The 57,178-nt window shown below is 61.7% G+C and carries 51 protein-coding genes, 5 tRNA genes and 1 pseudogene (1 of these 57 cut by a window edge); 38 read left to right on the forward strand and 19 right to left on the reverse strand.

The genetic code is table 11. The features are described 5' to 3' along the window. A partial coding sequence (locus tag HU736_RS00005) for a type I secretion C-terminal target domain-containing protein (protein ID WP_217862376.1) occupies window positions 1-2,092 on the forward strand: 2,092 nt, incomplete at its 5' end. A 49-nt stretch (window positions 2,093-2,141) separates the two neighbouring features. On the opposite strand, the gene HU736_RS00010 is transcribed toward HU736_RS00005, so the two are convergent. Both HU736_RS00010 and HU736_RS00015 read right to left on the reverse strand, forming a co-directional pair. After that, window positions 2,142-2,504 (reverse strand): YbaN family protein, encoded by a 363-nt coding sequence (locus HU736_RS00010; protein WP_103436582.1) that lies wholly within the window; start codon window positions 2,502-2,504, stop codon window positions 2,142-2,144. Between the two features lie 8 nt (window positions 2,505-2,512). After that, the gene (locus HU736_RS00015; protein ID WP_103436583.1) at window positions 2,513-3,100 is read right to left on the reverse strand and encodes a UPF0149 family protein; all 588 of its coding nucleotides are present in this window, start codon (window positions 3,098-3,100) and stop codon (window positions 2,513-2,515) included. Between the two features lie 246 nt (window positions 3,101-3,346). On the opposite strand from HU736_RS00015, the gene recQ reads away from it, so the two are divergent. Beyond that, window positions 3,347-5,485 (forward strand): DNA helicase RecQ, encoded by a 2,139-nt coding sequence (recQ, locus tag HU736_RS00020; RefSeq protein WP_186698549.1) that lies wholly within the window; start codon window positions 3,347-3,349, stop codon window positions 5,483-5,485. A 148-nt stretch (window positions 5,486-5,633) separates the two neighbouring features. Then, entirely contained in the window at window positions 5,634-6,071 is a 438-nt protein-coding gene (locus HU736_RS00025) for a MarR family transcriptional regulator (RefSeq protein ID WP_101317654.1), read from the forward strand. A 46-nt stretch (window positions 6,072-6,117) separates the two neighbouring features. On the opposite strand, the gene HU736_RS00030 is transcribed toward HU736_RS00025, so the two are convergent. Continuing rightward, on the reverse strand, window positions 6,118-8,304 hold the full coding sequence (locus tag HU736_RS00030) for a patatin-like phospholipase family protein (protein ID WP_186698551.1): 2,187 nt from the start codon (window positions 8,302-8,304) through the stop codon (window positions 6,118-6,120). Window positions 8,305-8,370: 66 nt separating this feature from the next. On the opposite strand from HU736_RS00030, the gene HU736_RS00035 reads away from it, so the two are divergent. Next, complete coding sequence (locus HU736_RS00035) at window positions 8,371-8,652, forward strand: Rdx family protein (RefSeq protein WP_103436586.1); 282 nt, start codon at window positions 8,371-8,373, stop codon at window positions 8,650-8,652. Here the strand turns inward: HU736_RS00035 and HU736_RS00040 are convergent, their stop codons facing one another. Continuing rightward, window positions 8,653-9,543, reverse strand: a complete 891-nt coding sequence (locus HU736_RS00040; protein WP_186698553.1) for a DMT family transporter — start codon at window positions 9,541-9,543, stop codon at window positions 8,653-8,655. Between the two features lie 158 nt (window positions 9,544-9,701). Then, window positions 9,702-10,013 (reverse strand): Mpo1-like protein, encoded by a 312-nt coding sequence (locus HU736_RS00045; RefSeq protein WP_186698555.1) that lies wholly within the window; start codon window positions 10,011-10,013, stop codon window positions 9,702-9,704. 154 nt (window positions 10,014-10,167) lie between these two features. Here HU736_RS00045 and HU736_RS00050 point away from each other — a divergent pair, with 154 nt between their 5' ends. Beyond that, the gene (locus HU736_RS00050) at window positions 10,168-11,223 is read left to right on the forward strand and encodes an AraC family transcriptional regulator (RefSeq protein ID WP_103436588.1); all 1,056 of its coding nucleotides are present in this window, start codon (window positions 10,168-10,170) and stop codon (window positions 11,221-11,223) included. Here HU736_RS00050 and HU736_RS00055 read toward each other — a convergent pair. Beyond that, the gene (locus HU736_RS00055; protein WP_186698558.1) at window positions 11,180-12,634 is read right to left on the reverse strand and encodes a TrkH family potassium uptake protein; all 1,455 of its coding nucleotides are present in this window, start codon (window positions 12,632-12,634) and stop codon (window positions 11,180-11,182) included. The genes HU736_RS00050 and HU736_RS00055 overlap by 44 nt on opposite strands. 148 nt (window positions 12,635-12,782) lie before the next feature. Here HU736_RS00055 and HU736_RS00060 point away from each other — a divergent pair, with 148 nt between their 5' ends. Then, window positions 12,783-13,337, forward strand: coding sequence for an NAD(P)H nitroreductase (locus HU736_RS00060; protein WP_103436590.1), 555 nt, complete (start codon window positions 12,783-12,785; stop codon window positions 13,335-13,337). Between the two features lie 54 nt (window positions 13,338-13,391). Here the strand turns inward: HU736_RS00060 and HU736_RS00065 are convergent, their stop codons facing one another. The 6 genes and pseudogenes from HU736_RS00065 to HU736_RS00085 all read right to left on the reverse strand — a co-directional run bounded on the left by HU736_RS00065 (window position 13,392) and on the right by HU736_RS00085 (window position 17,167). Next, window positions 13,392-14,726: a sensor histidine kinase gene (locus HU736_RS00065; protein WP_103436591.1), complete on the reverse strand. Its 1,335-nt coding sequence runs from the start codon at window positions 14,724-14,726 to the stop codon at window positions 13,392-13,394. Between the two features lie 66 nt (window positions 14,727-14,792). Then, window positions 14,793-15,209: a Spy/CpxP family protein refolding chaperone gene (locus HU736_RS00070; RefSeq protein WP_101317672.1), complete on the reverse strand. Its 417-nt coding sequence runs from the start codon at window positions 15,207-15,209 to the stop codon at window positions 14,793-14,795. A 173-nt stretch (window positions 15,210-15,382) separates the two neighbouring features. After that, a complete protein-coding gene (locus HU736_RS00075) occupies window positions 15,383-16,060 on the reverse strand; it encodes a response regulator transcription factor (protein ID WP_101317674.1) in 678 nt (225 codons plus the stop codon). Window positions 16,061-16,067: 7 nt separating this feature from the next. Next, window positions 16,068-16,151, reverse strand: a pseudogene (locus HU736_RS22080) (translation initiation factor 2); the annotation flags it as partial. 118 nt (window positions 16,152-16,269) lie between these two features. Then, window positions 16,270-16,569: a YciI family protein gene (locus HU736_RS00080; protein WP_186698560.1), complete on the reverse strand. Its 300-nt coding sequence runs from the start codon at window positions 16,567-16,569 to the stop codon at window positions 16,270-16,272. Window position 16,570: 1 nt separating this feature from the next. Continuing rightward, window positions 16,571-17,167, reverse strand: coding sequence for a septation protein A (locus HU736_RS00085; RefSeq protein WP_186698563.1), 597 nt, complete (start codon window positions 17,165-17,167; stop codon window positions 16,571-16,573). 67 nt (window positions 17,168-17,234) lie between these two features. Here HU736_RS00085 and HU736_RS00090 point away from each other — a divergent pair, with 67 nt between their 5' ends. From HU736_RS00090 to HU736_RS00115, 6 genes are all read left to right on the forward strand, one after another. Beyond that, window positions 17,235-18,095: a PHP domain-containing protein gene (locus tag HU736_RS00090; RefSeq protein ID WP_101317681.1), complete on the forward strand. Its 861-nt coding sequence runs from the start codon at window positions 17,235-17,237 to the stop codon at window positions 18,093-18,095. 13 nt (window positions 18,096-18,108) lie between these two features. After that, entirely contained in the window at window positions 18,109-18,738 is a 630-nt protein-coding gene (locus tag HU736_RS00095; RefSeq protein WP_101317683.1) for an L-threonylcarbamoyladenylate synthase, read from the forward strand. After that, a complete protein-coding gene (locus tag HU736_RS00100; RefSeq protein ID WP_496197754.1) occupies window positions 18,735-19,562 on the forward strand; it encodes a segregation and condensation protein A in 828 nt (275 codons plus the stop codon). The genes HU736_RS00095 and HU736_RS00100 overlap by 4 nt, the downstream gene beginning before the upstream one ends. A 20-nt stretch (window positions 19,563-19,582) precedes the next feature. Then, window positions 19,583-20,347, forward strand: a complete 765-nt coding sequence (gene scpB, locus HU736_RS00105) for an SMC-Scp complex subunit ScpB (RefSeq protein ID WP_186698565.1) — start codon at window positions 19,583-19,585, stop codon at window positions 20,345-20,347. 142 nt (window positions 20,348-20,489) lie between these two features. Further along, window positions 20,490-21,596 (forward strand): 23S rRNA pseudouridine(2605) synthase RluB, encoded by a 1,107-nt coding sequence (gene rluB, locus HU736_RS00110; RefSeq protein ID WP_103436594.1) that lies wholly within the window; start codon window positions 20,490-20,492, stop codon window positions 21,594-21,596. Between the two features lie 598 nt (window positions 21,597-22,194). Further along, window positions 22,195-23,616, forward strand: a complete 1,422-nt coding sequence (locus HU736_RS00115) for an amino acid permease (RefSeq protein WP_186698567.1) — start codon at window positions 22,195-22,197, stop codon at window positions 23,614-23,616. Window positions 23,617-23,683: 67 nt separating this feature from the next. On the opposite strand, the gene HU736_RS00120 is transcribed toward HU736_RS00115, so the two are convergent. Then, window positions 23,684-24,568 carry a LysR substrate-binding domain-containing protein gene (locus tag HU736_RS00120; protein WP_103436596.1) on the reverse strand — a complete coding sequence of 295 codons (885 nt, stop codon included), beginning with the start codon at window positions 24,566-24,568 and terminating at the stop codon, window positions 23,684-23,686. A gap of 151 nt (window positions 24,569-24,719) precedes the next feature. On the opposite strand from HU736_RS00120, the gene ydiJ reads away from it, so the two are divergent. Next, window positions 24,720-27,740 carry a D-2-hydroxyglutarate dehydrogenase YdiJ gene (gene ydiJ / locus HU736_RS00125; protein WP_186698569.1) on the forward strand — a complete coding sequence of 1,007 codons (3,021 nt, stop codon included), beginning with the start codon at window positions 24,720-24,722 and terminating at the stop codon, window positions 27,738-27,740. A gap of 158 nt (window positions 27,741-27,898) precedes the next feature. On the opposite strand, the gene HU736_RS21940 is transcribed toward ydiJ, so the two are convergent. From HU736_RS21940 to phhA, 3 genes are all read right to left on the reverse strand, one after another. Then, on the reverse strand, window positions 27,899-28,027 hold the full coding sequence (locus tag HU736_RS21940; RefSeq protein ID WP_258035074.1) for a hypothetical protein: 129 nt from the start codon (window positions 28,025-28,027) through the stop codon (window positions 27,899-27,901). Window positions 28,028-28,248: 221 nt separating this feature from the next. Continuing rightward, window positions 28,249-28,605 carry a 4a-hydroxytetrahydrobiopterin dehydratase gene (locus HU736_RS00130; protein ID WP_101317695.1) on the reverse strand — a complete coding sequence of 119 codons (357 nt, stop codon included), beginning with the start codon at window positions 28,603-28,605 and terminating at the stop codon, window positions 28,249-28,251. Window positions 28,606-28,644: 39 nt separating this feature from the next. Continuing rightward, window positions 28,645-29,433, reverse strand: coding sequence for a phenylalanine 4-monooxygenase (gene phhA, locus HU736_RS00135; RefSeq protein WP_186698571.1), 789 nt, complete (start codon window positions 29,431-29,433; stop codon window positions 28,645-28,647). Between the two features lie 255 nt (window positions 29,434-29,688). Between phhA and HU736_RS00140 the strand changes: the two genes are divergently transcribed. Next, window positions 29,689-31,251, forward strand: coding sequence for a sigma-54-dependent transcriptional regulator (locus tag HU736_RS00140; RefSeq protein WP_103436599.1), 1,563 nt, complete (start codon window positions 29,689-29,691; stop codon window positions 31,249-31,251). A 46-nt stretch (window positions 31,252-31,297) separates the two neighbouring features. Here the strand turns inward: HU736_RS00140 and HU736_RS00145 are convergent, their stop codons facing one another. After that, window positions 31,298-31,558, reverse strand: a complete 261-nt coding sequence (locus tag HU736_RS00145) for a DUF2790 domain-containing protein (RefSeq protein WP_101317702.1) — start codon at window positions 31,556-31,558, stop codon at window positions 31,298-31,300. A 408-nt stretch (window positions 31,559-31,966) separates the two neighbouring features. Here HU736_RS00145 and acs point away from each other — a divergent pair, with 408 nt between their 5' ends. The 21 genes from acs (at window position 31,967) to mgtE (ending at window position 53,510) form a co-directional block, all read left to right on the forward strand. Beyond that, window positions 31,967-33,928, forward strand: coding sequence for an acetate--CoA ligase (acs, locus tag HU736_RS00150; RefSeq protein ID WP_186698573.1), 1,962 nt, complete (start codon window positions 31,967-31,969; stop codon window positions 33,926-33,928). A 503-nt stretch (window positions 33,929-34,431) separates the two neighbouring features. Then, window positions 34,432-35,217 (forward strand): ABC transporter substrate-binding protein, encoded by a 786-nt coding sequence (locus HU736_RS00155; protein WP_101317704.1) that lies wholly within the window; start codon window positions 34,432-34,434, stop codon window positions 35,215-35,217. 91 nt (window positions 35,218-35,308) lie between these two features. Next, window positions 35,309-35,998, forward strand: a complete 690-nt coding sequence (locus HU736_RS00160; RefSeq protein ID WP_101317706.1) for an ABC transporter permease — start codon at window positions 35,309-35,311, stop codon at window positions 35,996-35,998. Next, window positions 35,995-36,693 carry an ABC transporter permease gene (locus HU736_RS00165; protein WP_101317708.1) on the forward strand — a complete coding sequence of 233 codons (699 nt, stop codon included), beginning with the start codon at window positions 35,995-35,997 and terminating at the stop codon, window positions 36,691-36,693. The genes HU736_RS00160 and HU736_RS00165 overlap by 4 nt, the downstream gene beginning before the upstream one ends. A 22-nt stretch (window positions 36,694-36,715) precedes the next feature. Beyond that, window positions 36,716-37,480 (forward strand): ABC transporter ATP-binding protein, encoded by a 765-nt coding sequence (locus HU736_RS00170; protein WP_101317710.1) that lies wholly within the window; start codon window positions 36,716-36,718, stop codon window positions 37,478-37,480. 99 nt (window positions 37,481-37,579) lie between these two features. Then, entirely contained in the window at window positions 37,580-38,560 is a 981-nt protein-coding gene (gene argR / locus HU736_RS00175; RefSeq protein WP_103436602.1) for a transcriptional regulator ArgR, read from the forward strand. Between the two features lie 261 nt (window positions 38,561-38,821). Continuing rightward, complete coding sequence (locus tag HU736_RS00180) at window positions 38,822-40,030, forward strand: aspartate aminotransferase family protein (protein WP_103436603.1); 1,209 nt, start codon at window positions 38,822-38,824, stop codon at window positions 40,028-40,030. Window positions 40,031-40,169: 139 nt separating this feature from the next. Then, complete coding sequence (gene aruF, locus HU736_RS00185) at window positions 40,170-41,189, forward strand: arginine/ornithine succinyltransferase subunit alpha (protein WP_103436604.1); 1,020 nt, start codon at window positions 40,170-40,172, stop codon at window positions 41,187-41,189. 78 nt (window positions 41,190-41,267) lie between these two features. Then, window positions 41,268-42,296, forward strand: coding sequence for an arginine N-succinyltransferase (astA, locus tag HU736_RS00190; protein WP_103436605.1), 1,029 nt, complete (start codon window positions 41,268-41,270; stop codon window positions 42,294-42,296). Further along, complete coding sequence (gene astD, locus HU736_RS00195; RefSeq protein WP_186698575.1) at window positions 42,293-43,759, forward strand: succinylglutamate-semialdehyde dehydrogenase; 1,467 nt, start codon at window positions 42,293-42,295, stop codon at window positions 43,757-43,759. The genes astA and astD overlap by 4 nt, the downstream gene beginning before the upstream one ends. A 23-nt stretch (window positions 43,760-43,782) precedes the next feature. Beyond that, a complete protein-coding gene (gene astB / locus HU736_RS00200; RefSeq protein ID WP_186698577.1) occupies window positions 43,783-45,132 on the forward strand; it encodes an N-succinylarginine dihydrolase in 1,350 nt (449 codons plus the stop codon). Between the two features lie 15 nt (window positions 45,133-45,147). After that, window positions 45,148-45,444 carry a topoisomerase II gene (locus tag HU736_RS00205; RefSeq protein WP_101317724.1) on the forward strand — a complete coding sequence of 99 codons (297 nt, stop codon included), beginning with the start codon at window positions 45,148-45,150 and terminating at the stop codon, window positions 45,442-45,444. Window positions 45,445-45,454: 10 nt separating this feature from the next. Continuing rightward, window positions 45,455-46,462: a succinylglutamate desuccinylase gene (gene astE, locus HU736_RS00210; RefSeq protein WP_186698579.1), complete on the forward strand. Its 1,008-nt coding sequence runs from the start codon at window positions 45,455-45,457 to the stop codon at window positions 46,460-46,462. Between the two features lie 280 nt (window positions 46,463-46,742). Then, window positions 46,743-49,367 carry an alanine--tRNA ligase gene (alaS, locus tag HU736_RS00215; RefSeq protein WP_186698581.1) on the forward strand — a complete coding sequence of 875 codons (2,625 nt, stop codon included), beginning with the start codon at window positions 46,743-46,745 and terminating at the stop codon, window positions 49,365-49,367. Window positions 49,368-49,451: 84 nt separating this feature from the next. Next, window positions 49,452-50,687: an aspartate kinase gene (locus HU736_RS00220; RefSeq protein WP_101317730.1), complete on the forward strand. Its 1,236-nt coding sequence runs from the start codon at window positions 49,452-49,454 to the stop codon at window positions 50,685-50,687. Between the two features lie 166 nt (window positions 50,688-50,853). Further along, window positions 50,854-51,042, forward strand: a complete 189-nt coding sequence (csrA, locus tag HU736_RS00225) for a carbon storage regulator CsrA (protein WP_043209419.1) — start codon at window positions 50,854-50,856, stop codon at window positions 51,040-51,042. Window positions 51,043-51,114: 72 nt separating this feature from the next. Further along, window positions 51,115-51,205 (forward strand) — tRNA-Ser (locus HU736_RS00230). 107 nt (window positions 51,206-51,312) lie between these two features. Next, window positions 51,313-51,389: transfer RNA gene (locus HU736_RS00235), tRNA-Arg, on the forward strand. Window positions 51,390-51,461: 72 nt separating this feature from the next. Then, a tRNA-Arg gene (locus HU736_RS00240) sits at window positions 51,462-51,538 on the forward strand. A 73-nt stretch (window positions 51,539-51,611) separates the two neighbouring features. Next, window positions 51,612-51,688 (forward strand) — tRNA-Arg (locus HU736_RS00245). 379 nt (window positions 51,689-52,067) lie between these two features. Then, window positions 52,068-53,510, forward strand: coding sequence for a magnesium transporter (mgtE, locus tag HU736_RS00250; protein ID WP_186698583.1), 1,443 nt, complete (start codon window positions 52,068-52,070; stop codon window positions 53,508-53,510). Between the two features lie 86 nt (window positions 53,511-53,596). On the opposite strand, the gene HU736_RS00255 is transcribed toward mgtE, so the two are convergent. Continuing rightward, window positions 53,597-53,923 (reverse strand): Arc family DNA-binding protein, encoded by a 327-nt coding sequence (locus tag HU736_RS00255; RefSeq protein WP_033699552.1) that lies wholly within the window; start codon window positions 53,921-53,923, stop codon window positions 53,597-53,599. A 341-nt stretch (window positions 53,924-54,264) separates the two neighbouring features. Here HU736_RS00255 and phnN point away from each other — a divergent pair, with 341 nt between their 5' ends. The 3 genes from phnN (at window position 54,265) to HU736_RS00270 (ending at window position 56,782) form a co-directional block, all read left to right on the forward strand. Next, on the forward strand, window positions 54,265-54,855 hold the full coding sequence (gene phnN / locus HU736_RS00260; protein ID WP_186698585.1) for a phosphonate metabolism protein/1,5-bisphosphokinase (PRPP-forming) PhnN: 591 nt from the start codon (window positions 54,265-54,267) through the stop codon (window positions 54,853-54,855). Between the two features lie 109 nt (window positions 54,856-54,964). Further along, window positions 54,965-55,041 (forward strand) — tRNA-Arg (locus HU736_RS00265). A gap of 190 nt (window positions 55,042-55,231) precedes the next feature. After that, window positions 55,232-56,782, forward strand: a complete 1,551-nt coding sequence (locus HU736_RS00270) for a sensor histidine kinase (RefSeq protein WP_186698587.1) — start codon at window positions 55,232-55,234, stop codon at window positions 56,780-56,782. Between the two features lie 48 nt (window positions 56,783-56,830). Here HU736_RS00270 and lpdA read toward each other — a convergent pair whose 3' ends face one another. Continuing rightward, a protein-coding gene (gene lpdA, locus HU736_RS00275) for a dihydrolipoyl dehydrogenase (RefSeq protein ID WP_103436613.1) crosses the window boundary here: on the reverse strand, window positions 56,831-57,178 show its end. 1,032 nt of this gene lie beyond the right edge of the window; only the last 348 of its 1,380 coding nucleotides appear in the window; its start codon lies off the right edge, out of view; it ends in the stop codon at window positions 56,831-56,833.

Genomic DNA, 57,178 nt, shown 5'->3' on the forward strand with positions numbered 1-57,178 from the left:
GGGGAACGGGGTTTACCACTCGTACCCGAACAGCAATGCCCCAGAGGGCGCCACGGATACCTTCGTCTACACCATCCGTGATGCCGACGGTGACCAGAGCACCGCGACGGTCAGTATCAACGTGCTCAACTGCCAGATGGTGGCGACACCGGATCACGACGTCACCGTCTACGAAAACGCTCTGGACCTGAACAAGGACTGCCACGACCTGGCTCCGGGCACTGTGCTCGGCAGCCAGCCGGGATCGGCCGCTGAAACAGCCAGCGGCACCTTGGTTGGCGCCGTGAGCGGCGGCGTAGGCATCCTCACCTACAGCCTGGTCGGCAATGCCGAGGGCCATTTCGGCCAGATCCAGGTCAACGGCGATGGCTCTTACACCTACACCCTGACTTCGCCTGCCAGCATTTCGCTGCAGCAGGACGATGGCCCCACTATCGTCACCGAAACCTTCACCTATCAGGTCAAGGACTCGCTCGGCAACACCACCACCAGCAACATCGTCGTCAGCATTGTCGATGACGTGCCCCAAGCCCACTGTGACTTCGCCAATGTGGTCGAAGGCAGCAGCGTGACGGGCAACCTGCTGTGGAATGACGTGATCGGCGCCGACGTCTCTGCCGCTGGCCAGTATGTGATCGGGATCCGCGCCGGCAGCGACACCTCGACTTCTGCTGTGGGCCAAATCGGCACAGAAGTGCAAGGCGCCTATGGCTACGCAACGCTGGATGCCAACGGTAATGGCGTTTATCACGCCAACCCCAACAGCGTGTCACCGGCTGGAGCTACCGACACCTTCGTCTACACCATCCGTGACGCCGACGGTGATGAAAGCACTACGACGGTGACCTTCAACGTCCAGGACGCCAGCCAGGCGGGCTGCGCTGATGGAGCTGTTGGCGCTCGCTCGGCGGCCACTGACAAAGCGGTGCCGATCCGGTTCGACGTTGACGAACACAAAGCCACCGGCTCGCTCAAGGAGCTTGCTCGCAGCGCGTTCGCTGTCAACAGCGGCGCCATGACTTCCGCACTGGTGGTAGCCGGCTATATGGCGCAGATGGGCAACAGCCACGCCGGCGAGCAGGACGTGTACACGGTGGCCCTGCGCAAGGGTGAGACGCTCACCCTCGACCACGATCGCGCGCCGGGCAACTTGCTCATGGAATGGAAGGGCGCAGCTGGCAGCTATCACCCTGTGGCGGACGGCGGCAGCTTCACCGCCAGCCACGATGGCCTGTACAGCATCCAGCTGACCAGCCCTACCGACAGCACTGCCCCGGCGCAGGACAGCTTCAAGCTCAGCCTGCTGATCGATTCGAGCAATGTCCAAGGCCAGAGACACCCTGTCGGCCAGGCAGTTGGCAGTGACCCGGCAACTGGCACTGCAGACATCGTCTACCACGCAGACAGCACTGGCAGCGCGCTGACCGCCGATACGTTGTTGGCGGTGGAGGAGGGCAAAGGCGAGGCGGTGCTGGCAAGCAACCCAGGCAATGACCTGCTCGAAGGCGGCCACGGTATGGATACCGTCAGCTATGCCACAGCCAAGGCAGGCGTAGTGGTCGACCTCAATCTGGTGGGCCAGCAGGATACCGGCGGCGGTGGGCTGGACACCCTGGTCAGGATCGACAACCTGATCGGCTCGGACTACCACGACACTTTGATTGGCAGCGCCAATGACAACGTGCTGATTGGCGGTCGGGGTGATGACCTGCTGACCGGGGGCGGCGGCAACGACACCTTCGTCTGGCAGAAGGGTGACACCGGCCACGACACTGTGACTGACTTCACGCCAGGCGCTGATCATCTTGACCTGTCGCAATTGCTTCAGGGCGATGGTGGCGCGGCGGCTTCACTGGATGACTTCCTGCACTTCAAGGTCAGCGCAGCGGGAGGTACGGTGGTGTCGACCATCGAAGTCAGCAGCGTGGCCGGTGCGGCGCCGAGTCAGACCATCGACCTGGCCGGCGTCGACCTTGCCCAGCACTATGGCGTAACGGCGGGGGCGGGTGGTCTGATTGCATCCGGGCATGACACCGCAACCATCATCAACGGCATGCTCAACGATCACTCGTTGAAGGTGGATACCGTCTAAGGCTAGGTAGGGTAGGGCAGTGCCCGCCTGGCGCTGCCCAAGGGCTGGGTCAACTGCGGCGCAGGGTCTTCTGCTTGAGGATGTACAGGCTCACCAGCACCGCGCTGGTGAGCATGAATAGCCGCGCCCAGAACAACGGCACCAGATAGCAGGACAAACCGATACTGGCCCACATCAGGCCAATGGCGTAGACCTTGCCCTTGAGCGGGATCCCCTCACCACCGAGGTAGTCGCGAATCCACGGCCCCAGCTGCGGGTGATTCACCAGCCAGGCGTGGAAGCGCGGCGAGCTGCGGGCGAAGCAGGCGGCCGCCAGCAGCAGAAAGGGGGTGGTCGGCAATACCGGCAGGAAAATCCCCAATACCCCCAGCGCAACGCTGAGCCAGCCAACGGCCAGCAACAGGTAGCGCATGACTGCTGTCAGTGATGGCGCGGCTTGAGCAGGGCTGGCTTTTCTTCCGGAGCGTGTAGCAGCAGGTACAGCGCGGTCAGGGCTTCCGGAATCTGCACGATCATGTCGTCCTGCAGGTTGGCGTCCTTGGCGATGTCTTCAAACTCTGGCTGCTCATCGAACAGACCCGAACCGACCATGATCGGCAGCAGCATTTCGCTGACTTCTTCTTCGGCGTTCTCGAACCAGGCTTCTTCACGCAGGAACACGCCTTCCATGAAGCCGATGCACCAGCCGCGCAGATCGGAGTCGTCCGGGTCTTCACCCAGGTCGAGGTCGCACGGCAGCTCGAACTCTTCGTCACTGGCCAGCTGACGGCTGATGTGGGCTTTGAGGGCGACCAACGTGGCTTCGATTTCGACGCGCTGGGCGTCGCTGCTGTACTTGGGCTCTTCGGCAAACAGCGCGTCGATCCATTCGCGGTCAGGAACGACCTCGGAAGTGATCGAAAGCGCGGTCAGGTAGCCGTGGGCGGCGACGTAATCCAGCGCTTCTTCGTGCAGCTCGTCGGCATCGAGGAAGACTTGCAGGCGGGTCAGTTGCTCGGCGAAGGACATTACGGGGCTACCTTGAAGAATAAACGATAACGAATTCTAGCACCTTGCTGCGATCACGGGGCAAAGGGAACGTCTGTCACCGTAGCGTCCTTTAGCACTCGTCGCTGGGGTATAATCCGCGGTTTTCAGCCGGGCACAGTGTTTGTGCGGCCCTTGGCAAAAGCTGCTTACGCATTCGCGCGTGTGCCGGACGAGTTTATCGTCCAGCCTGTGTTCGGGAATGATACGGCGATTTCGGAGTTTGCAATGCTCGAACAGGCTCAGCGCGTCCTCAAGGACATCTTCGGCTACGACAGTTTCCGGGGGCGCCAGGCAGCGATCATCGAATGTGTGGCCAATGGCGGCGATGCCTTGGTACTGATGCCTACCGGCGGCGGCAAGTCGCTGTGCTTCCAGGTCCCTGGCTTGTTGCGGCCCGGCTTGACTGTGGTGGTATCGCCACTGATCGCCTTGATGGACGATCAGGTTGCCACCCTCGACGAACTCGGCGTGGCCGCGGCAGCCCTCAATTCGACCCTGAGTGCAGAGCAGCAACGCGAGCTGGCCGGGCGCTTGCGCCGCGGCGAGGTGAAGATGCTCTACCTCGCGCCTGAGCGCTTGGTGCAACCACGCATGCTCGAGTTCCTGCAGGGCCTCGACGTATCGCTGTTCGCCATCGACGAAGCGCACTGCGTGTCGCAGTGGGGCCATGACTTCCGGCCTGAGTACCTGCAATTGGGCCAGCTGGCCGAACAGTTTCCGCATGTGCCACGCATCGCCCTGACCGCCACCGCCGACATGCGCACCCGCGAAGAGATCGTCCAGCGTCTGCACCTGCAGGGCGCCGAGCGCTTTCTGTCGAGCTTCGACCGACCGAATATCTTTTACCGCATCGTGCCCAAGGAAGCGCCGCGCAAACAGCTGATGGCGTTTCTTGGCGAGCGCCGCGGCAACGCCGGGATTGTCTACTGCCTGTCACGCAAAAAGGTTGACGAGACTGCAGCGTTTCTCTGCGAACAGGGCTTTCCGGCACTGTCCTACCATGCCGGCCTGGCCGCCGACACCCGTGCCAGCAACCAGCGCCGCTTCCTCAACGAGGAAGGCCTGATCATGGTTGCGACCATTGCATTTGGCATGGGCATCGACAAACCCAACGTGCGCTTCGTTGCCCACCTCGACTTGCCCAAGTCGCTCGAGGCGTATTACCAGGAGACCGGTCGTGCCGGTCGTGACGGCTTGCCCGCCGACGCCTGGATGGCCTACGGCCTGCAAGACATGGTCATGCTCAAGCAGATGTTGCAGAACTCCGAAGGTGACGAGCGTCACAAGCGGGTCGAGCAGCACAAACTCGACGCCATGCTGGCCCTGTGTGAAGAAACCCGCTGCCGCCGACAGTCGCTGCTGGCCTACTTCGACGAAGTCCTCGAACAGCCCTGCGGTCACTGTGACAACTGCGTAGACCAGGTGCAGACCTGGGACGCAACCGAGCCTGCGCGTCAGGCCCTGTCGGCGGTGTTTCGAACCGGTCAGCGCTACGGCGTTGGTCATCTGGTCGATGTGCTGCTGGGCAAGGACAACGAGAAGATCCGCAGCTTTGGTCACGAGAAGCTCTCGGTCTACGGCGTCGGCAAGTCCCTGAGTGAACATGAGTGGCGCTCGCTGTTCCGCCAGCTGGTCGCACGTGGCCTGGTCGATATCGACCTCGAAGGCTACGGCGGCCTGCGCCTGTCCGACAGCTGCCGGCCATTGCTGCGTGGCGAGGTCAACCTGCAGCTGCGTCGCGACCTCAAACCACAGACCAGCACCAAGAGCTCCAGCGGTGGCAGCCCGGCCAGCCAGTTGGTGCGTGGCGAAGAGCGCGAGATGTGGGAAGCCTTGCGCACCCTGCGGCGCAAGCTGGCTGAAGAGCACAGCGTACCGCCTTACGTCATCTTCCCCGATTCGACCTTGCTGGAAATGCTTCGCAGTCAGCCTGCAAGCCTTGCCGACATGGGCCAGGTCAGTGGTGTCGGCGCGCGCAAACTGGAGCGCTATGGCCAGGCGTTTCTCGAGGTGCTCAACGGCGGCGAGAGCACGCAGGCGCCCAAGGTGGTGCTTGACCTGCGCCACGAACTGGTAAGCCTGGCGCGGGCGGGCATGACGCCGATGCAGATTGCCGGCCAGCTCAACTGCAGCGAAAAGAATGTCTACAGCCTGTTGGCCGAGGCGCTCGGCCGTCAGGAACTGAGCCTGGACCAGGCGCTGGACTTGCCCGAAGACCTGATGATGGAAGTGCAGGATGCCTTCCTTGATGGCGAGGGCGAGCTACCGCCGGTGGCGGCGATCGCAGCGCAATTCGCCCAGCGCGTGCCGGAGGGTGTGCTGTATTGCATCCGCGCTGCGCTGGCGGCAGAGTTTGAGCTGTAACCAGGCGCGATGCCGCTGGGCGCGGCATCTGGCTGATCCTTGTCATATTTTTTGATGATTATCGGACATTTCCGTGGCGTCCAGCCTTGCCTGGAGCGCAAGGCCATGATTAGCTGGCTAATAATTAGTTCTATCCATCGAGTTGTTTATGCCGCTTACCGACAATCAACACCGCTTTGGCATGCAACTGGCCCAGATGTCCCGGGGCTGGCGCGCTGAACTGGATCGCCGACTGGCCGGGCTGAATCTGTCTCAGGCTCGCTGGTTGGTGCTGTTGCACCTCGCTCGCTTCGCCGAAGCTCCGACCCAGCGTGAACTGGCGCAGAGCGTGGGCGTTGAAGGCCCAACGCTGGCGCGCCTGCTCGATAGCCTGGAAACCCAGGGTCTGGTGCGCCGCCAGGCGGTGCTGGAAGATCGTCGTGCCAAAAAGATTCTGCTTTGCCCACCCGCCAAGCCGCTAATTGAGCAAATCGAAACCATCGCCAACCAGCTGCGTACCGAACTGTTCAGCGGGGTAGACGAGGCTGACCTGGATATCTGCATGCGGGTCCACGCGAAGATTCTCGGTAACCTGGAAAAATCCTGAGGCGACGCCAGGGCTGCCATGCAGAGGCTGCCCTGGCCGCGTTCAATCAGAACGTGTGGCCCAGATTGAGATATACCGCTTTCTGCTGCTCGCTGTTGGCCCCATAACTGAGGTTCAACGGCCCTAGCGGCGTCTCCAACCCTAAAAATATGCTCGCGGCGTTGATGTAGCCACTGTCGAAGTCATTGTCGTTGTTCCAGGCCCGGCCGCGTTCGAGCGAGCCGCCGATGTACAGCGGGAAGTCCAGCGGCAGGTAGGCGCGTGGCGTCAGGCGCCGGTAATAGACCATCCGCATCAGGCTGACGTTCTGCCCCGACACCGAGTCCTGACGGAAGCCCGACAGCTGCCGGGCGCCACCGAGCACGAAGCTCGAAGTGACCACGTCGGCGTCGTTCAGCGTGCGTCCGTAGCGCCCGCCAAGCACCAGCGTATCGGCGCCGCTGCTGAGTGCCTTGTCCACGTTCAGCTCCCACTGGCGATAGTTGCTGTCCGAATCCAGCGACTTGTCGTAGTTGCGCAGGGTCAGGCTGATGTCTTCGCCACTGTGCGGGAAGTACACGTTGTCCAGCGTATCGAACGAGTACTTGAGCTCGTAGAAACCTTCGTTGAAGCTGACCGAGGGCAGGTCCTGATCACCAATGCGAACGTCGGCTTTGCCCCAGGCCTTGCCCACGCCTGCACGCACCTCGCCATAGGTACCGATCTGGCGGCCGAGGTTGATGCCGAAACCATACCTTTGCAGGCGGTATTCGGCGACCGGGTCATTTTCCAGTGTCGCTTCGATGTTCTGCGAACCCAGATCCAGATACGGCGCGACGAAATACCGCGAACCGATGTCCAGCGGCTGATAGAACTCGCTGTACAGCTCTTGCTGATCGCCGATCTGCGCACGCGTCAGCCATTCACCGCCCAGCCGATTGATGCCATTGATGCGGTAGCTGGCGCCGAGGTTGAAGGCGCTGTCGCCGCGCATGTCGTCCGACAGGTTGAGGCCCAGGCGTAGGTAGTCGGTACCGCCGCGTTTGCCGCTGGCCTTGATCACCAGGGTGTTGTTGTCGCCCCTGTGCACCACGCGGTACTGCACACCGTCAAAGTAATCCAGGCCATACAGGGTACCCATGTCGGTCTGCAGACGCTCCAGCTCCAGTGGCTCGCCAATCGGCTGGCGAACGTAGTAGCGGATCACGTCGTCGCTGACCTTCGAATCATTCTCGACTTTGATTGCGGTAATCACCGGGGTGCGCTGGCGCGGCGAGCGGGCGATGGCAAGCTGAGCATCGCCCTCAGCCTGGCGCAGTGTAGCCAGCCGGGCATCAAGAGCACGGGTGGCGCGGTAGCCGGACTCGATCATCTCGGCGGTGCGGCCGAAGTCAGTGACGCCGAATGCCGCCAAGGGCGGCTGAATCAGGATGTCATCGCGGTGCAGGTTGGCCAGTTGCTCTTCGGAGTTTCGCCGGGTCATCAGGGTGATCGACTGGTTGAGCACATCCACTACCGTGTTCAGTTGCTTGCGGTCGCGCAACGGAGTACCGATGTCGACCACAATGGCCAGATCGACGCCCATCTCGCGGGCGACATCCAGCGGGATGTTGTCGACCATGCCGCCGTCGACCAGCAAGCGCCCATCCATCTCGACTGGGGCGAACACCGCCGGGATCGACATGCTGGCGCGGATCACCTGCGGCAGGTGGCCACGGCGGAACACCACTTTTTCGCCACTGGCGATATCGGTTGCAACGGCGCGGAAGGGGATCGGCAGTTTGTCGAAGTCGCGGGTATCAGCGGTGTGGGCCAATTTGCTTTCCAGCAGCAGGGCGAGGTTCTGACCCTGGATCACCCCCAGCGGCAGGCCCAGGCTGCCATCGTCGCGAAAGCTCAGCTTCTGCTTGACCAGAAAATCGCGATCATCCTGCTTGCGCCGGAACGGCACGTCCTTGCGCGGTGGCGCATCGGACAGCGCCTGCTGCCAGTCGAGTGTGGTGGCGAGTTTTTCCAGCTCTTCGACGCTGTAGCCCGAGGCATACAGGCCGCCAATGACCGCCCCCATGCTGGTGCCGGCAATGGCATCGACGCGCACGCCTTGCTCTTCCAGCGCCTTGAGCACGCCGATGTGCGCCAGGCCCCTGGCTGCGCCGCCAGACAGCACCAGGCCGACCTTGGGTCGGGTGTTTTCGGCTGCTGTGATCGGCAAACAGGTAAGCAGCAGCATCAGGCACAACAGCAAGCGGTGCATCGTCCAGTCTCAAGCAGAGGGAAAGGCCGCTAGTATAAGCGGCCCCCACTCTGGAGATAGTTGATCATGTCTGCGAGCAAGCCCGAAATAGTCATCAATTATTGCACTCAGTGCCAATGGCTGCTGCGCGCCGCCTGGCTGGCGCAGGAGTTGCTCAGTACCTTTGCCGACGATCTGGCCCGAGTCGCGCTGGAGCCAGGCACCGGTGGCGTGTTCCGGGTCACCTGCAACGGTGTGCAGATCTGGGAGCGCAAGGCGGATGGCGGCTTCCCTGAGGCCAAGCAGCTCAAGCAGCGCGTACGCGATCAAATCGACCCGCAGCGCGACCTCGGCCACAACGATCGCTGATCAGCTGTTCTGGGTTGCAGGCTTGGCGGCGCTGGCCGGCTCGCTGGCCAGGCGGCTGGAGAGGATGATCGCCAGCACGATCAAGGCGCCGCCGGCGAGCATGGTCAGCGAAGGCCGCTCGGCGAATAGCGCCCAGGCCACGGCGATGCCATAGACCGGCTCCATGCCGAACACCACGGCGGCGGTGCGCGCCTTGATCACCGCCAGCGCAGCGACGAACAGGCTGTGCGCAATGCCGGTACAGAACACCCCAAGCAGGCCGATCCAGAGCCAGTCGACAGCGCGAACGTCGGCCAGGCCCGGCGCTGCGAACGGCAGCAGGCACAGCGCTACCACCAGATTCTGCCAGAGCGCTGCCTGCGCCGCCGGCAAGCGCGCCCCGCCTGCGCGGTTGGTGAGCGACAGCAGCGAGAACAGCAACCCCGACAGCAATGCCCAGAGCAGGCCACTGGTGGCCTCGCTGGCCAGGTCAAAGGCGGGCGTGACGAGGATCAGGCCGATGCTCACCAGCACGACCAGCATCAGCTCATTGCGACGGATACGCTCGCGAAACAACAGCCCTTCAAGGATCACCGTGAACGCCGGGAAGCTGGCAAAGCCCAGGGTGGCGATGGCCACGCCGGCAACCTTGACCGCGATGAAAAAACTCACCCAATGGCCGGCCAGCAACACGCCGCCAAGCAGCAGACGGCGCATATCAGCGCCTTTGAGTGGTTGCCAGGTCTGACGCATGAACTGGGCAAACAGACCCAGCGCCAGTACTGCGAAGGCGGCACGGCCAAAAACAATGATGGCCGGGCTGGCCGAGACAGCGAGCTTGCCGAAGACACCGGTCAGACCAAACAGCAGCGCGCCGATGTGCAGAGCGCCGAGGGCGGTGCGGGGTGTCATGGGAGTCCTCTGTGCGGACCGCTGGCGATAGGTACGAGGCGTGGCGCAGCGGTGGCTGATGCCAGGTGCGAGCCAGTTTAAGCGCAGGCGGGGGCGCTGTCTGTGGCAAATTTGCCCATCTCCGTGCCGCGCATCACCGGGTACCCAGCCCTGGCGCCTTACAAGCTGACCTTGCCCAGCAGGATGTCACGGAACATCGCGAAGTCGCCGATCAGGCTATACCACGGATGATCGAACGTCGCCGGGCGATTCTTCTCGAAGACAAAATGCCCGATCCAGGCAAAGCCATAGCCGGCAACCGGGATCAACAACAGCAACAACCATTTGCCACTGGCAATGGTGTAGGCGAGCAGTGCTATCACCAGGCTGGTGCCGACGAAGTGCAGCCGCCGGCAGGTGGGGTTGCTGTGCTCGCCGAGGTAGAAGGGGTAGAACTCGGCAAAACTGCGAAACTGCGCTGTGCGGTCCATTATTTCGCTCCCTGAGCAACTGCTTATGGCGTGGGTACACGGCGTGGAGCCTGATTAGAGTCTAGAGTCATAGGCAAAGCGAGCCAGTGACAATAAGCGCCAATTGAGTATCCTTGGCATTCACCGCAGGAGCGGTCAGCACAAGAAGCCGGTTATGAGTGAAAGAACCACATCCGCCAGCTGGGCATCCGGCATCGTCAAGGCCCTCGAGCTGGAAGGCCTCGACTGCCGGGCCATGTTCAAGGAACTCGGCCTGGACTTCGCTGCGCTGGATGACCCGGACGCGCGCTTCCCGCAGGATTCGATGACCCGCCTGTGGCAACTGGCGGTCGAGCTGTCGGGTAACCAGGCGATCGGCTTGAACATGGCGCGGGTGGTGCGCCCGGCATCGTTTCATGTGGTCGGTTATGCGCTGATGTCCAGCCGTACCCTGGCCGAGGGCTTCGAGCGGCTGGTGCGCTACCAGCGGATCATCGCCGAAAGCTCGGACCTGAGCTTTCGCCTCGGGCCTGAGGGGTACTCGCTGGTGCTGACCGTGCACGGCGACCACCTGCCGCCAACCCGCCATAGTGCCGAAGCCTCGCTGGCGTGCGCGCTGGCGTTGAGCAAATGGTTGAGCGGGCGACCGATCCAGCCGCGGCGCGTGCTTATCCAAGGGCCACAGCCTGACGACATCGAGCCTTACAAGGTGGCCTTTCACTCGCCGCTGGTATTTGGCGCTGCACAAGACGCGCTGCTGTTCGAGCGGGCTGATATGGAAGCGCCGCTGCCCACTGCCAATGAAGCCATGGCGGTGTTGCATGACCGCTTTGCCGGCGAATATCTGGCACGCTTCTCGGAAAGCCGCGTCACCCATCGGGTGCGTCAGGTGTTGTGCCGGATCCTGCCCCAGGGCGAGCCCAAGCGCGAAACCGTGGCGCAGGCGCTGCATATGTCTCAGCGCACCCTGCAGCGGCGTTTGCAGGAGGAGGGCACCAGTTTCCAGACGCTGCTTGACGACACCCGTCGCGAGTTGGCCGAGCAGTACCTGGCCCAATCAGGCATGACCCTGCTCGAAACCGCCTACTTGCTGGGCTTTTCCGACCCGAGCAATTTCTACCGGGCATTTCGCCGTTGGTTCGACGCCACCCCCAGCGAATACCGCTCGCGGCTGGGCGCCGAGGCGGTCAGTGACGCCAGAACGCCGGCATACATAGAACCAGCACGGTGATGATTTCCAGTCGGCCGAGCAGCATGCCGCCGGCCAGGATCCACTTGGCGGCATCCGGTAAAGTGGCGTAGTTGCCCGCTGGGCCAATCACTTCGCCCAGGCCCGGGCCTACGCCGGACACTGTGCCCGCGGCGCCGGTCAGCGCTGTCATCCAGTCCACCCCCAGCAGCGACAGCAGCAGGGCGATTACGCAGATGGTGATGGCGAAGAAGAACGAGAAAGTCAGAATCGAGCGGACGATCTCCTCATCCAGGCGATGGCCGTTGTACTTCTGCTTGATCACCGCGCGCGGGTGGATCAACTGATTGAGGCTGGCCTTGAGCAGGATGTAGGCGACCTGAAAGCGGAAAATCTTGATCCCGCCGGCCGTCGAGCCGGAGCAGCCACCGATAAAGCCCAGATAGAAAAACAGCATCAGCGAGAAGTTGCCCCACAGGCTGTAGTCGCCCAAGGCGAAACCGGTGGTGGTAACGATCGAGGTGACGTTCAGCGCGACGTGGCGCAGGGCATCCAGCCAGTGCAGTTCGGTGGTTGCCCAGTACCAGGTGCCAAGTACCAGCCAGGTGATCACCAGCAGGCCCAGCAAGCCCTGCACCTGTTGATCCTTGAACAGCGCTCTGCGATTGCCGCGCAGCGTCGCCACATACAGCGTGAACGGCAGGCTGCCGAAGATCATCACCACCACCGCGACCCAGTGCACGGCCGGGATGTCCCACTTGGCCAGCGACAGATCCGACGTGGAAAAACCGCCGGTGGAGATCGCCGACATGGCGTGGTTGATCGCATCGAACAGGCTCATGCCCGCCCACCAGAACGCCAGGCTGCCGAGGAAGGTAATGCCGACGTACACCAGCACGATCGACTTGGCGACCATATGCGAGCGCGGCATGACCTTCTCCGAGCGGTCCGAAGACTCGGTCTGGAACAGGCGCATGCCACCAATGCGCAGCAACGGCAAGATCGCCACCGCCATGGCGATAAAGCCGATACCACCCAGCCAGTGCAGCATCGAGCGCCACATGAGAATGCCAGGAGACATGGTGTCCAGCCCGCTCAACACCGTCGCACCGGTGGCGGTAATCCCCGACATGCTCTCGAAAAAGGCGTTGGTATAGCTGATGTGCTGAGTCAACAGGAACGGCAAGGCCGCGAACACGCAGACGATCAGCCAACTGCTCACGGTGAGCAGGTACATGTCCCGTGGGCGCAGGTGCACGTGCTCGGGGCGGCCGGGGATGATCAGCGCCAGGCCGGCGATGAAGGTGATCAGGCTCGACCAGAGAAACGACGGCATGTCGCCGGTGCGCTCGAACACCAGCAGGGTGGCCATCGGCACGACCATGCTGACCGCCAGGGTGATCAGGAAGATGCCGATGATGAAACCAATGATTCTTAAGGTCGGCAACGCCATGTGATCTGCTCTGACTCGAATCGGAAAGGGCGCCATTCTACCTGTGGGGCTGGTTAAGTAAACGCCCTTGGCAGATGCAGCGGTGCTGCCATGGCAGGCGTCGATAGTGCAGAATGGCAGCACTTTCTATCTGCCAGGAGGGTAGCCGATGGAGGCTCTCGACGCATTGCTCAACCGTGTATCCGTGCCACGCCTGACCGAGCCGGCGCCCAATGCGGCGCAACGCGAGGGGTTGTTCCAGGCGGCGTTGCGCGCGCCGGACCACGGCCAGCTGCGCCCATGGCGCTTTCTGACTATCGAGGGCGAGGGGCTGGCAAAGCTCGGTGAGCTGTTTGCCGAAGCGCTGGCCAACAAAGGCGACGCCAGCCAGGCTGCACTGGACAAGGCGCGCGCCATGCCGCTGCGCGCGCCGCTGCTGATCGTGGTCATCGCGCGTCTGCAGGATCACTTCAAGGTGCCCAAGTCCGAGCAGCGGCTGGCCGCCGGTTGCGCTGCACACGGCATCCTCATCGCCGCCCATGCACAAGGTATCGGCGCTGTCTGGCGTACCGGCGAGATGGCTTTCGACGCCCATGTTCACCAAGGCCTGGGGCTTGAGCCGACCGAGGAGTTGATTGGCTACTTGTACCTCGGAACGCCGCTCAACGAGCCACGCACCGCGCCTGTGCTGGACACGGCCGACTTCGTCCGCGCCTGGGGCTGAGTTGTGCAAGGGGCGCCCTGCGCCCCGTCGCTTTCTGTGTAAAGGAGCGCTCGATCAACTGCCAACAACGGCCGTGATCGGCAACTCCAGACGAGCAACGAAGCCTCCTTGGGCATGGTTGCTCAGGATCAGGCTGCCACCATGCCGTTCGGCTGCACGCCGGGCTATCGCCAGACCAAGCCCATGACCGGCGGAGTCCTGTCCCGGTGCACGGAAGAACGGCTCGCCGAGTTGAGCAAGATACTCCGGCGCAACCCCTGGACCATGATCACGCACAGTTATCAGCACCCTCTGCTGCTCAAGCCTGGCGCTGATCTCGATCGGTTTGCCGCTGGGATTGAAGCGCAATGCGTTGCGCACCAGGTTATCCACGGCGCGCTCGACCAGCGTCGGCCAGCCCTGCAAGGTCAGCCCGGGCGCGGCTTCCAAGCGAATCTCCTGCTCCGGCGCACTCAGCTGCGCGTCCTTGCGCACACTGCCCAGCAGAGCGTTGACGTCGATCGGCTCAACCAACGCCTGCTCGGCATCGACTCGGGCCAGGGCCAGAATCTCGCTGATCAGGTCTTCCAGCCGGTCGCATTCGCGGGTCAGGCGCGGCCACAGAGCTTGGCGCTGCTCGGGTTCCGCGCGTTCGGCCAGCGCCAGGGCGATACGCAGGCGCGCCAGCGGTGAGCGCAGCTCGTGCGAGACGTCGCGCAGCAACTGGCGCTGGCTGCCGATCAAACTCTGCAGGCGCGCGCCCATCTTGTTGAAGTCGGTCGCCAGTACGCCGAACTCGTCACGCCGGGCCGCCAGTTGGGCCAGGCTGTTCTGCTGGTAGCTGGTCTGGCCAAGGTCATGCACGGCGCCGCGCAGGCGGCTCAGCGGGCGGGTAATCGACAGCGTCACCAACAGGCTGAACAAGGTCAGCACCACCAGGGCGATGCCGAGCGCGCTGAGTGGCCAGAGCAGGCTTTCGCGGTGCCAGGCATCCAGCTCCGGGTGCGGGATGCGGTAGATCAGCAGGTAGGTCTCGCCGCTGCTGGGGCTGGTGTATTCCTCGGTCAATCGGCGCCACGGCAAGCGCCGCTGGTCATTGTGCTGGCGCGCTTCAAAATCAGCCGCACGGCGCGGGAAGGTGCCCGGCACCACCGCATCGCCGGCGTCGTTGAGTACTTGCACATCGACCTTGTAGCGCTGCTTGCGCCGTTCCAGAAAGCGCTGGGCCGAGGCCACGCCGTCTTGTTCATAGTGCTGTGCCCAGCCGCTGGCCAGGGTATTCAGGCCTGGGTGACGGCTGAGGATCCAGTTGTCCTGGTTGAGCATATGGCCAAGCAGGATCGACAACCCTGCGACCAGGGCGATGGCTAGCCAGAAACTGGCCAGGATGCGCCAGAACAATGAACGCAAGACGAGACCTCCACAAACGAGAAAAGCCCGGCCCGCTTCTGAGCGGGCCGGGCAGTGGGTTACAGCTTACTGAGCCTTGCCGGCTTTTTCAGCTTTCCAGGCCTGGAATTCCTTCCATTCAGCCTTGCGTGCAGCGCGTTCTTTCTGCTGCGCGTCGAACATCTTCTGTTGCTCGGGCTTGAGCAGGCCGCGGATCTCGCTGTCGGTCTTGTCGTGACGGGCCTTGAGCTCGTCCTGCATGGCTTTTTTATCGGCCGCCGGCAGTTTGTCCAGGTAGCGCTTGGTAATCTCGCGCTGGGCTTTCATGCCGTCGCCCTTGAGCTTGCCGATCTGCTGGCGTTGCTCCGGAGTCAGGTCGAGCTGGGCGTAAGGCGCATTGCCGCGGTGATGCGGGCCGTCGTGACGTGGACCGCCGTCTGGCATGGCCATGGCTACGGTTGGCAGGGCAGCGGCGAACATCAGAGCGATCAGGGTCTTGCGCATGGTGTTTCTCCTCTCATGGGCCGGTTGTTACCGGATGAGCCCAGTTTAGGGAGATCAAGGTCAGGCGCAGTCAGGTCAAGGTAAAGGCAAGGTAAAGAGGTTGCAGGGCGTTGCGGCTCTCTAGAGCGAAAGGCAAACCGCGTGGCGCGGCTTGCCTGTGTCTGCTGCTGGGCTCAGAGGCTGTAGTAATAGCCACGGCTGCGCAGGGCGACGATGCGCGGGCGGCCGTCGGGGTGGGGCCCAACTTTACGGCGCAGGTTGCTGACGTGCATGTCCAGGCTGCGGTCATACAGCGTCAGTTTACGGCCAAGGCTGATCTGGGCCAGCTCCTGTTTGTCCAGCGGCTCGCCAGGCTGGCGCAGCAGCGCCTCGAGGATGCGGCTCTCGGACAAGGTCAAGGTCATCTCGCGACCTTCGACGCTGACCACGCCACGGGCCGGGCTGAACGCCAGGTCGCCGATTTCGACCTGGCTGCTCGGCGCTGCCGGGTGGCTGCGGCGCAATACGGCGCGCAGGCGGGCGGTCAGCTCGCGGGGGTCGCAGGGTTTGGCCAGGTAATCGTCGGCGCCCAGTTCCAGGCCGAGGATCCGGTCCAATGGCTCGCCACGTGCCGAGAGCATCAGCACCGGCAGTTCGGCGTGCTCGCTGCGCAGCTGCTTGAGCAGCTCAAGGCCGCTGCCATCAGGCAGCATCACGTCCAGCACCACGGCCGCCGGCGCGCATTCGGCCAGCGCCTGACGCGCACTGCGGCCATCATGGCAAGCCCGCACTACAAAACCTTCCTGGGTCAGCCAGCTGCAAAGCAGCTCGCAGAGCTCTTGGTCATCATCAATCAGTAACAGCTCGCTCATGACTCACTCAATTCAACCATTGACGGCGTCTTCTGTGTCCGCCAGTGGCAAAGATACCGCAGACTACCGAGAACAGTGCAACGTCTGCGCCAATTACGCAGCGCATTTGTCGGTTCGGGGTGTTGACTGAGGGGGTATCGGCCGCTCGTCGGATTAGATGAGAGCGATTGGATGCCGGCCCTGCAGGCAGGGCCGACAGGTGCAGCGGATTATGGCATGACCTGTTTGAACGGCTTGATCACCACCTTCTCATATACGCCTGCAGCCACGTACGGGTCGGCATCGGCCCAGTCTTGCGCTGCAGCCAGGCTGTCGAACTCGGCGACGATCAGGCTACCGGTAAAGCCGGCAACGCCCGGGTCATTGCTGTCGATGGCCGGGTGCGGCCCAGCCAGGACCACGCGGCCTTCGCCTTGCAGCTGCTGCAGGCGCTCGATATGCGCAGGGCGCGCGGCCAGGCGTTTGTCCAGAGAGTTGGCGACGTCGCTGGAGATGATGGCGTAGAGCATGTCAATCCTCGGTCTTGGGGGTAGTTGAGTCGCTGTCGTGCAGGTGGCGCGACAGGTAAACGCCTTGGGCGACCAGGAAGATCACGGTCATGCCGAGGCTGCCGAACACTTTGAAGTCGACCCAGAAGTCCTGGAAGGTAAAGGCCACGAACAGGTTGGCCGCACCGCAGATCAGGAAGAAGCAGATCCACGCCAGGTTCAGCCGTGCCCAGATCGCATCCGGCAGGGTCAGGGCGTGGCCCATGATGCGTTTGATCAGCACCCGATCACCGATGAAGTAGCTGCCGGCAAAAGCCAAGGCAAACAACCAGTTGACCACCGGGGCTTTCCATTTAAGGAATGTTTCGCTGTGGAAAGCCAGGGTCAGGCCGCCGAACAGCAGGCATGCGAGCAGGGTCAGCCATTGGCCTTTTTCCAGCTTGCGCTGGCGGATCAGCAGCGCGCCGTAGACCACCAGCGAGCTTGCGATCAACACCGCAGTGGCGCTGTAGATACCGCCGAATTCGAAGCTGTGACCGGCCACTTCGAGTGGGCGCGGGTCGAGCTTGTAGACGATGAAAAACAGCAGCAACGGAATGAAATCGACGAATTGTTTCACAATGGCAGCCAGAAGCGGGATGTGACGGCATAATATCAAACATCGATTCCAGCGAAAGCGCTCCTCCATGAATGTTGATCTGCACTGTCACAGCACGGCCTCCGACGGCGCTCTGGCGCCTTCGATTCTGGTCGCTCGCGCTCACGAGCACGGCGTGCAGACCTTCGCCTTGACCGATCACGACACCATCGAAGGCCTGCCCGAGGCCCGCCAGGCCTGCATTGAGCGGGGTATGCACTGGGTCAGCGGCATCGAGTTGTCGTGCACCTGGGGCGGCGCGACCATCCACATATTGGGTTACGATTTTCCTCTCGATGCGCCGCCGTTGCTGAGCGCAATCGAAGCCTTGCACCGTGGTCGCTGGCTGCGCGCCGAAGAAATCGACCGACGCCTGGCTGCCAAGGGTATGCCCAACACCCTCGAAGGTGCTCGCGCCGTGCAGCAGGAACTCGGCGACAGCGGCAATGCTCCGGCGCGGCCGCACTTTGCCGATTACCTGGTGCGTGCCGGACACGTCAAGGACCGCGGCGAAGCGTTTCGCAAATGGCTCGGTGCCGGCAAGCTGGGCGATGTGAAGCTGCATTGGCCTACACTCGAGGAAACTGTCGCGACCCTGCGCCAGTCCAACGCTTGGGTAAGCCTGGCGCATCCGATGCACTACGAACTGACCCGCAGCAAGCGTAGACGGCTGATTGCCGACTATATTCAAGCAGGCGGGCAGGCACTTGAAGTGGTCAACGGCATGATGCCGGCTGAGCAGGTGGGCACCATGTCCATCCTTACCCGTGAGTTCGGCCTGCTGGCAAGCGCTGGCAGTGATTTCCACGGCCCCGGCACCTGGGGCGAGATCGGTGCCTATCGGCCATTGCCTGAGGACCTGCCACCTCTGTGGCGTCGATTCAAGCATGAGCAGCCTATGGCGGTTTGAACAGGACGATTTAGTGAGCCAATTTTTCCAGATTCATGCGGAGAACCCGCAGCCGCGCCTGATCAAACAGGCAGTGGAGATTATTCGCAAGGGTGGGGTGGTGGTTTATCCGACCGACTCCGCCTATGCCATGGGTTGCCAGATCGGCGACAAGAGCGCCATCGAACGGGTGCGCCGTTTGCGCCAGCTCGACAAGAACCACAACTTCACCCTGCTGTGCTGCGACCTGTCGCAAATGGGCTTGTTTGCCAAGATCGACACCTCCACGTTCCGCCTGCTCAAGGCACATGTACCGGGGCCGTATACCTTCATCCTCAATGCCACGCGCGAAGTGCCGCGCCTGCTGCTGCATGAAAAGCGCCGTACCATCGGCCTGCGCGTGCCGTCCAATCCGATCGTGCTGGCGTTGCTGGCCGAGCTGGGCGAGCCATTGATGAGCGTCAGCCTGATCATGCCCGGCGACGAAGAGCCGATGAATGACCCCTACGAGATCCGCCAGGCGCTGGAACATCACGTCGACCTGATCATCGACGGCGGCTTTGGCAACGTCGAAGGGTCGACGGTGATCAACCTCAGTGGCGATGAGCCTGAAGTGATCCGGGTTGGCTGTGGCGATCCGACGCCGTTCCTGGTGGATGCGTGAATCAACTGGCGCAGCCCGAGGCAGCGGCCAGCGACCTTTCAGTACCGCAGCAACTGCAGCTGGCGCTGGTATATGGCGAGGCGGTTACCGAGCTGCCGCTGGACCTGTACATCCCGCCGCATGCGCTTGAAGTGATTCTTGAGGCATTTGAAGGCCCTCTCGATCTGCTGCTGTACCTGATTCGCAAGCAGAACATCGACATCCTTGATATTCCCGTCGCGGAAATCACCCGCCAGTACATGACCTACGTCGAGCTGATGAAGTCGGTGCGCCTCGAACTGGCCGCAGAGTACCTGCTGATGGCTGCGATGCTGGCCGAGATCAAGTCGCGCATGTTGCTGCCGCGCTCCAGCGAGATTGAAGAGGAGGAGGGCGACCCGCGGGCTGAGCTGATCCGCCGTTTGCAGGAGTACGAGCGCTTCAAGGCCGCAGCCGAGGGCATCGACACCCTGGCCCGGGTTGGCCGCGACGTGATCATTCCCAGGCTGGACGCACCGCAGGCGCAGGTGCGCAAATTGCTGCCCGATGTCAGCCTGGAAGAGATTCTGCTGTCGATGGCTGAAGTCATGCGCCGCAATGACCTATTCGAGAGCCACCAGATCAGCCGCGAGACACTCTCTACCCGTGAGCGCATGAGTGAGGTGCTCGAGCGCCTCAAGGGCGGCGCGTTTGTGCCCTTTGTCGAGTTGTTCACCGTCGAAGAGGGCAAGCTCGGCGTGGTGGTCACCTTCATGGCGATTCTGGAGCTGGTTAAGGAATCGCTGATCGAACTGGTGCAGAATGAGCCCTTCGCCCCGATCCATGTCCGTGCGCGGACCGACTGAAACAAGCCGACCCAACTCCAATGAACCTGAATGAACCGCGCGACCTGGCGTCGCTGATCGAGGCTTTTCTGCTGGCCTCGGGCAAGCCGCAATCGCTTGAACGGCTGTACGAGCTGCTCGATGAAACCGAGCGTCCGGCACCGGTTGTCTTCAAGAAGGCCCTCGAACTGCTGGCCAAGTCCTGCAATGGCCGCGCCTTTGAGCTCAAAGAGGTCGCCAGTGGCTATCGCCTGCAGATCCGCGAGAACTTTGCGCCTTGGGTAGGCCGGCTGTGGGAAGAACGGCCGCAGCGTTACTCGCGGGCCCTGCTCGAAACCATGGCGCTGATCGCTTATCGCCAGCCCATCACTCGCGGCGAGATCGAAGACGTGCGTGGTGTGGCGGTCAACACCAACATCGTCAAGACGCTGATGGAGCGCGAGTGGATCCGCATCGTCGGCTACCGTGAAGTGCCGGGGCGCCCAGCGATGTTTGCCACTACCAAGGCGTTTCTCGATCACTTCAACCTGAAGAGCCTTGACCAGTTGCCAGCCCTGGCCGAGCTTCGCGAGATGGAGCCCGAGCCCCTGCTTGACCCGGACGACGCCCCGGTGCCGGCGCATCTGCAGGCGTTGGCTGATGCCAGCCTGGGCGAGCAAGAGGTGGGCGAGCCGCCGACCGAGACCAGCTTCCGCAGCCTGCTGGTCGAGCTGGATGCGATGGAAGAAGGTCTGAAAATTGATTTTGAAGACCTGCCCGAGGCGCAGCCTGATCCGTTGCCCGAAGATGACGCCGAACTGAGTTGACCGTTCGGCGCAAAGCCTGGCTGCCTGCGTAAAAGGCGCTACTCTGCAGTGCGCTTGGCTGATGAACCGCGTATAGTGCGCGCCCCTCTGGCCCATTCGTGGCCAGATACCGCATTTCATTCTTACACCGGGAGGTGCCCAGATGAGTGACAAAGAGCTGCTCGATACCCAACCTATTCCTCCATCCGGCGAAAAACTGCAAAAAGTTCTCGCCCGCATCGGCGTGGGCTCGCGTCGGGATGTCGAGGCCTGGATCAGCCAGGGCCGAATCAAGGTCAACGGCGTTGCCGCGACCCTTGGTCAGCGTGTCGACATGCATGACGCGATCTCGGTCGATGGCAAGCTGATCAAGCGCGTGGAGGCCTCCGAGGCCACCCGCCGGGTGATCATGTACAACAAGCCAGATGGCGAGATCTGCACCCGTGACGACCCGGAAGGCCGTCCAACCGTGTTCGATCGCCTGCCACGCCCGAAAGAGGGCCGCTGGATCAACATCGGTCGTCTCGACATCAACACCACCGGCCTGCTGCTGTTCACCACTGACGGCGAACTGGCCAACCGCCTGATGCACCCATCCTACGAGATGGACCGCGAATACGCGGTACGTGTGCGCGGCGAAGTCGATGACGAAATGCTCGACCGCCTTAAGGCTGGTGTAGTGCTTGAAGATGGCCCGGCGAAGTTCACCGACATCCAGAAAGCGCCGGGTGGCGAAGGCTTCAACCATTGGTACCACTGCGTGGTGATGGAAGGCCGTAACCGCGAAGTACGTCGCCTGTGGGAGTCGCAAGGGGTTATCGTCAGCCGTCTGAAGCGTGTGCGCTTCGGTCCGGTGTTCCTCAACTCCGACCTGCCAATGGGTCGCTGGCGCGAAATGAGCCAGTACGAAATCGACATCCTTGCCGCTGAAGTGGGCCTGCAGCCGGTTGCGCTGCCGACCTTGAACCTCAAGGCCAAGGACAAGATGGAACGTATGCAGCGCAAGTCCAGCCGTCCGCTGGGCCGTGGCGAACGCGTACGCAATCTGCGCCCGGCGCAGGAAGGCCAGGCCGAGCGCCCGGCCCGTGCGCCGCGTGAAGACAGCGCGGCTGCGCGCAAGGGCAGCCGTGCCCCGGCCGCCAGTGCGGTAGCCGAGCGTCCGAGCGATGTACGCAAGCGCACCAACAAGCCTGATGGTGCCCGCACTAGTGGCGGTCGCCCAACCGGCGGCAAGCCTGCTGGCGGTGGTCGCGGCAAGCCGCGGGGCTGATAGCGTGTGATCTGGGGCCGCTTTGCGGCCCCAGTTGTTTCGATGGCGAACCCAAGCGCAATGCCTGGCAACTTTTCCATCCGCCTCGTAAAGAAATCCTTACGGAATCGCCCGATTCCTCAAGCAAACGCTCACCGCGTAACGCAAACTTGCCAAACCCCCGCCCCACGGCCCTCCCTGCACCCAACCAGCCCCTTGCCCAGTGCTCCGCAACACGCTGATATAGCCCCATGCCCTGTGCACAGCCCGGCCAAAGAGCCCGGCTAATAAAACAACAAATGGAGGCGCAATGTACGCCGATCAGTTCGCCACAACTGGCTCTTCCCACCGGATCGGTGCGCTTTTCCTACAGGAAATGACGCATCGCGTTGACGCCTGCGCGCTTGCGAGGGTATACAATGCGCCGCGTTTTACCTGTGACCCCCTTGCGTACCGCGCATTTCTGCTGACTCCCGGCTGACCGATCCTGGGCCATGTTGCCCGTCGCGTCCGGTGAATCCAGAAAAAATCCAAGGTAACCACCTTGCCCATTCCGCTGCGCCACGAGTGCGGTGGGTCCGATTCCGTCACAGATAAAAACAAGCAGGTGACTTCGTTCATGAGTGGACAAATCAAGCAGTCAGGCGAGCTCAAGCGGGGCCTGAAAAACCGCCACATCCAGTTGATCGCCCTCGGCGGCGCAATTGGTACCGGCCTGTTCCTCGGCTCAGCCGGAGTGATGGCGTCTGCCGGCCCGTCGATGATCCTCGGCTACGCCATCTGCGGCTTCATTGCCTTCATGATCATGCGCCAGCTCGGCGAGATGATTGTCGAGGAGCCTGTGGCAGGCTCCTTCAGCCACTTTGCGCACAAGTACTGGGGCGGTTTTGCCGGCTTCCTGTCGGGCTGGAACTGCTGGGTGCTGTACATCCTGGTGGGCATGTCGGAGCTGTCGGCAGTGGGCAAGTATGTCCATTACTGGTGGCCCGAGATCCCTACCTGGGTCACTGCGGCGGCGTTTTTCCTGCTGATCAACGCCATCAATTTGATGAACGTGAAGGTGTTCGGCGAGACCGAATTCTGGTTCGCGATCATCAAGGTCGTGGCCATTGTCGGCATGATCGGCCTGGGCGCCTACATGCTCACTTCGGGCAGTGGCGGCCCGGAAGCGTCGGTCACCAACCTGTGGGTGCATGGCGGGTTCTTCCCCAATGGCGTCACGGGGCTGGTGATGGCGCTGGCGATCATCATGTTCTCGTTCGGCGGCCTGGAGATGCTCGGTTTCACGGCGGCCGAGGCTGACAAGCCGAAAACCGTCATCCCCAAGGCTATCAACCAGGTCATCTACCGCATCCTGATCTTCTATATCGGTGCACTGGTGATCCTGCTCTCGCTGACGCCTTGGAATACCCTGGTCGCCAGCATCGAAGCCGCCGGCGGCAGCTACGGCAGCAGCCCGTTCGTGCAGGTGTTCTCGCTGCTGGGTAGCGACGTTGCTGCGCACCTGCTCAACTTCGTGGTATTGACCGCGGCGCTGTCGGTGTACAACAGCGGCACCTACTGCAATGCGCGCATGCTCTACGGCATGGCCGAGCAGGGCGATGCGCCAGCGGGCCTGGCCAAGATCGACAAGCGCGGCGTGCCGGTTCGTTCGATTCTGGCTTCGGCAGCGGTCACCCTGGTAGCGGTGCTGCTCAACTACTTCATGCCGCAGCATGCGCTCGAGCTGCTGATGTCGCTGGTAGTGGCCGCGCTGGTGATCAACTGGGCGATGATCAGCTTCTCGCACCTCAAGTTCCGCCAGCACCTTGACCGTACTGGCCAGAAACCGCTGTTCAAGGCGTTGTGGTACCCCTACGGCAACTACCTGGTGATGGCTTTTGTCGTGCTGATCCTCGGCACCATGCTGATGATCCCGGGTATCCAGGTGTCGGTCTACGCCATCCCGGTATGGCTGCTGGTGATGTACCTGGCCTATGTCCTCAAGGGCGGCAAACGTGCCGGTCCTGCCGAGGCAGCTGTAGAGAGCGTGGCCAAGTAAACGGTCACGGGCTTTACCCGAAACCCGATGTCAGATCACTGGCATCGGGTTTTTTATTGGCTGCGGTTCAGATCTGCGCCAGCAACCAGCTACGGAATGCCCGCAGCGAGGGCAACGCTTCGTTGCGCGGCGGATAGATCAGGTAGTAGCTGCGCTGGCTGGCAAAGGCTGCGCCCGGGCTGTACAGCTCGCCCTTGGCCAATTCTTCATCGACCAGAATCCGCGGCACCAGGCCAATGCCGATGCCAGCGCGCACCGCCTGGATCAGGTGCGAGGTCAGCTCGAAGCTCGGCCCCAGGCGCATCGATCGGTGTGGCAGCTCCTGATGGGAGAACCATTCGCCCCATGCATGAGGGTTGTTGGCCACGTTCAGCAGTACTTCCTGGCTGATCCGCGTTGGGTCCCACTGCTGGCCATCGCGGGCTGCGTCCGGCGGCAAGATTACCAGCAGTTGCTCGGCATGCAGGCGATGGCAGATCAGCCCAGGCAAGTCATTGCTGGCCACGCCGATGGCGGCGTCGATCTCGCTGGTGTCGAAATTGATCGCTTCGATGCGCGAATGAATATGCACCAGCATGCCCGGGTGCGCCGCGTAAAACTCATGCAGGCGTGGCAGCAGCCATTTCGAGCCGAAGGTGGGCAGGGTGGCCAGCCGCAGCGTGCCCACGCCGGACTGGTAGGCCAGGGCCTGCAAGGTCGCACTGCGGATGCGCCCGAGCGCCTCGCTGAGCTCGCCCTGGTACAGCCGACCGACGTCGGTGAGCTGCACCTGACGGCCCTCGCGGCGAAACAGGGTCAGGCCCAGTTGCTGCTCCAGCGCCTGGACCTGACGGCTGACCGCGCTCTGGGTTAGCGACAGTTCGGCGGCGGCGCGGGTGTAGCTCTCATGCCGGGCCGCTGCCTCGAAGGCCAGCAGCAGTGACATCGATGGCGTAAGGTGGCGGTAATTCATTCATAAAACTCATCAATAGCGGCAGGAAAATCCGTTTGCCCCCAGCGGCAAACTACAGGAACATTGACCTATTCGTCATCAGTGTCTGCGCGATGCATGCCGCAATGACAGGTTTACCGTGAATCAGCCCATATCAAGAGGCCATCCAACGATGATCGCCCAGTTGCACACCAGCGCGCCTGCCGCTAATTACCCAGAATTCCTCCAAGCCCTGCGTGGCAGTGGCTTCGCCGGCCAGATCAGCGCCGACTACGCCACCCGTACCGTGCTCGCGACCGACAACTCGATCTACCAGCGCCTGCCGCAGGCGGCGGTGTTCCCCTTGCACGCAGATGACGTGGCCAAGGTCGCGAAACTGATGAGCGAGCCGCGCTTTGCCGGCATCAAGCTGACCCCGCGCGGCGGCGGCACTGGTACCAATGGCCAGTCGCTGACCGATGGCATCATCGTCGACCTGTCGCGGCACATGAACAACATCCTCGAGATCAACGTCGAAGAGCGTTGGGTGCGGGTCCAGGCGGGTGTGGTCAAAGACCAGCTCAATGCTGCGCTCAAACCGCACGGGTTGTTCTTCGCCCCCGAGCTGTCTACCTCAAACCGCGCCACCGTTGGTGGCATGATCAACACCGATGCCAGCGGCCAGGGCAGTTGCACCTACGGCAAGACCCGCGACCACGTCCTCGAACTGTACAGCGTGCTGCTCGGCGGCGAACGTCTGCACAGCCTGCCGATCGATGACGCTGCGCTGGAGCAGGCCTGTGCCGCACCCGGCCGGGCCGGTGAGGTGTATCGCATTGCTCGCGACATTCATGAAACCCAGGCCGAGCTGATCGAGACCATCTTCCCCAAGCTCAATCGTTGCCTGACCGGCTACGACCTGGCGCACCTGCGCGACGCGCAGGGCCGCTTCAACCTCAACAGCGTGCTGTGCGGCGCCGAGGGTTCGCTGGGCTATGTGGTCGAAGCCAAGCTCAACGTACTGCCGATCCCTAAATACGCAGTGCTGGTCAACGTGCGCTACAGCAGCTTCATGGATGCTCTGCGCGATGCCAATGCGCTGATGGCGCACAAGCCGCTGTCGATTGAAACGGTCGATTCCAAGGTGCTGCTGCTGGCGATGCAGGATATCGTCTGGCACAGCGTCGCCGAGTACTTCCCGGCGGATGCCGAGCGGCCAACCCTGGGCATCAACCTGATCGAGTTCTGCGGTGATGACCCTGCCGAGGTGAATGCCCGGGTGCAAGCTTTCATCGGCCATCTGCAGACTGACAGAGGTGTAGAACGGCTCGGTCACACCCTGGCCGAGGGCGCCGAGGCAGTCACCCGCGTGTACACCATGCGCAAGCGCTCGGTCGGCCTGCTGGGCAATGTCGAGGGCGAAGTACGCCCGCAGCCGTTTGTCGAAGACACCGCCGTGCCGCCTGAGCAGTTGGCTGACTACATTGCAGAGTTTCGCGCGCTGCTCGACAGCTATGGCCTGGCCTATGGCATGTTCGGCCATGTCGATGCCGGCGTGCTGCACGTGCGCCCGGCACTGGACATGAAAGACCCGGCCCAGGCCGCACTGGTCAAGCCGATCTCGGATGCAGTGGCAGCGTTGACCAAGCGCTACGGTGGGCTGCTCTGGGGCGAGCATGGCAAGGGCCTGCGTTCGGAATACGTGCCGGAGTACTTTGGCGCGCTGTACCCAGCCTTGCAGCGCCTGAAGGGCGCGTTCGATCCGCACAACCAGCTCAACCCAGGCAAGATCTGCACGCCGCCGGACAGCGCCGAAGGCCTGACCAAGGTCGATGGCGTGACCCTGCGTGGCGACCTCGACCGGACCATCGACGAGCGCGTCTGGCAGAGCTTTGGCAGCGCGGTGCACTGCAACGGCAACGGCGCTTGCTACAACTACGACCCCAACGACGCCATGTGCCCGTCCTGGAAGGCCACCCGCGAGCGCCAGCATTCGCCCAAGGGCCGCGCCTCGTTGATGCGCGAGTGGCTGCGCCTGCAAGGGGCGGCGGATATCGACGTGCTGGCCGCAGCGCGCAGCAAGGTCTCCTGGCTCAAGGGCTTGCCGACGCGGCTGCGCAACAACCGTGCACAGCAGCAGGGGGAGGTCGACTTTTCCCACGAGGTGTACGACGCCATGGCCGGTTGCCTGGCGTGCAAGTCCTGCGCAGGGCAGTGCCCGATCAAGGTCAACGTGCCGGACTTCCGCTCACGCTTCCTTGAGCTGTACCACGGCCGTTATCAGCGGCCACTGCGCGATTACTTGATTGGCTCGCTGGAATTCAGCATCCCGTACCTGGCCCACGCGCCGGGCCTGTACAACGCGGTGATGGGCTCGAAGTGGGTCAGCAAGTTGCTGGCCGACAAAGTCGGCATGGTCGACAGCCCATTGATCAGCCGCTTCAACTTCCAGTCGACGCTGAACCGTTGCCGTGTGCAGATGGCCACTGTGCCGACCCTGCGCGAACTGACCCCCGCCCAGCGCGAGCGCAGCATCGTGCTGGTGCAGGATGCCTTCACCCGCTACTTCGAAACGCCGCTGCTGGCGTCATTCATCGAGCTTGCCCATCGCCTCGGCCACCGTGTTTTCCTCGCGCCCTACAGCGCCAACGGCAAGCCGCTGCACGTGCAGGGCTTCCTCGGTGCGTTCGCCAAGGCGGCGATCCGCAACGGCAGCCAGCTCAAGGCGCTGGCCGACTGTGGCGTGCCATTGGTGGGGCTGGACCCGGCCATGACCCTGGTGTATCGCCAGGAATACCAGAAGGTCGAGGGGCTGCAGGACTGCCCGAAAGTGCTGTTGCCGCAGGAGTGGCTGATTGATGTGCTGCCTGAGCAAGTGTCAGCCAATGGCGCCAGCTTCCGTCTGATGGCGCACTGTACCGAGAAAACCAACGTACCGGCCAGCACTCGGCAATGGGAGCAGGTCTTCGCCCGTATGGGCCTGACATTGGTCACAGAGGCCACCGGCTGCTGTGGCATGTCTGGCACTTATGGGCATGAGGCGCGCAACCAGCAGACCTCACGGACTATCTTCGAGCAGTCGTGGGCGACCAGGCTGGATAAACAGGGCGAGCCCCTGGCGACTGGCTATTCCTGCCGCAGTCAGGTCAAACGCCTGGCTGACAAGCAGTTGCGCCATCCGCTCGAAGTCGTGCTGCAGTTTGTCCTGCGCTGAATTTCAGCTAGGTGGGGGGAGTCATGGAGAGGTGACCGCAGGAGGGCGCGGCAGGTCTGGCTGATGAGGCTGGGCTTGCCAGCGGCACTCTGGACGGTGTGAAAACGTGATGAAGTGGGGTTTCCCGTGTTCAGCCGTTTTCACACTGCCGTGCGCGGTTATTCCTGATCAGCGCTGGATGTATCGTCGCCATTCTGCTCGACGGCTGGCGTCGGTTCAGAGTGGGCGGCAACGGTGTGCTCTTCGGGGTTCAGGCTTGGGAAGGGATGATTCGGGATCTCATGCATCTCGTCGTCCTCGCAAGTGTGAGTTGAAAAGGCTGCGCCAGGCGCGTGTGTGGCTTTGAAAAAGCTTGGGCAGGATACAGCAGTCGACATGACAGTTTGAACTTTTTGCCGATCAGCTGTCGGCTAGCGGGCGGATATCGGACAGAGCACGTGGGCGGGGATGCAGCTGAAACGGCAAGCGCCCGCAGAGTCTACGGCCTCTGCGGGCGCTGCCAGGCAGGTTACTTGCGGCCTTCGGCGTTCTTGGCTACTTCATCGGTGCGGGCGCACATGATGAAGTCATTGCGGTGCAGACCTTTGATCGAATGGCTCCACCAGGTCACAGTGACTTTGCCCCATTCGGTCATCAGGCCAGGGTGGTGGCCTTCGGCTTCGGCGATTTCGCCAACGGCATTGGTAAAGGCTAGGGCGTGCTTGAAGTTCTTGAACAGGAATACCCGTTCCAGCTCCATATGGCCGTCACGCACTTCGATGTTCCAGTCGGGAATCTGCCGGATCAGCTCGGGCAGTTCGGCTTCGCTGACCTGCGGGGCGTCGGCGCGGCAGGCTTCGCAGTGGGCTTGGTTCAAGGCATTCATGGTGTGGTTCCAATTCGAGTTGTTATCGTCAAGGTGGCTTCAGGCAGCAACCTTGGGTGGAAACTTGGGTGCGTGCAGGCCCAGCTGCATGCCTTGGTGGACCATTCCCATGATGTCTTCATGGGCCAGGTCGAACAGGCGCTTGAGGTTGGGCAGGACGAAGTACACCGGCTGCAGGATATCGATGCGATAAGGCGTGCGCATCGCCTCGATCGGGTCGAAAGCCTGATGCTCAGGCTCGCTGGACAGACTGTAGACGGTCTCCTTGGGTGAGGAGAGGATGCCGCCGCCGTAGATACGTTGGCCTTGCGCGGTATCCATCAAGCCAAATTCGATGGTCATCCAGTACAGCCGGGCCAGGTACACCCGCTCTTCCTTGGTGGCAGCCAAGCCCAGCTTGCCATAGGTGTGGGTGAATTCGGCGAACCATGGGTTGGTCAGCAGCGGGCAGTGGCCGAAGATTTCATGAAAGATATCCGGCTCTTGCAGGTAGTCCAGTTCTTCACGGGTGCGGATGAAGGTAGCCACCGGGAAGCGCTTGCTGGCAAGCAGTTCGAAAAAGGTCTGGAACGGGATCAATGCCGGCACGCGTGCAACCTGCCAGCCCGTGGTGGCGCCAAGCACTTTGTTGATCTCGCCCAACTGGGGAATGCGCTCATGGGGCAGCTTGAGCTGCTCGATGCCGTCCAAGTACTCCTGGCACGCACGGCCTTCGATTACCTTTAACTGGCGGGTAATCAAGGTATTCCAGACTGCGTGCTCGTCTTGCGGGTAGTCGATAAAACCGTTCGCATCGGGCTCGCGGGCCACGTAGTGCGCCTGTTTCATGTGGCTCTCCTGGTGAGGGCTTTATTGTTTTGATTGCGACTGCCCTTAGGAATATCCCGTTGCCGAAGGTTTTGCATCGGGTTAACGCGCACGTTAACCCTCTTCTGCCTGCAGTTTCGTAACGTTAATTTTACAAAATACCTGTTTTCCCGGAAAATCACGGCCATGCGCGGTAGCAAAGCGCTATTTTTGTCAGCTTATCTTTACGACTTTTTCTGCATGCCGGTTAAAAATCGGCAGCTTCGAGACCTCTACATGCGTATCAAAGTGCATTGCCAGAACCGCATCGGCATCCTGCGAGACATACTCAACCTGCTGGTGGAGTACGGCATCAACGTGCTGCGGGGAGAGGTGGGCGGCGATCATGGCAATGCGATCTATCTACATTGCCCGAACCTGGTGAACCTGCAGTTTCAGGCGTTACGGCCCAAGTTCGAAGCCATCACTGGCGTATTCGGAGTCAAGCGGGTCGGCCTGATGCCCAGTGAGCGCCGGCACATGGAGCTCAACGCACTGCTGGGCGCGCTCGAGTTTCCGGTGCTGTCGGTGGACATGGGCGGCAGCATCGTCGCCGCCAACCGCGCCGCCGCGCAGCTGCTGGGCGTGCGTGTGGACGAGGTGCCGGGCTTGCCGCTGGCGCGCTATGTCGAGGACTTTGACCTGCCTGAGCTGGTCCGCGCCAACCAGTCGCGGATCAACGGCCTGCGGGTCAAGCTCAAGGGCGATGTGTTTCTGGCAGATATCGCCCCGCTGCAGTCCGAGCACGATGAAAGCGAAGCGCTGGCCGGTGCTGTGTTGACCCTGCACCGCGCCGACCGCATCGGCGAGCGTATCTACAATGTGCGCAAGCAGGAGCTGCGAGGCTTTGACAGTATCTTCCAAAGCTCGAAAGTAATGGCGGCGGTAGTGCGCGAGGCGCGGCGCATGGCGCCTCTGGATGCGCCGCTGTTGATTGAAGGTGAAACCGGCACGGGCAAGGAGCTGCTGGCGCGCGCCTGTCACTTGGCCAGCCCGCGCGGTCAGGCGCCGTTGATGGCGCTCAACTGTGCCGGCTTGCCGGAGTCGATGGCCGAGACCGAGCTGTTTGGCTACGGCCCGGGTGCATTCGAAGGCGCCCGCGCCGAGGGCAAGCTCGGTCTGCTCGAGCTGACCGCAGGCGGCACCCTGTTTCTCGATGGCGTGGCCGAGATGAGCCCGCGTCTGCAGGTCAAGCTGCTGCGCTTTTTGCAGGACGGCTGCTTTCGTCGGGTCGGCAGTGATGAAGAGGTATACCTGGATGTACGGGTCATCTGCGCGACCCAGGTGGACTTGTCCGAGTTGTGCGCGCGGGGTGAGTTCCGCCAAGACCTGTACCACCGCTTGAACGTGCTCTCGCTGCACATTCCGCCGCTGCGTGAATGCATGGATGGGCTGGACGGCTTGGTCGAGCATTTTCTGGATCAAGCCAGTCGGCAGATTGGCTGCCCACTACCCAAGTTGGTGTCGGCGGCCATGGATAAACTCGCGCACTATCATTGGCCGGGCAATGTGCGCCAACTTGAGAACGTACTGTTTCAAGCCGTTTCATTGTGTGAGGGCGGTGTGGTTAAAAGTGAGCATATCCGTTTGCCGGATTATGGTGTGCGCCAACCGTTGGGCGAGTTTTCCCTGGAGGGGCAACTTGCTGATATTGTCGGGCGTTTTGAAAGGGCGGTGTTGGAGTCATTGTTGGCGGAGTTTCCAAGTAGCCGTGCGTTGGGTAAACGCTTGGGCGTTTCACATACGACCATCGCCAATAAGTTGCGAGAATATGCGCTAGGTAAATCAGCGGATCAATAGTGCGGATTAAGCGAAAGGGGCCTTGCGGGCCCCTGTTTCATGCTGCTTAACCGTTCGAGCAGCCGTTGCCCATCACTCGGTATTCAAGAATGTGCTGTTGGCCCTGCGAGTCTTCATAGGTCATGCGGGCTGGTACCACTTCGCAGACATTGGGCACCGCGCTCATCGAGATAACGCGGGCGATGTCCAGGTGCTGCGAGTAGTTGTACTGTTCAACCGGGATCTGCTTGGCGTTGTTTGCAAGGTCGTCGGCCAGTGCCGCGGTGCTGCAAAGAGTGCCAAGTGCCAATACCAGTAACGCTTTCATGTTCGATTTACCTATACAGGGGCGAGAGGGTGCACGCAGCGCGTGTGACGCTGCGCGTAAAACGATAATCAAGGGTTTTAATTATCTTGGGATTAACACCTGCCGGGTGGGGGGAACTGTCGGAAGTTAATCGCCTTGCCGTTGTTGGCAAGATGAATTTTAGGCCGCGGTGTACGGCTGAAACAGAGCGGGTTTTGATAAAGACTGTTGGCAGATTCTGTAACAATCCCGCGCCGCTGTGCTGTGACCAGACTGGCGAAGTGCTGGCATGGCTGATCTAGAGCCATCGCTGAGGGAGCAGTGGGTAAAGGAGGGGGGCGCTACTACCAACGTCGAATGGCCCTGAGCACTCTGTTACAGTTAAAAACGGTTCCATACAAAAACAACTATTACACCGAGGTATCACAGATGAGTGCGGCTCCACTGTATCCCGTTCGTCCCGAGGTTGCGGCGACCACCCTGACCGACGAGGCCACCTACAAGGCCATGTACCAGCAATCGGTGATCAACCCCGATGGTTTCTGGCGCGAGCAGGCTCAGCGGCTGGACTGGATCAAGCCGTTCACCAAGGTCAAGCAAACCTCGTTCGACGACCATCATGTCGATATCAAATGGTTCGCCGATGGCACCCTCAACGTTTCCTACAACTGCCTGGACCGTCACCTTGAAGAGCGTGGCGATCAGGTAGCAATCATCTGGGAGGGCGACGACCCTTCCGAGAGCCGCAACATCACCTACCGCGAACTGCACGAGCAGGTCTGCAAATTCGCCAACGCCTTGCGTGGCCAGGACGTGCACCGCGGTGACGTGGTGACCATCTACATGCCGATGATCCCCGAAGCTGTGGTCGCCATGCTGGCCTGTGCCCGCATCGGTGCGATCCATTCGGTGGTGTTCGGTGGCTTCTCGCCAGAAGCACTTGCGGGGCGGATCATCGACTGCAAGTCGAAGATCGTCATCACTGCCGACGAGGGCCTGCGTGGCGGTCGCCGTACCCCGCTCAAGGGCAACGTCGACCTGGCGCTGACCAACCCGGAGACCAGCAGCGTGCAGAAGATCATCGTCTGCAAGCGCACCGGTGGCGACATCGCCTGGCACCAGCATCGCGATATCTGGTACGAAGACCTGATGAAGGTTGCTTCGAGCCATTGCGCACCGAAAGAAATGGGCGCCGAAGAAGCGCTGTTCATCCTCTACACCTCAGGTTCCACCGGCAAGCCAAAGGGCGTCTTGCACACCACCGGCGGCTACATGGTTTACGCCGCGCTGACCCATGAGCGGGTATTCGACTACCGCCCGGGCGAAGTCTACTGGTGCACCGCCGACGTCGGCTGGGTCACCGGCCACAGCTACATCGTCTACGGCCCGCTGGCCAACGGCGCTACCACCGTGTTGTTCGAGGGTGTGCCGAACTATCCGGACATCACTCGTGTGTCGAAGATCATCGACAAGCACAAGGTCAATATCCTCTACACCGCACCCACCGCGATCCGCGCAATGATGGCTGAGGGGCAGGCTGCAGTCGAAGGCGCCGATGGCTCAAGCCTGCGCCTGCTCGGCTCGGTCGGCGAGCCGATCAACCCGGAAGCCTGGAACTGGTACCACCAGGCCGTAGGCAAAGGCCGTTGCCCGATCGTCGACACCTGGTGGCAGACCGAAACCGGCGGCATCCTCATCAGCCCGCTGCCAGGTGCGACTGGCCTCAAGCCGGGCTCGGCGACGCGGCCGTTCTTCGGTGTGGTGCCGGCGCTGGTCGACAACCTCGGCAACCTGATCGATGGTGCGGCCGAGGGTAACCTGGTAATTCTCGATTCGTGGCCAGGCCAGTCGCGCTCGCTGTATGGCGATCATGACCGCTTTGTCGACACCTACTTCAAGACCTTCCGCGGCATGTACTTCACCGGTGACGGCGCCCGTCGCGATGAAGATGGCTACTACTGGATCACCGGTCGTGTGGATGACGTACTCAACGTTTCCGGCCACCGCATGGGTACCGCCGAGATCGAAAGCGCGATGGTCGCTCATCCCAAGGTCGCCGAGGCGGCGGTGGTGGGTGTGCCGCACGACATCAAAGGGCAGGGAATCTACGTCTATGTCACCCTCAATTCCGGTACCGAGCCTAGCGAGCAGTTGCGCCTTGAGCTGAAAAACTGGGTGCGCAAGGAGATCGGCCCGATTGCTTCGCCGGATGTTATCCAGTGGGCGCCAGGGCTGCCGAAGACCCGCTCGGGCAAGATCATGCGGCGGATCCTGCGCAAGATCGCCACGGCTGAGTACGATGCCTTGGGTGATATTTCGACCTTGGCCGACCCTGGTGTGGTGCAGCATTTGATCGATACGCACAAGTCGATGAACCTAGCTTCGGCTTGATCAATCGGATCGGAGGGCGCGCGCAGCAGCCCTCAATCCTCAAGGCCCCGCTTCGGCGGGGTTTTTGCATTCTGTTACTTCGACATTCATCGGTAACCGATTCTGTCACCGCCTCCGCACCAAGGCGGGGCGTGACTACCCACTCGAGCCCCAAAACAGGGCTGCCATGGCTGTCAGCAAAACCGATGACACGCTGCACTTGCCGTATTACAAGGCTTTGCCAATAATGGGCGCACTTATTGCTTAGTTAACAGGTTGTTTCCTTTTTGCTCTTGCATAAATCGTAAGGGCTGTCAATGTCGCCCGCTACTGTTTCATGCGCTTCTATAACTAGTTGTCGCTTTGAAGAAATATCGACTAACGGGCTGTCGTTAGAATGCCACTCACTCGCTCGTGGTCTGCGGCCCTAGTCGATACCTCTCGCGGCTTGCGTTGTACCCATTCGCATTCGGGCAGCTGTTACCCCCCTGCCTTGTATTGCCCCGTACCGATGGAGTTACCTGATGAAGAAGCTTGCACTGCTTGGCGCCCTGGCGCTGTCCGTGTTTTCCCTGGTATCGCACGCCGATGAAAAACCGCTGAAAATCGGTATCGAGGCCGCTTACCCTCCATTTGCCTTCAAGCAGCCTGACGGCAGCATTGCCGGCTTTGACTACGACATCGGCAATGCCCTGTGCACCGAGATGAAGGTCAAGTGCACCTGGGTCGAGCAAGAGTTCGACGGCCTGATCCCGGCACTCAAGGTGCGCAAGATCGACGCGATCCTGTCGTCGATGTCGATCACCGACGATCGTAAGAAGTCGGTCGACTTCACCAATCGCTACTACCTGACCCCGGCACGTCTGGTGATGAAAGACGGCACCACCGTCAGCGACTCGCTGGCGGAGCTCAAGGGCAAGAAGATCGGCGTGCAGCGCGGCTCGATCCACAACCGCTTCGCCAATGAAGTACTGGCCCCGCAAGGCGCAACTGTCGTGCCTTACGGTACCCAGAACGAAATCTACCTGGATGTCGCTGCCGGTCGTCTCGATGGCACTGTCGCCGACGCCACTCTGCTCGAAGACGGCTTCCTCAAGACCGACGCCGGCAAGGGCTTTGCCTTTGTAGGTCCGGCCTTCACCGACGCCAAGTACTTCGGCGACGGCATTGGTATCGCCGTGCGCAAGGGGGACAAGGCCAACCTTGATCGGATCAACGCTGCCATTGCCGCGATTCGCGCCAACGGCGAGTACAAGAAGATCCAGGACAAGTACTTCAATTTCGACATCTACGGGCCTGAGGCCAAGTAAGACGTCGGACCGCAACTGTGCAATGGTGCAAACAGCAGAGGCTCTGAGGTTTGCACCATTTTTCATTCCCTAGGTCTGAGGAATCCCAATCATGTTGAAAGGCTACGGGGCAGTCATCCTCGATGGGGCGTGGCTGACGCTACAGCTCGCCCTGTCGTCGATGGCCCTGGCCATCGTGCTCGGTCTGATCGGCGTGGCGCTGCGCCTGTCGCCGGTGCGCTGGCTGGCCTGGCTCGGCGATATGTATGCCACGGTCATCCGCGGCATCCCGGATCTGGTGTTGATCCTGCTGATTTTCTACGGCGGCCAGGACTTGCTCAATCGGTTGGCGCCGCTGCTGGGCTATGACGACTACATCGACCTCAACCCGCTGGCTGCCGGTATCGGTACGCTGGGGTTCATCTTTGGCGCGTACCTGTCGGAAACCTTCCGCGGCGCGTTCCTGGGTATCCCCAAAGGGCAGGCCGAAGCCGGTGTGGCGTACGGCATGAGCAGCCGCCAGGTGTTCTTCCGGGTGATGGTGCCGCAGATGATCCGCCTGGCCATTCCGGGCTTCACCAACAACTGGCTGGTATTGACCAAGGCGACCGCGTTGATCTCGGTGGTCGGTCTGCAAGACATGATGTTCAAGGCCAAGCAGGCGGCTGATGCCACCCGCGAACCCTTCACTTTCTTCCTGGCGGTGGCTGCGCTGTACCTGGTGCTCACCAGTGTTTCGCTGCTGGCGTTGAAATACCTTGAACGGCGCTACTCGGTAGGCGTCAAGGCGGCAGAACTATGATCTTTGACTACAACGTCATCTGGGAAGCCATGCCGCTGTACCTGGGCGGCTTGCTGACGACCCTGAAATTGCTGGCGTTCTCGCTGCTGTTCGGTTTGCTGGCAGCGGTACCGCTGGGGCTGATGCGGGTGTCCAAGCAGCCGCTGGTGAATGTGCCGGCCTGGCTCTACACCTATGTCATTCGTGGCACGCCAATGCTGGTGCAGCTGTTCTTGATCTACTACGGCCTGGCTCAGTTCGAGGCAGTGCGCGAGAGTATCTTCTGGCCGTGGCTGTCCAGCGCGACTTTCTGCGCGTGCCTGGCGTTTGCTGTCAATACCAGCGCCTACACCGCTGAAATCATCGCCGGCAGCCTCAAGGCCACGCCCCACGGCGAGATCGAAGCTGCCAAGGCGATGGGCATGTCGCGCTACAAGATGTACCGCCGTATCCTGCTGCCGTCGGCCATGCGCCGCGCGCTGCCGCAGTACAGCAACGAAGTGATCATGATGCTGCAGACCACCAGCCTGGCCTCGATCGTGACCCTGATCGACATCACCGGCGCGGCGCGTACCGTCAATGCCCAGTACTACCTGCCTTTCGAGGCCTACATCACCGCGGGTGTGTTCTACCTGTGCCTGACCTTCATTCTGGTGCGCCTGTTCAAGATGGCCGAACGCCGCTGGCTGGGCTACCTGGCGCCGCGCAAGCACTGACCGCTCTGTGAGAACCGACAGCATGTACAAACTCGAAGTCCAAGACCTGCACAAGCGCTATGGCAGCCATGAAGTGCTCAAGGGCGTGTCCCTGGCGGCCAAGGCCGGCGATGTGATCAGCATCATCGGCTCCAGCGGTTCGGGCAAGTCGACCTTCCTGCGTTGCATCAACCTGCTCGAGCAACCGCATGCGGGCAAGATTCTGCTCAACAACGAAGAACTCAAGCTGGTTGCCGGCAAGGAAGGCGCGCTCAAGGCAGCCGATCCGCGCCAGTTGCAGCGGATGCGTTCGCGCCTGTCGATGGTGTTTCAGCATTTCAATCTGTGGGCGCACATGACCGCGCTCGAGAACATCATCGAAGCGCCGGTGCATGTGCTCGGCATGAACAAGAAAGAAGCCCTGGAGAAAGCCGAGCATTACCTGGCCAAGGTCGGCGTCTCGCACCGCAAGGACGCTTACCCTGGGCATATGTCCGGTGGTGAGCAGCAACGTGTGGCGATTGCCCGTGCGCTGGCCATGGAGCCGGAGGTGATGCTGTTCGACGAACCGACCTCGGCACTCGACCCGGAGCTGGTCGGTGATGTGCTCAAGGTCATGCAGTCGTTGGCCCAGGAGGGCCGCACCATGGTCGTGGTGACCCACGAAATGGGCTTTGCCCGCGAGGTCTCCAATCAGCTGGTGTTCCTGCATAAAGGCATCGTCGAGGAGCGTGGCAATCCGCGTGAGGTGTTGGTCAATCCGCAGTCGGAACGGCTCCAGCAGTTTCTCTCGGGCAGCTTGAAGTAACGCTGCACCTTTGCACCAGAATAGGGCATGCTGCGCAGCGAGCGCAGCCATCCCCGGCGCAACTGACGCCACCTCTTCTCAGGTTTCGGACCACGCCCTATGACCACCCAGCGTATCGGCTTTCTCATCTGGCCCAACACCCGGCCGCTGACCTTGGCCCTGGCCGAAGAAGCACTGCTGGTGGCCCAGCGGGTACATCCGGAAGTTATCTACGATCTGGTGTTTCTCCAGGCTGAACCTGGCGAGCGGCAGGGCTGGCAGTTGCCGGGCGAGGCCTGGAATGGTCGGCTCGAAGGTTTCCAGAAGCTCTTCGTGCTGGCTGACGAGCCGCCGCAGGCGGTCACGGCCGCGCTGTCGTCCGGGCTCAAGCAGCTGGCTCGCAGCGGTTGCGTGATTGCCGGGCTGTCGGCAGGTGTATACCCGCTGGCGCAGCTCGGCCTGCTCGATGGCTATCGCGCCGCGGTGCACTGGCGCTGGCAGGATGATTTTGCCGAACGCTTCCCCAAGGTGATTGCCACCAGCCATCTGTTCGACTGGGACCGTGATCGCCTGACGGCCTGTGGCGGCATGGCCGTAGTCGACCTGTTGCTGGCCGTGCTGGCCCGTGACCATGGCGCCGAGCTTGCGGGTGCGGTGTCCGAAGAACTGGTGGTCGAGCGTATTCGTGAGGGCGGCGAGCGGCAGCGTATCCCGCTGCAGAACCGCCTTGGCTCGAGCCATCCCAAGCTGACCCAGGCTGTGCTGTTGATGGAAGCCAACATCGAAGAGCCGCTCACCACCGATGAGATCGCCCAGCATGTGTGCGTCTCGCGGCGCCAGCTGGAGCGGATCTTCAAGCAGTACCTCAATCGCGTGCCGAGCCAGTATTATCTTGAGCTGCGCTTGAACAAGGCGCGGCAGATGTTGATGCAGACCAGCAAGTCGATCATCCAGATCGGCCTGTCATGCGGGTTCTCGTCGGGGCCGCATTTTTCCAGCGCCTACCGCAACTTCTTCGGCGCGACGCCGCGTGAAGACCGTAACCAGCGGCGCAATAACAGCCCGTTCGAGCTTAGTTCGGCGCCTTCGGTCGACAAGTAGCATATTGGGGCCGTTGCACGGCCCTAGTAGTCATGTGAACAACTGTTCTCTCAATTACCCGCCACCTCTCCCCGACAGTTCCTTGCTCCTTTACACTGCGCGATTGCGACAGTGTTTGTCGCATTGCCGAAAACCTCTTTGAAACACGGTTTGGCGCTGTAACAAGTTGTCGCTTGGCCGCAAGGACAGGCGCTGATCAGTCCTTACAATCCCCCCATCGCTCGCCAATCCCAGGCCAGCGTTTCTCTTCAGGAGACTCAGATGTCCGTTGAGCAAGCCCCGGTGCAACGTGCCGATTTCGACCAGGTCATGGTTCCCAACTACGCCCCGGCGGCGTTCATTCCGGTGCGAGGCGAGGGCTCTCGAGTCTGGGACCAGGCGGGTCGCGAACTGATCGACTTTGCCGGCGGCATCGCGGTAAACGCCCTGGGTCATTGCCATCCGGCGCTGGTCAAGGCACTGACCGAGCAGGCCAATACCCTCTGGCACGTATCCAACGTGTTCACCAACGAGCCGGCGTTGCGTCTGGCGCACAAGCTGGTCGACGCGACCTTTGCCGACAAGGCGTTTTTCTGCAACTCCGGCGCCGAGGCCAACGAGGCTGCGTTCAAGCTGGCCCGTCGGGTTGCCCATGATCGCTTCGGCCCGGACAAGCATGAAATCATCTCCACCGTGAACAGCTTCCACGGTCGCACTCTGTTTACCGTCAGCGTCGGTGGCCAGCCGAAGTACTCCGACGGCTTCGGCCCGAAGATCACCGGCATCAGCCATGTGCCGTACAACGATCTTGAAGCGCTCAAGGCACAGATCTCCGACAAGACCTGCGCGGTGGTGATCGAGCCGATCCAGGGCGAGAGCGGCGTAGTGCCGGCTGACCTGGCTTACCTGGAAGGTGCGCGCAAGCTGTGTGACGAGCACAACGCGCTGCTGATCTTCGACGAAGTGCAGACCGGGGTTGGCCGTACCGGCCACCTGTATGCCTACCAGCATTACGGCGTGATCCCGGACATCCTCTCCAGCGCCAAGAGCCTGGGCGGCGGCTTCCCGATCGGCGCCATGCTGACCACCGACGACATTGCCAAGCATCTGGTCGCCGGTACTCATGGCACTACCTACGGCGGCAACCCGCTGGGCTGCGCCGTGGCCTGTGCAGTACTGGATGTGATCAACACCCCGCAGACCCTGGCCGCTGTCACTGCCAAGCACGAGCGCTTCAAGGCACGCCTGGAGAAGATCGAGCTGTTCAGCCTCGTCCGCGGTGTCGGCCTGCTGATCGGCTGCGTGTTGACCGATGTCTGGAAAGGCAAGGCCAAGGACGTGCTCAACGCCGCCGAGAAAGAAGGCCTTATGGTGTTGCAGGCTGGCCCGGATGTAGTGCGTTTTGCACCAAGCCTGGTCATCGAGGATGCCGATATCGACGAAGGCCTGGACCGCTTCGAACGCGCGGTAGCCAAGCTGCTGCAAGGCTGACATACAGCGATTCTGTCGCCGCTGTCAGCAGTGCCAGCGGCGACAGCAGAATTCCAGCGCGGGTGCCTTGTCTCAGACGGGCACCCGCCGTTTTGCCGCACCACGCTGTGCGGCCCGTATTCCCGAAAGGAGTGACACCATGCTGGTAATGCGCCCCGCGCAAATGGCTGACCTGAATGAAGTGCAGCGCATGGCTGCGGACAGCCCGGTTGGTGTCACTTCGCTGCCTGATGACGCTGCGCGTCTGGGCGACAAGATTGCCGCGTCGGAAACCTCATTTGCCGCCGAGGTCAGCTTCAATGGCGAAGAGAGCTACTTCTTCGTGCTCGAAGACACCAGCACCGGCAAGCTGGCCGGCTGCTCGGCCATCGTCGCCTCGGCGGGCTACTCGGAGCCGTTCTACAGCTTTCGTAACGAGACCTTTGTGCATGCATCGCGCGAGCTGAAGATTCACAACAAGATCCACGTCCTGTCGCTGTGCCACGACCTCACCGGCAACAGCCTGCTTACCAGTTTCTACGTGCTGCCGGAGCTGGTGGCCAGCGGCTTTGCCGAGCTCAATTCGCGCGGCCGCCTGCTGTTCATGGCCGCCCACCCGGAGCGCTTTGCCGACTCGGTGGTTACCGAGATCGTCGGCTACAGCGACGAGCAGGGTGAGTCGCCGTTCTGGGATTCGATCGGGCGTAACTTCTTCGACCTGAACTATTCCGACGCCGAGCGCCTGTGCGGGCTGAAGAGCCGGACCTTCCTCGCCGAGCTGATGCCGCATTATCCGATCTATGTACCGCTGCTGCCGGACAACGCTCAGGAGGCGATGGGGCAGGTGCATCCGCGGGCGCAGATCACCTTCGACATCCTCATGCGTGAAGGCTTCGAGACCGAGCATTACATCGACATCTTCGACGGTGGCCCGACCCTGCACGCACGTGCCTCGGGGATCCGCTCGATCAGCCAGAGCCGAGTAGTCCCGGTCAAGCTCGACGAGGCCACAGTCAAGGGTGGCCGCTCGTACCTGGTCTGCAATGGCCAGTTGCAGGACTACCGCGCCGTGTTGCTGGAGCTGGACTGGGTGCCGGGCAAGCCGGTCAGCCTGAGTAGTGAAGCGGCCGATGCCCTGGGCGTCGGTGAAGGTGCCAGCGTGCGCCTGGTCGCTGTTTGACCGGCCTGGCCCTAGCGCCAGCGCTCGCGACCCGCACCCGTCTTGCGGCCGGCACAGACCGCCGCTCAAGGAGATAGCATGATCGTTCGTCCTGTACGCAGCAGCGATTTACCCGCGCTCATCGAAATGGCGCGCAGCGCCGGTACCACTGGCCTGACTACCCTGCCGGCCAACGAAGAGCGGCTGGCTCAGCGCGTGCGCTGGGCTGAAAAGAGCTTCACCGGTGAAGCCGGGCGGGCCGACACCGATTACCTGTTCGTGCTTGAAAACGACGAAGGCCTGGTGGTCGGCATCAGTGCCATCGCCGGTGCCGTCGGCCTGCGTGAGCCCTGGTACAACTACCGGGTCGGCCTGACCGTCAGCGCTTCGCAGGAGCTGAATATCTACCGCGAGATCCCGACCCTGTTCCTGGCCAACGACCTCACCGGCAACTCCGAGCTGTGTTCGTTGTTCCTGCGCAGTGATCACCGCAACGGCCTCAACGGCCGCCTGCTGTCGAAGGCGCGCATGCTGTTCATCGCCGAGTTCCCTGAGCTGTTCGGCAAGAAGGTCATCGCCGAGATGCGCGGGATCTCCGACGCCGCAGGCCGCTCGCCGTTCTGGGAGTCGCTGGGCCGGCACTTCTTCAAGATGGAGTTCAGCCAGGCTGACTACCTGACCGGCGTGGGCAACAAGGCCTTCATCGCCGAATTGATGCCCAAGTTCCCGCTGTACACGTGCTTCCTTTCCGAGGCTGCGCGCAGTGTGGTCGGCCGGGTACACACCGACACCGAGCCGGCGCTGGCCATGCTCGAGCGCGAAGGCTTCAACTACCAGGGCTACGTCGACATCTTCGATGCAGGCCCGGCAATCGAATGCGACACGGCGAAGATCCGTGCCGTGCGCGAAAGCCAGAATCTGGTGCTGGCAGTAGGCACTCCAGGCGATGACGCCACGCCGTACCTGATCCACAACCGCAAACGCGAAGACTGCCGCATCACCGCAGCGCCAGCGCGGCTGGCGGCCGGCACGCTGGTGGTCGACGCGCTGACGGCGAAACGCCTGCGCCTGGGCGTGGGTGACCACGTGCGCGCAGTCACCTTGTCCGCCAATCGGGAGGCGCAGTGATGACGACCCATTACATCGCAGGGCAATGGCAGGCTGGCCAGGGAGAGGCGCTGCAGTCGCTGAACCCGGTCACTCAGGCGCTCGTCTGGGCGGGGCAGGGCGCTGCTGCTGGCCAGGTTGCCGCCGCAGTAAGCGCGGCCCGCGACGCGTTCCCGGCCTGGGCGCTGCTCAGCCTGGAGGCACGCATCGCGGTGCTGGAAGCCTTCGCCGAACAGCTCAAGGCCAACGCTGACGAACTGGCCCGCTGCATCGGTGAAGAAACCGGTAAACCGTTGTGGGAGTCGGCAACCGAAGTCACCAGCATGGTCAACAAGGTGGCGATCTCGGTGCAGAGCTATCGTGAACGCACCGGTGAAAAAAGCGGCCCGCTTGGCGATGCGACTGCCGTGCTGCGGCACAAGCCCCATGGCGTGGTGGCGGTGTTTGGCCCGTATAACTTCCCTGGCCATTTGCCCAACGGGCATATTGTGCCGGCGCTGCTGGCCGGTAACTGCGTGGTGTTCAAGCCCAGTGAGCTGACCCCGAAAGTGGCCGAGCTGACGGTCAAATGCTGGATCGCGGCGGGTTTGCCTGCGGGTGTGCTCAATCTGGTTCAGGGCGCCCGCGAGACTGGCGTGGCGCTGGCTGCCGATGCTGGTATCGACGGTTTGTTCTTCACCGGCTCCAGCCGCACCGGCAACCTGTTGCACCAGCAATTTGCCGGGCGCCCGGAGAAGATTCTGGCGCTGGAAATGGGTGGCAACAATCCGTTGGTGGTCGATCAGGTCAAGGACCTCGACGCGGCCGTCTATACCATCATTCAGTCGGCGTTCATTTCTGCCGGCCAACGCTGCACCTGTGCGCGTCGCTTGCTGGTGCCGGAGGGCGTCTGGGGTGACAGCCTGCTGGCGCGGCTGGTCGAGGTCTGCCACAGCATCACGGTTGGCGCCTATGACCAGCAACCCGCGCCGTTCATGGGCTCGGTGATTTCCCTGGCGGCGGCCCAGGCCCTGCTTGATGCTCAACAAGCGCTGATCGGCAAGGGTGCGCTGGCGCTGTTGGCGATGACCCAGCCGCAAGCAGGTGCAGCGCTGCTGACCCCTGGCATCCTCGATGTCACAGGCGTTGCAGAGCGTCCTGATGAAGAGTTCTTCGGGCCATTGCTGCAGGTCATTCGCTACGCCGACTTCGACAGCGCGATCGACCAGGCCAACGCCACCCAATACGGCCTGGCCGCCGGTTTGTTGTCTGACTCGCATGCGCGCTACCAGCACTTCTGGCTGCGTAGCCGCGCCGGTATCGTCAACTGGAACAAACAGCTCACCGGGGCCGCCAGCAGTGCGCCATTCGGTGGCGTCGGCGCCAGCGGCAACCACCGCGCCAGCGCTTACTACGCGGCCGACTACTGCGCTTACCCCGTGGCATCGCTGGAGACCGCCAGTCTCGCCTTGCCGGCGACATTGACGCCGGGCGTCACCCTATAACAAATGGTCTCGGAGCCTTGCCGATGAAATCCTATGAAGTGAATTTTGATGGCCTGGTAGGGCCGACCCATAACTACGGCGGCCTGTCGTACGGCAACGTGGCCTCGCAGAGCAACAGCCAGCAGTGCTCCAACCCGCGGGAAGCGGCGCGTCAGGGCCTGGCCAAGATGAAGGCGCTGAGCGACATGGGCTTCAAGCAGGGCGTACTCGCCCCGCAGGAGCGCCCGGACGTTGCTGCCTTGCGCCGGCTCGGCTTCAGCGGCAGTGACGCCGAGGTGATCCGTCGCGCCGCCCAGGAGGCCCTGCCGTTGCTGGTCGCCAGCTGCTCGGCCTCGAGCATGTGGGTGGCCAACGCGGCCACGGTCAGCCCGAGCGCCGACACTGCCGATGGTCGCGTGCATTTCACCGCCGCCAACCTCAACTGCAAGTACCACCGCAGCATCGAGCATCCGACCACCAGCCGCGTGCTGGCGGCGATGTTCGCCGATGAGCAGGTATTCGCCCACCACCAGGCGCTACCGGCGGTGGCCCAGTTTGGTGACGAAGGCGCGGCCAACCACACGCGCTTCTGTCGCAGCTATGGCGAGCCCGGCGTAGAGTTTTTTGTCTACGGCCGCAGTGCCTTCGACAGCCGCTACCCGGCGCCGCAGAAGTACCCGGCACGCCAGACCCTGGAAGCTTCGCAGGCCGTCGCTCGCTTGCACGGCCTCAGTGCTGATGGGGTGGTCTACGCTCAACAGAATCCAGCGGTGATCGACCAGGGCGTGTTCCATAACGACGTGATTTCGGTAGGTAACGGCGAAGTGCTGTTCTACCACGAGGATGCCTTCCTCGAGACCGATGCGGTACTTGCCCAGCTGCAGGCTAAACTGGCCGGCAAGGGCGGCAAGTTCCAGAGCATCTGCGTGCCACGGGCGGCGGTGGCAGTGGAGGACGCGGTGCGTTCCTACCTGTTCAACAGCCAACTGCTGTCACGCGAAGACGGCTCGATGCTGCTGGTGGTGCCGGAAGAGTGCCGCAACAACCCGCGCGTCTGGGACTACCTGAGCCAGTTGACCAGCCGGGGTGGCCCGGTCAAGGAGGTCAAGGTGTTCGATCTCAAGCAGAGCATGCAGAACGGCGGCGGCCCGGCGTGCCTGCGTCTGCGCGTGGCCTTGAAAGAATCCGAGCTGGCGGCGGTCAATCCAGGGGTTATCATGTCGGCGCCGCTGTACGACAGCCTGATCCAGTGGGTCGATCGGCACTATCGCGATCGCATGAGCGACAGCGACCTGGCCGACCCGCAACTGCTCACCGAATGCCGTACGGCCCTGGATGACCTGACCCAACTGCTCAAGCTGGGTTCGGTCTATCCGTTCCAACGCCAACCTTGAAGAGAGAATTACGTAATGTCTGACGCCCTGCGCCTGATCCTGGAAGACGATGATGGCACCCAACTGGAAACCTCCTGCACGCGCTTTGCCGTGCTCTGGCAGGGCAAGGAAGTCTGGATTCAGCAGGACGGCCGCGGCCAGCTGCTGATCGGTGTGGACGTCGCTGAAGGCGATGCCGAGTTCGCCAACCTGCTGCTGCGCCCGATGGCCACCAACCTGGTCAGCCTGCAGCTGGAGATGGAGCCGGCTGAGCTGGGCGACGACGATGAGGATGGCCACGTGCACGGCCCGGATTGCGGTCACCACCACTAAGGATGTGCCTATGCTCGCCCTCGGCAAACTGCTTGACCTGACGCTTGGCGGCCGTGAGCCGGGCGAGAAGACTCAATCGACATCAGCAGGCCTGCGCCTGCGTTGGCTGGGGGAGGGCGCGCTGGAAGTGACGCCGCCGAAGGTGGACGACGGCACCTTGCATCTGCTGCTGTCGGCGGGTATTCACGGTAACGAGACCGCGCCGATCGAGTTGCTCGATCAATTGCTGCAGGACATCGCCAGGGGCGAGATCGTGCCGCAGGCGCGGATCCTGTTCCTGTTTGGCAGCCCAATGGCGATGCGTGCAGGCCAGCGTTACCTTGAGCAGGACCTGAACCGCTTGTTCAACGGTCGGCACGAATCGTCGAGCGGTTTCGAAGCGCTGCGTGCTGCCGAGCTGGAGCAGTACGCCCGCACGTTCTTCAGCGTGGCCGGGCGCAATCGCCTGCACTACGACCTGCACACCGCGATCCGCGGCTCGAAGATCGAGCAGTTTGCCCTGTACCCGTACAAGGACGGCCGCCAGCATTCGCGCCGCGAGTTGGCACGCCTGAGCCAGGCCGGGATGCAGGCGGTGTTGCTGCAGAGCAAGACCTCGATCACCTTCAGTGCCTTCACCTACGAACAGCTCGAAGCCGAGGCGTTTACCTTGGAACTGGGCAAGGCACGCCCGTTCGGGCAGAACGAAGAGGTCAACCTTGACCGTTTGCACAAGCGCCTGGTGCAGATCATCGAAGGCAAGGAGCCGGCGGTCGACGACAGTTTCGACGGCTTGCAATTGTTCAGCGTGGCCCGCGAAATCATCAAGCACAGCGACCACTTCCACCTGCACCTGCCGGATGACATCGAAAATTTCTCCGAGCTGAGCAAGGGTTACCTGCTGGCCGAAGATCTGGCTGAAACCCGCTGGATCGTCGAGGAGGAGGGCGCGCGCATCATCTTCCCCAACCCCAAGGTGCGCAACGGCCTGCGTGCGGGCATTCTGATCGTGCCCGATTCAGGCCAGCGCCTGAGCTGATCCGTACCATTTGGCGCTGGCTGCGCGCTGCGTGGCCAGCCTCGAGCGGCGCATCCTGGCTGTTTTTCCCTACCCCAGCGGTAATTGGCTTGCCAGCGGCCAAACCCTCGCCTTAGCATCCCCTTCAAGTTTTTAGCTGTGCTGACCTGAAATTGCCCGCAAACGACCTTTCAGGGCGCATAAACACACTGCATCCAGCTTGCAGGACCGATATAATGCGGCCCTTTGCCGTCGTTTCGACGTGTTTGCCTTAACGGCCGCCGTTTCCGTGGAAGAACCTATGAAAAGCGCAGAAATCCGTGAAGCCTTCCTTCGCTTCTTCGAGGAGCAGGGCCACACCCGTGTTGCCTCCAGCTCCCTGATCCCGGGCAACGACCCGACCCTGCTGTTCACCAATGCCGGCATGAACCAGTTCAAGGACTGCTTCCTCGGCCAGGAAAAGCGCGCCTACACCCGCGCCGCCAGCAGCCAGAAGTGCGTCCGCGCCGGCGGCAAGCACAACGACCTGGAAAACGTCGGCTACACCGCGCGTCACCACACCTTCTTCGAAATGCTGGGCAACTTCAGCTTCGGCGACTATTTCAAGCGTGACGCGATCACCTACGCCTGGACCTTCCTGACTTCGCCGCAGTGGCTGAACCTGCCCCAGGAAAAACTCTGGGTCACGGTCTACGCCAGCGATGACGAAGCCTACGACATCTGGACCAAGGAAATCGGCGTGCCGGCCGAGCGCATGGTGCGCATTGGCGACAACAAAGGCGCGCCTTATGCGTCGGACAACTTCTGGACCATGGGCGACACCGGCCCATGCGGCCCGTGCACCGAGATCTTCTTTGACCACGGCGCGGATATCTGGGGCGGCCCACCCGGCTCGCCAGAAGAAGACGGCGACCGCTACATCGAGATCTGGAACAACGTCTTCATGCAGTTCAACCGCACCGCCGATGGCGTCCTGCACCCGCTGCCAGCGCCGTCGGTGGACACCGGCATGGGCCTGGAGCGGATCAGTGCGGTGATGCAGCATGTGCACTCGAACTACGAGATCGACCTGTTCCAGAATCTGCTGGTAGCCGCAGCCCAGGCTATCGGTTGCAGCAACGACGGCCAGCCTTCGCTGAAAGTCGTCGCCGACCATATTCGTTCGTGCGGCTTCCTCATCGCCGATGGCGTGCTGCCGTCCAACGAAGGCCGTGGCTATGTGCTGCGCCGGATCATTCGCCGTGCTTGCCGTCACGGCAACAAGCTCGGTGCCAAGGGCAGCTTCTTCTACCAGATCGTCGCCGCCCTGGTCGCCGAGATGGGCCAGGCTTTCCCTGAGCTGAGCAGCCAGCAGGCGCACATCGAGCGCGTCCTCAAGAGCGAAGAAGAGCAGTTCGCCAAGACCCTCGAGCAGGGCCTGCGCATCCTCGAGCAGGACCTGGCCCAGCTGCAGGGCACTACCGTCCCAGGTGACGTGGTGTTCAAGCTGTATGACACCTATGGCTTCCCGATGGACCTGACCGCCGACATCGCCCGTGAGCGTGAGCTGACCATCGACGAAGCCGGTTTCGAGCGCGAGATGGAAGCCCAGCGCGAGCGCGCCCGCTCTGCCAGCGCCTTCGGCATGGACTACAACAGCTTGGTCAAGGTCGATGTTGCCACCGAGTTCCTCGGCTACCAGGCAACCACGGCCCAGGCCACGGTCGTCGCACTGTACAAGGACGGCCAGGCCGTCGAGCATTTGCATGAAGGCGATGAAGGCGTGGTGGTGCTTGACCGCACGCCGTTCTACGCCGAGTCCGGCGGCCAGATCGGTGATGCCGGCTACCTGCAGGCCGCCGACGTGCGCTTCGATGTGCGTGATACTACCAAGACTGCCGGTGCATTCCTGCACCACGGTGTAGTCGCCACTGGCGCGCTGCGCGTAGGCGCCGAGGTTGAAGCGCAGGTGGATGCCGAAGTGCAGCACGCTACCTCGCTGAACCACTCCGCGACTCACCTGCTGCACGCGGCGCTGCGCCAGGTGCTCGGCGATCACGTCCAACAGAAAGGCTCGCTGGTCGACAGCCAGCGTCTGCGCTTTGACTTCAGCCACTTCGAGGCGGTCAAGCCAGAGCAGCTCAAGGCGCTGGAAGACATCGTCAACCGCGAAGTGCGCAAGAACTCCGAGGTGCAAACCGAAGAGACCGACATCGAAACCGCCAAGCGCAAAGGTGCAATGGCGTTGTTCGGCGAAAAATACGGCGACAGCGTGCGCGTGTTGAGCATGGGTGGTGATTTTTCGGTGGAGCTGTGCGGTGGTATTCATGCCAAGCGCACCGGCGACATCAGCCTGTTCAAGATCATCAGCGAAGGCGGCGTGGCTTCTGGCGTGCGCCGTATCGAAGCGATCACCGGGGCTGCAGCACTGGCTTACCTGAACGCTGCTGAAGAGCAGGTCAAGGAAGCTGCGCAATTGGTCAAGGGTAACCGTGACAACCTGATCGACAAGCTGGCGGCGGTGCTCGAGCGCAACCGTCAGCTGGAAAAACAGCTTGAACAGCTGCAGGCCAAGGCCGCCAGCGCTGCCGGAGACGATCTCTCCAACGCAGCCGTTGAGGTCAAAGGCGCCAAGGTTCTCGCCGCTCGCCTTGACGGGCAGGATGGCAAGGCTCTGCTGGCGCTGGTCGATCAACTGAAGAACAAGCTCGGCCACGCAGTGATCCTGCTGGGTAGTGAGCATGAGGGCAAGGTCGTGCTGGTGGCTGGCGTGACCAAAGACCTCTCCGGCCAACTCAAGGCCGGCGATCTGATGAAGCAGGCCGCTGCGGCGGTTGGCGGTAAAGGCGGTGGTCGTCCGGACATGGCCCAAGGTGGCGGCGTCGACGTCGCTGCACTGGACAGTGCCCTGGCCCTGGCTGTGCCGTTCGCCGAACAGCGGCTTTGAGATGAAACGGCCCGCTAGTGATAGCGGGCCGTTTCAGGTTGGATTGTTTATTGGGTGCCCATCACGGGCAGAGGCAGCTTTGAAATGGCGTTGATCGTACAGAAATTTGGCGGCACCTCTGTCGGATCCATCGAGCGGATCGAGCAGGTTGCCGACAAGGTCAAGAAATTCCGCGAGGCAGGCGATGACCTGGTCGTGGTCCTGTCGGCCATGAGCGGGGAGACCAACCGCTTGCTGGACCTGGCCAAGCAGATTAGCGACAAGCCAGTTCCGCGTGAGCTGGATGTGATCGTGTCGACTGGCGAGCAGGTGACCATTGCCCTGCTGGCCATGGCCTTGATCAAGCGTGGCGTGCCGGCGGTGTCCTACACCGGCAACCAGGTGCGCATTCTCACCGACAGCGCGCACAACAAGGCGCGCATCCTGCAGATCGACGACCAGAAGATTCGTGCCGACCTCAAGGCCGGCCGTGTGGTTGTCGTGGCGGGCTTCCAGGGCGTCGACGAGAACGGCAGCATCACCACCCTCGGTCGTGGCGGTTCGGACACCACTGGTGTGGCCCTGGCGGCCGCGCTGAAGGCTGACGAGTGCCAGATCTACACCGACGTCGATGGTGTCTACACCACCGACCCGCGGGTGGTACCGCAGGCGCGCCGTCTGGAGAAGATCACCTTCGAAGAGATGCTGGAAATGGCCAGCCTCGGTTCCAAGGTGCTGCAGATCCGCTCTGTCGAATTCGCTGGCAAGTACAACGTTCCGTTGCGCGTGCTGCACAGTTTCAAGGAGGGTCCAGGTACCCTCATTACCATTGATGAAGAGGAATCCATGGAACAGCCGATCATTTCCGGTATCGCCTTCAACCGTGATGAAGCCAAGCTGACCATTCGTGGCGTGCCGGATACCCCAGGCGTTGCCTTCAAGATCCTCGGCCCGATCAGCGCTTCGAACATCGAAGTCGACATGATCGTGCAGAACGTTGCCCACGATAACACCACCGATTTCACCTTCACCGTGCACCGCAACGAGTACGAAGCGGCGCACAAGGTGTTGGAAAACACTGCGCGCGAGATCGGCGCCCGTGAAGTGATCGGCGATACCAAGATTGCCAAGGTATCGATCGTCGGCGTCGGCATGCGCTCGCACGCCGGCGTTGCCAGCCGCATGTTCGAAGCGCTGGCCAAGGAGACCATCAACATCCAGATGATCTCCACGTCCGAGATCAAGGTTTCGGTGGTCATTGAAGAGAAGTACCTCGAACTGGCCGTGCGCGCCCTGCACACCGCCTTTGAGCTGGATGCGCCTGCCCGCCAAGGCGAGTAACGCGTAGCCAGGAGGAGGGCGCGGCTTGCCGCGCCCTTCGCGTTTCCGGCCGCCGGGTGGGCCCTGTCCTGTCCTCTCTGGCAGCCAAACACGCTGACTGTGCGTCCCGCAGCCAGTGCGCTACCTCAGACTGTTGTCCCTGATTGAACTGCGTAAGGAGAAAGCTATGTTGATTCTGACTCGTCGGTGCGCCGAGAGCCTGATCATTGGTGACGGTGAGATCACCGTTACGGTCTTGGGTGTCAAAGGCAACCAAGTACGAATTGGCGTTAGCGCGCCCAAGGAAGTCGCGGTTCACCGCGAAGAAATCTACCTGCGAATCAAGAAAGAGAAGGACGAAGAACCAACCCTTTAATTTTTATCAGATTTTTTTTAAAAAAGGGTTTGCAAACGGGGAGGGCTCTGGTTATAGTACGCCCCGTGTTGCGGTGAGGTGGCCGAGTGGCCGAAGGCGCTCCCCTGCTAAGGGAGTATACCTCATAAGGGTATCGGGGGTTCGAATCCCCCCTTCACCGCCATTATTCGCTTAGGGCGCTTCAACTGGCCAAGATCGCTAAGTCGTTGAAATTAAACGAAAAAGTACTTGGCAAATCGGTAAAGCGATCTATAATGCGCGGCAAGACATGGACTCATAGCTCAGCTGGATAGAGTACTCGGCTACGAACCGAGCGGTCGCAGGTTCGAATCCTGCTGAGTCCACCATACAACATGAAGGTTTTGCTCGCAGAGCCGGATTGTTCAACCAGTGGTAATCTGGTCTAAAACTACCAACTTGGACTCATAGCTCAGCTGGATAGAGTACTCGGCTACGAACCGAGCGGTCGCAGGTTCGAATCCTGCTGAGTCCACCATATAGCACGGTGGTTGTGCTTGCACAGGCACCTTGTTTCAACCAGTGGTAACCTGGTCTAAAAATACCAACTTGGACTCATAGCTCAGCTGGATAGAGTACTCGGCTACGAACCGAGCGGTCGCAGGTTCGAATCCTGCTGAGTCCACCATCTTCATCAAGAAGCCCGCTTTTATAGCGGGCTTTTTGTTGTCTGCAATTCACTGAATTGTCAGTAAGCCGGACTAGACTGTGCGAGTAGGGCGCTCATGCGACAGGCCCTGCACCTATGTGCTTTTTGTCTGGCGCCCACCGTCGCACTGAAGGCTTTGCGCGTTGTCATAAGATAATCGCGTAAACGATTGTTCTGACCAAAAATTTAAGCAATCCGACAGCTCTTGCAGTGTATGATTGCGCCCGTCAGCCCCGCCGGGGCTTGTGGAATACCACCATGGACTTACCCAGTAGTTACCCCTTAATCCGATTTGCCAAAATAGATCTGATCGATTGATCTCCCCGGCGTGCTCCGCTGCTGGGAGTGGAGTTCGCCTATGACCGAAGTCGAAGTAAAGAAAAGCCAAGACAGCCTGCAGGATCGCCTGGCCCAGGTGATTGACCTGCTGCAGCGTCAGCGTGTCGTTGAAGACCTGACCCACCGTCAGGAGGGGCAGCACAATACCCTGGTGGAGAGCCTCGTCCACCGCCAGAACCTGGTCGAGCTGCAGCGCAAGCTCGATGACCTGCACCCTGCCGACATCGCCTACATTCTCGAAGCACTGCCGCTCGACGACCGCCTGACGGTCTGGCAGTTGGTGCGCTCCGATCGTGACGGCGACATCCTCCTGGAAGTATCCGACGCCGTCCGCCAGACCCTGATCGCCGACATGGACGATCACGAGCTGCTGGCCGCTGCCAAGGAAATGGACGCCGACGAACTCGCTGACCTGGCTCCTGAGCTGCCGCGTGACGTTGTCCACGAGCTGATGGAGACCCTCGACGCCCAGCAACGCGAGCGGGTCCGCTCGGCGCTGAGCTACGACGAGGATCAGGTCGGTGCACTGATGGACTTCGAGATGGTCACCATCCGCGAAGACGTCAGCCTGGAAGTGGTACTGCGTTACCTGCGCCGGCTCAAGGAGTTGCCAGGCCACACCGACAAGCTGTTTGTGGTCGACTCCGATGGCATGCTCAAGGGCGTGTTGCCGATCAAGCGCCTGCTGGTCAATGATCCGGACAAGCAGGTGGCTGAGGTCATGGCTACCGACCCGGTCAGTTTCCACCCTGACGACGACGCCTACGACGCCGCGCAGGCGTTCGAACGTTACGACCTGGTATCTGCCCCTGTAGTCGACAAGAGCGATCGCCTGATCGGCCGTCTGACCATCGACGAGATGGTCGACCTGATCCGTGAGGAAAGCGAAAGCGAAGTCCTTAACATGGCCGGTCTGCGCGAAGAAGAAGACATTTTTGCCTCGGTCTGGCGCTCGCTGCGCAACCGTTGGGCATGGCTGGCGATCAACCTGATTACCGCGTTCCTCGCCTCACGCGTGATTGGCCTGTTCGAGGGCTCGATCGAGAAGCTGGTGGCATTGGCGGCATTGATGCCGATCGTTGCCGGTATCGGCGGCAACTCGGGCAACCAGACCATCACCATGATCGTCCGCGCCATGGCGCTGGACCAGGTCAGCCCGGGCAACACCTCGCGATTGATGCGCAAGGAGCTGGCGGTGTCATTGATCAACGGCCTGGTCTGGGGTGGTGTGATCGGCGTGGTGGCGTATCTGCTCTACGGCAGCTGGTCGCTGGGCCTGGTAATGACCGGGGCAATGACCCTGAACCTGCTGTTGGCGGCGCTGATGGGGGTGTTGATCCCGATGACCCTGGTCCGCCTCGGGCGTGACCCGGCGATGGGTGCCAGTGTGATGATCACGGCAGTGACGGACAGTGGCGGCTTCTTCATCTTCCTTGGCCTCGCCACGATATTCCTGATGTAACCTACTGCCGGCGCTTGATGAGGAGCGCCGGCAGCCAGAAACAACAAAGCCAGCTTGCGCTGGCTTTGTTGTTTCTGGCGGTTTGATCAGGACGCGTCGGCGGCCATTTCCACATCGTGGGCGATCAAGGCCACCAGAGCGTTTTGTTGGCGGTGGGAGAGCTGGCGGAAGCGTTGCAGCAGCTCGCGCTCGTGCAAGCTCAGCTCAGGGCTGTCCAGGCGCATGCTCAGCTCGTCGCCCAATGCGCCTTCCTGGATAAGGCTTTGCTCCAGGCGGGCAATGATCTCGGAGTTCATGCTGCGGTGATGGTTGCGGGCTACCTCGGCAATGCGCTCACGCATCCCGTCTGGCAGACGAACGACAAACTTGTCAGCGGTGCGGCTTGAATAAATAGCCTGTTTCAATGGGCGCATATAAATTGACCGGTTTACTGGTTCAGGGGAAGCGGTTGTCAAATGCCGCGCGGTGGAAATCTGACCGTCGCGACGGCAAAATGTTCAACCGTCGTGTATTTTTGGCGTTCATCTTGCCTCAAATCTGCCGTTTCCTTGGCGTCAATTCTGTGACAAATAGTGATCCGCATAAAGGCTTTTTGCCAGTACCAATTATCAAAAATGAGCACTGGTTTGAAAAATTCAGCGTTTTTCGGATCTACTGAACGTCAGACCTTTGCCGTCAAAATCTGGTAACAGTCGGAAAAGGGCAGGGAAAACACCTGGAATGCGCTCGGTCCCTAACAGTGAGCATAGTGGCTATGCAATATGACGCAAGCGGCAGTCCACCGACAGTAGGTAGGCTGATATTCCTCGTTGGACCCTCTGGATCAGGAAAAGATTCCCTGATCGACGCGTCTCGCGCGAAATTGACCGAGCACGGCATCATGGTTGCTCGCCGCGTCATTACCCGCTCGCCCGAAGCACAGGGCGAGGCCGCGCAGGGTGTCAGCCCTGAGCAATTCGAGCAGATGCGCGCAGATGGGCATTTTGCCATGTATTGGCAGGCAAATGCTCTGGCATATGGCATTCCGGCGCAGATTGATCAGTGGCTGCAAGCCGGCAAGCATGTTCTGGTCAACGGTTCGCGGGCGTACCTGGCCCAAGCGCGGCGACGTTACCCGGACCTGTTGGCAATCCGCCTCGAGGTAAACCCGACCGTCTTGCGTCAGCGTTTGCTGGCGCGAGGCCGAGAGACCCCGCAAGCCATCGAGCAGCGTTTGCAGCGCAGCGCCGAACTGCAGGTGACCGACGCCGACAACGTGCATGTGCTGGACAACTCGCAGGCGCTGGAGCAATCGGTCACCAGCCTGTTTGCCTTGCTGCGGGCCGAAGGTCTGCTTCAAGCCTGACCGCTATGACAAGTCTTACGTGGCAAAAGCCCGAATCGGGCATGACAAACGGTCTGGCGCTGGTTAACATGCTCGCCGTCACGCTAATCGGCGCTCGCCGGTGGCACTGGTCCCAGTAGCTCAATTGGATAGAGCATCCCCCTCCTAAGGGGAAGGTTGGCCGTTCGAACCGGCCCTGGGACACCATATCTTGCGCTGCAGGCGTCCACGCAGCACCGTCAGCTCCCCCTGACATTTCCCGCCGGACCTGGCACTTTCATGCTAGATTCTCGGAAAATTCTCGACCATTTCCATGCTGCAACGCCCAACTTGATCCCAAACGATCGGGATTACTGCGCTGGGCAGGCTTATTCACTACTCTGTGGAAGACATCACGATGCAGCAATCTCCTGCCGACGAGACCATTCGTGCGGCATTGCAGAGGTCCCATGCGCGGCTTCATCGCCAGCATGAGTTGGTGGTCGAGTTTGGCGTCGCCTCGCTCAAGGCGAGTGACCTGGATCTGTTGCTAACCAAGGCTTGCGTCGTGGTTGCCGAAGGCATGCAGACGCGCTTTGCCAAGGTGCTGACGCCGCTGCCCGACAGTGAAGACTTGCTGCTGTCGCACGGGGTTGGCTGGGACGAAGCCGATATCGGCCACGCGACGCTGGGTGGTGATGTCGCCAGTCCGGCGGGTTATGCCATCGCCACCTACCGCCCGGTGCTGTCCAATCATCTTGGTCAGGAGCACCGTTTTCGCACCCCCGAGATGCTGAAGAAATACGGTATCGAGCGTGCCATCAACGTGCCGATTCGTGGTGCGATGACGCCGTTCGGCGTACTTGAAGCCGACAGCACCGACGGTGATGACTTCATCGAGAGCGATATCGTCTTTCTCGAAGGCATCGCCAACGTGCTGTCGATGGCAGTCGAGCGGTTGGCGGCTGGTAACGCCGAGGCGCTGCCCGACCCGTATTCGGAGAGCATGCTCAACGCCAGCCCAGACTGCGTGAAGGTGTTGTCGACCGATGGCGAAATCGAGTTCATGAATGACGCCGGCATGTGCCTGATGCAGGTCGGCGATCTGGCCGAGGTCAAAGGCAAGCCTTGGCCGCAGCTGTGGCCAGAAGAGTCCAAGGACCTTGTGCTGGGCGTTATCGAGAAGGTCAGCAGCGGCGAATCCGCCCGCTTCGAGGCGTTCTGCCCGACCGCCAGCAACGAGCCCCGTTGGTGGGATGTCACCGTGGCGCCGATCGTCAGCCCGGACGGCGAGATCAGCAAGCTGATTGCCGTGTCCCGCGACATCACCGAGCGCCACCACCATGAGGCCAGGCTGCTCTCACTGATCGCCGCGCAGAACTCCAAGCTCGACGAAAGTGATCTGTTCCTTGAAGAGATTCACCACCGGGTCAAGAACAGCCTGCACCTGGTCAACACCTTGCTTATGTTGCAAGCCAACCTGGCCGCGGACGAGGCGGTCAAGCTCCAGCTGGAGACTGCCGCTGGGCGCGTGGTGACGATTGCCAGCGTGCACGAGCGCTTGTACCAGGCGACAGAAAGCCAGGAACTCGATGTGGTTGAGTATCTGGGTGCGCTGTTGGGTGATCTGGGCAGTGCGTTGGGTGATCGCAAGATCTCGTTGGAGGCTACGTCGTTTGTGCTGGCGCAAGAAAGAATGGCGCCGCTGGGGATGGTGGTGTCCGAGCTGATCACCAATGCGCTCAAGTACGGCAAGGGAAAAATCGAGGTCAGCCTGCACAAGGCTGAGGATCATGCCTTGATCACGGTGACCGACCAGGGTGACGGCTTCCCGGAGACCTTTCCCAAACCCAGTGGCACGGGACTGGGCATGCGCCTGGTCAAGAGTTACTCGGGTTACGGCGACAGCGCCATTTCGATTGATCGGCTGGAAGGCAAAAGCACCATCCGGGTCCGCTTCAAACTCTGATCAGACCCAAGCGTGCAGCGCAGAGCGCGGTGCACGCCGGTCCTGCCGTTAGATATGCAGTGCGTGCCCCAAAGCGCGCAACGCGGCTTCCTGCACCGCCTCACCCAGGGTCGGGTGGGCATGGATGGTGCCGGCTATGTCCTCCAGCCGCGCGCCCATCTCCAGCGACTGAGCAAACGCCGTCGACAGTTCTGAAACTGCCACGCCCACTGCCTGCCAACCCACGATCAGATGGTTGTCGCGCCGCGCTACCACGCGCACGAAGCCGGTCTTTGACTCGAGCGTCATGGCCCGACCATTGGCCGCGAACGGGAACTGCGCAACGATGCAATCCAGACCTTGCTGGCTGGCCTGCTCCGGCGTATGCCCAACCACCACCAACTCTGGATCGGTAAA

Source organism: Pseudomonas shirazensis (assembly GCF_014268785.2).
In the GTDB taxonomy this organism is placed as follows: Bacteria; Pseudomonadota; Gammaproteobacteria; order Pseudomonadales; family Pseudomonadaceae; genus Aquipseudomonas; species Aquipseudomonas shirazensis.

Coding starts and splice junctions, on each gene's coding strand:
- HU736_RS00010 (WP_103436582.1), bottom strand. CDS start 2,504: ATGCGCTACCTGTTGCTGGCCGTTGGCTGGCTCAGCGTTGCGCTGGGG.
- HU736_RS00015 (WP_103436583.1), bottom strand. CDS start 3,100: ATGTCCTTCGCCGAGCAACTGACCCGCCTGCAAGTCTTCCTCGATGCC.
- recQ (WP_186698549.1), top strand. CDS start 3,347: ATGCTCGAACAGGCTCAGCGCGTCCTCAAGGACATCTTCGGCTACGAC.
- HU736_RS00025 (WP_101317654.1), top strand. CDS start 5,634: ATGCCGCTTACCGACAATCAACACCGCTTTGGCATGCAACTGGCCCAG.
- HU736_RS00030 (WP_186698551.1), bottom strand. CDS start 8,304: ATGCACCGCTTGCTGTTGTGCCTGATGCTGCTGCTTACCTGTTTGCCG.
- HU736_RS00035 (WP_103436586.1), top strand. CDS start 8,371: ATGTCTGCGAGCAAGCCCGAAATAGTCATCAATTATTGCACTCAGTGC.
- HU736_RS00040 (WP_186698553.1), bottom strand. CDS start 9,543: ATGACACCCCGCACCGCCCTCGGCGCTCTGCACATCGGCGCGCTGCTG.
- HU736_RS00045 (WP_186698555.1), bottom strand. CDS start 10,013: ATGGACCGCACAGCGCAGTTTCGCAGTTTTGCCGAGTTCTACCCCTTC.
- HU736_RS00050 (WP_103436588.1), top strand. CDS start 10,168: ATGAGTGAAAGAACCACATCCGCCAGCTGGGCATCCGGCATCGTCAAG.
- HU736_RS00055 (WP_186698558.1), bottom strand. CDS start 12,634: ATGGCGTTGCCGACCTTAAGAATCATTGGTTTCATCATCGGCATCTTC.
- HU736_RS00060 (WP_103436590.1), top strand. CDS start 12,783: ATGGAGGCTCTCGACGCATTGCTCAACCGTGTATCCGTGCCACGCCTG.
- HU736_RS00070 (WP_101317672.1), bottom strand. CDS start 15,209: ATGCGCAAGACCCTGATCGCTCTGATGTTCGCCGCTGCCCTGCCAACC.
- HU736_RS00075 (WP_101317674.1), bottom strand. CDS start 16,060: ATGAGCGAGCTGTTACTGATTGATGATGACCAAGAGCTCTGCGAGCTG.
- HU736_RS00080 (WP_186698560.1), bottom strand. CDS start 16,569: ATGCTCTACGCCATCATCTCCAGCGACGTCGCCAACTCTCTGGACAAA.
- HU736_RS00090 (WP_101317681.1), top strand. CDS start 17,235: ATGAATGTTGATCTGCACTGTCACAGCACGGCCTCCGACGGCGCTCTG.
- scpB (WP_186698565.1), top strand. CDS start 19,583: ATGAACCTGAATGAACCGCGCGACCTGGCGTCGCTGATCGAGGCTTTT.
- rluB (WP_103436594.1), top strand. CDS start 20,490: ATGAGTGACAAAGAGCTGCTCGATACCCAACCTATTCCTCCATCCGGC.
- HU736_RS00115 (WP_186698567.1), top strand. CDS start 22,195: ATGAGTGGACAAATCAAGCAGTCAGGCGAGCTCAAGCGGGGCCTGAAA.
- HU736_RS00120 (WP_103436596.1), bottom strand. CDS start 24,568: ATGAATTACCGCCACCTTACGCCATCGATGTCACTGCTGCTGGCCTTC.
- ydiJ (WP_186698569.1), top strand. CDS start 24,720: ATGATCGCCCAGTTGCACACCAGCGCGCCTGCCGCTAATTACCCAGAA.
- HU736_RS21940 (WP_258035074.1), bottom strand. CDS start 28,027: ATGCATGAGATCCCGAATCATCCCTTCCCAAGCCTGAACCCCGAAGAG.
- HU736_RS00130 (WP_101317695.1), bottom strand. CDS start 28,605: ATGAATGCCTTGAACCAAGCCCACTGCGAAGCCTGCCGCGCCGACGCC.
- phhA (WP_186698571.1), bottom strand. CDS start 29,433: ATGAAACAGGCGCACTACGTGGCCCGCGAGCCCGATGCGAACGGTTTT.
- HU736_RS00140 (WP_103436599.1), top strand. CDS start 29,689: ATGCGTATCAAAGTGCATTGCCAGAACCGCATCGGCATCCTGCGAGAC.
- HU736_RS00145 (WP_101317702.1), bottom strand. CDS start 31,558: ATGAAAGCGTTACTGGTATTGGCACTTGGCACTCTTTGCAGCACCGCG.
- acs (WP_186698573.1), top strand. CDS start 31,967: ATGAGTGCGGCTCCACTGTATCCCGTTCGTCCCGAGGTTGCGGCGACC.
- HU736_RS00155 (WP_101317704.1), top strand. CDS start 34,432: ATGAAGAAGCTTGCACTGCTTGGCGCCCTGGCGCTGTCCGTGTTTTCC.
- HU736_RS00160 (WP_101317706.1), top strand. CDS start 35,309: ATGTTGAAAGGCTACGGGGCAGTCATCCTCGATGGGGCGTGGCTGACG.
- HU736_RS00165 (WP_101317708.1), top strand. CDS start 35,995: ATGATCTTTGACTACAACGTCATCTGGGAAGCCATGCCGCTGTACCTG.
- HU736_RS00170 (WP_101317710.1), top strand. CDS start 36,716: ATGTACAAACTCGAAGTCCAAGACCTGCACAAGCGCTATGGCAGCCAT.
- argR (WP_103436602.1), top strand. CDS start 37,580: ATGACCACCCAGCGTATCGGCTTTCTCATCTGGCCCAACACCCGGCCG.
- HU736_RS00180 (WP_103436603.1), top strand. CDS start 38,822: ATGTCCGTTGAGCAAGCCCCGGTGCAACGTGCCGATTTCGACCAGGTC.
- aruF (WP_103436604.1), top strand. CDS start 40,170: ATGCTGGTAATGCGCCCCGCGCAAATGGCTGACCTGAATGAAGTGCAG.
- astA (WP_103436605.1), top strand. CDS start 41,268: ATGATCGTTCGTCCTGTACGCAGCAGCGATTTACCCGCGCTCATCGAA.
- astB (WP_186698577.1), top strand. CDS start 43,783: ATGAAATCCTATGAAGTGAATTTTGATGGCCTGGTAGGGCCGACCCAT.
- HU736_RS00205 (WP_101317724.1), top strand. CDS start 45,148: ATGTCTGACGCCCTGCGCCTGATCCTGGAAGACGATGATGGCACCCAA.
- astE (WP_186698579.1), top strand. CDS start 45,455: ATGCTCGCCCTCGGCAAACTGCTTGACCTGACGCTTGGCGGCCGTGAG.
- alaS (WP_186698581.1), top strand. CDS start 46,743: ATGAAAAGCGCAGAAATCCGTGAAGCCTTCCTTCGCTTCTTCGAGGAG.
- HU736_RS00220 (WP_101317730.1), top strand. CDS start 49,452: ATGGCGTTGATCGTACAGAAATTTGGCGGCACCTCTGTCGGATCCATC.
- csrA (WP_043209419.1), top strand. CDS start 50,854: ATGTTGATTCTGACTCGTCGGTGCGCCGAGAGCCTGATCATTGGTGAC.
- mgtE (WP_186698583.1), top strand. CDS start 52,068: ATGACCGAAGTCGAAGTAAAGAAAAGCCAAGACAGCCTGCAGGATCGC.
- HU736_RS00255 (WP_033699552.1), bottom strand. CDS start 53,923: ATGCGCCCATTGAAACAGGCTATTTATTCAAGCCGCACCGCTGACAAG.
- phnN (WP_186698585.1), top strand. CDS start 54,265: ATGCAATATGACGCAAGCGGCAGTCCACCGACAGTAGGTAGGCTGATA.
- HU736_RS00270 (WP_186698587.1), top strand. CDS start 55,232: ATGCAGCAATCTCCTGCCGACGAGACCATTCGTGCGGCATTGCAGAGG.